The sequence below is a fragment of the Bacteroidota bacterium genome (genome assembly GCA_035506275.1).
Classification (GTDB): domain Bacteria; phylum Bacteroidota; class Ignavibacteria; order UBA10030; family UBA8401; genus JAGVPT01.
Window position 1 is genome coordinate 1 of record DATJPT010000007.1, and the last position, 57,671, is coordinate 57,671.

The 57,671-nt window shown below is 51.6% G+C and carries 51 protein-coding genes, 1 tRNA gene and 1 pseudogene; 6 read left to right on the forward strand and 47 right to left on the reverse strand.

The genetic code is table 11. The features are described from left to right. The first annotated feature begins 215 nt into the window (after window positions 1-215). Window positions 216-770, forward strand: a complete 555-nt coding sequence (locus VMF88_04885; protein HTY10387.1) for a hypothetical protein — start codon at window positions 216-218, stop codon at window positions 768-770. 163 nt (window positions 771-933) lie between these two features. Further along, window positions 934-2,067 carry a putative phage abortive infection protein gene (locus VMF88_04890; GenBank protein ID HTY10388.1) on the forward strand — a complete coding sequence of 378 codons (1,134 nt, stop codon included), beginning with the start codon at window positions 934-936 and terminating at the stop codon, window positions 2,065-2,067. A 16-nt stretch (window positions 2,068-2,083) separates the two neighbouring features. Here VMF88_04890 and VMF88_04895 read toward each other — a convergent pair whose 3' ends face one another. Then, window positions 2,084-6,868 (reverse strand): hypothetical protein, encoded by a 4,785-nt coding sequence (locus tag VMF88_04895; protein HTY10389.1) that lies wholly within the window; start codon window positions 6,866-6,868, stop codon window positions 2,084-2,086. Window positions 6,869-7,298: 430 nt separating this feature from the next. Between VMF88_04895 and VMF88_04900 the strand changes: the two genes are divergently transcribed. Further along, window positions 7,299-7,372, forward strand: a tRNA-Arg gene (locus VMF88_04900). Window positions 7,373-7,458: 86 nt separating this feature from the next. Here VMF88_04900 and VMF88_04905 read toward each other — a convergent pair. Then, a complete protein-coding gene (locus VMF88_04905) occupies window positions 7,459-7,980 on the reverse strand; it encodes a DinB family protein (GenBank protein ID HTY10390.1) in 522 nt (173 codons plus the stop codon). Between the two features lie 130 nt (window positions 7,981-8,110). Here VMF88_04905 and VMF88_04910 point away from each other — a divergent pair, with 130 nt between their 5' ends. Beyond that, window positions 8,111-8,314: a hypothetical protein gene (locus VMF88_04910; GenBank protein HTY10391.1), complete on the forward strand. Its 204-nt coding sequence runs from the start codon at window positions 8,111-8,113 to the stop codon at window positions 8,312-8,314. Window positions 8,315-8,343: 29 nt separating this feature from the next. Here VMF88_04910 and VMF88_04915 read toward each other — a convergent pair whose 3' ends face one another. Continuing rightward, on the reverse strand, window positions 8,344-8,838 hold the full coding sequence (locus tag VMF88_04915) for a hypothetical protein (protein HTY10392.1): 495 nt from the start codon (window positions 8,836-8,838) through the stop codon (window positions 8,344-8,346). Window positions 8,839-9,185: 347 nt separating this feature from the next. Beyond that, window positions 9,186-10,085: a hypothetical protein gene (locus tag VMF88_04920; protein HTY10393.1), complete on the reverse strand. Its 900-nt coding sequence runs from the start codon at window positions 10,083-10,085 to the stop codon at window positions 9,186-9,188. Window positions 10,086-10,669: 584 nt separating this feature from the next. On the opposite strand from VMF88_04920, the gene VMF88_04925 reads away from it, so the two are divergent. Continuing rightward, on the forward strand, window positions 10,670-12,715 hold the full coding sequence (locus tag VMF88_04925) for an APC family permease (protein ID HTY10394.1): 2,046 nt from the start codon (window positions 10,670-10,672) through the stop codon (window positions 12,713-12,715). On the opposite strand, the gene VMF88_04930 is transcribed toward VMF88_04925, so the two are convergent. From VMF88_04930 to VMF88_04995, 14 genes and pseudogenes are all read right to left on the reverse strand, one after another. Beyond that, window positions 12,700-12,879 carry a hypothetical protein gene (locus tag VMF88_04930; protein ID HTY10395.1) on the reverse strand — a complete coding sequence of 60 codons (180 nt, stop codon included), beginning with the start codon at window positions 12,877-12,879 and terminating at the stop codon, window positions 12,700-12,702. The genes VMF88_04925 and VMF88_04930 overlap by 16 nt on opposite strands. A gap of 321 nt (window positions 12,880-13,200) precedes the next feature. Continuing rightward, window positions 13,201-13,764, reverse strand: coding sequence for a hydrolase (locus VMF88_04935; protein HTY10396.1), 564 nt, complete (start codon window positions 13,762-13,764; stop codon window positions 13,201-13,203). A 310-nt stretch (window positions 13,765-14,074) separates the two neighbouring features. Further along, complete coding sequence (locus VMF88_04940) at window positions 14,075-15,073, reverse strand: aldo/keto reductase (protein ID HTY10397.1); 999 nt, start codon at window positions 15,071-15,073, stop codon at window positions 14,075-14,077. 103 nt (window positions 15,074-15,176) lie between these two features. Further along, entirely contained in the window at window positions 15,177-16,151 is a 975-nt protein-coding gene (locus VMF88_04945) for an aminotransferase class IV (GenBank protein ID HTY10398.1), read from the reverse strand. A gap of 26 nt (window positions 16,152-16,177) precedes the next feature. Next, window positions 16,178-17,326 carry a serine hydrolase domain-containing protein gene (locus VMF88_04950; GenBank protein ID HTY10399.1) on the reverse strand — a complete coding sequence of 383 codons (1,149 nt, stop codon included), beginning with the start codon at window positions 17,324-17,326 and terminating at the stop codon, window positions 16,178-16,180. A 110-nt stretch (window positions 17,327-17,436) separates the two neighbouring features. Next, on the reverse strand, window positions 17,437-17,868 hold the full coding sequence (locus tag VMF88_04955; GenBank protein HTY10400.1) for an SRPBCC domain-containing protein: 432 nt from the start codon (window positions 17,866-17,868) through the stop codon (window positions 17,437-17,439). 52 nt (window positions 17,869-17,920) lie between these two features. Next, window positions 17,921-18,775 carry an SRPBCC domain-containing protein gene (locus VMF88_04960; GenBank protein ID HTY10401.1) on the reverse strand — a complete coding sequence of 285 codons (855 nt, stop codon included), beginning with the start codon at window positions 18,773-18,775 and terminating at the stop codon, window positions 17,921-17,923. Beyond that, a complete protein-coding gene (locus VMF88_04965) occupies window positions 18,772-19,083 on the reverse strand; it encodes a metalloregulator ArsR/SmtB family transcription factor (protein HTY10402.1) in 312 nt (103 codons plus the stop codon). Before VMF88_04965 ends, VMF88_04960 begins: the two co-directional genes overlap by 4 nt. A gap of 145 nt (window positions 19,084-19,228) precedes the next feature. Beyond that, window positions 19,229-19,741 (reverse strand): hypothetical protein, encoded by a 513-nt coding sequence (locus VMF88_04970; GenBank protein ID HTY10403.1) that lies wholly within the window; start codon window positions 19,739-19,741, stop codon window positions 19,229-19,231. A 197-nt stretch (window positions 19,742-19,938) separates the two neighbouring features. Continuing rightward, complete coding sequence (locus VMF88_04975) at window positions 19,939-20,385, reverse strand: SRPBCC family protein (GenBank protein ID HTY10404.1); 447 nt, start codon at window positions 20,383-20,385, stop codon at window positions 19,939-19,941. Window positions 20,386-20,472: 87 nt separating this feature from the next. Beyond that, window positions 20,473-20,601 (reverse strand): annotated as a pseudogene (locus VMF88_04980) (serine acetyltransferase). Then, window positions 20,597-21,154: a dihydrofolate reductase family protein gene (locus VMF88_04985; GenBank protein HTY10405.1), complete on the reverse strand. Its 558-nt coding sequence runs from the start codon at window positions 21,152-21,154 to the stop codon at window positions 20,597-20,599. The pseudogene VMF88_04980 and the gene VMF88_04985 overlap by 5 nt, the downstream one beginning before the upstream one ends. 81 nt (window positions 21,155-21,235) lie before the next feature. Next, window positions 21,236-21,697, reverse strand: coding sequence for a DUF1801 domain-containing protein (locus VMF88_04990; GenBank protein ID HTY10406.1), 462 nt, complete (start codon window positions 21,695-21,697; stop codon window positions 21,236-21,238). 157 nt (window positions 21,698-21,854) lie between these two features. Then, the gene (locus VMF88_04995; protein HTY10407.1) at window positions 21,855-22,454 is read right to left on the reverse strand and encodes a dihydrofolate reductase family protein; all 600 of its coding nucleotides are present in this window, start codon (window positions 22,452-22,454) and stop codon (window positions 21,855-21,857) included. A 309-nt stretch (window positions 22,455-22,763) separates the two neighbouring features. Between VMF88_04995 and VMF88_05000 the strand changes: the two genes are divergently transcribed. Beyond that, complete coding sequence (locus tag VMF88_05000) at window positions 22,764-24,749, forward strand: hypothetical protein (GenBank protein HTY10408.1); 1,986 nt, start codon at window positions 22,764-22,766, stop codon at window positions 24,747-24,749. A 68-nt stretch (window positions 24,750-24,817) separates the two neighbouring features. On the opposite strand, the gene purE is transcribed toward VMF88_05000, so the two are convergent. The 29 genes from purE to VMF88_05145 all read right to left on the reverse strand — a co-directional run bounded on the left by purE (window position 24,818) and on the right by VMF88_05145 (window position 57,603). Further along, on the reverse strand, window positions 24,818-25,312 hold the full coding sequence (gene purE / locus VMF88_05005) for a 5-(carboxyamino)imidazole ribonucleotide mutase (protein ID HTY10409.1): 495 nt from the start codon (window positions 25,310-25,312) through the stop codon (window positions 24,818-24,820). Window positions 25,313-25,748: 436 nt separating this feature from the next. Next, window positions 25,749-27,311: a tetratricopeptide repeat protein gene (locus tag VMF88_05010; protein HTY10410.1), complete on the reverse strand. Its 1,563-nt coding sequence runs from the start codon at window positions 27,309-27,311 to the stop codon at window positions 25,749-25,751. 128 nt (window positions 27,312-27,439) lie between these two features. Further along, window positions 27,440-28,609, reverse strand: coding sequence for an ABC transporter permease (locus VMF88_05015; GenBank protein HTY10411.1), 1,170 nt, complete (start codon window positions 28,607-28,609; stop codon window positions 27,440-27,442). A gap of 19 nt (window positions 28,610-28,628) precedes the next feature. Continuing rightward, a complete protein-coding gene (locus VMF88_05020) occupies window positions 28,629-29,792 on the reverse strand; it encodes an FtsX-like permease family protein (protein ID HTY10412.1) in 1,164 nt (387 codons plus the stop codon). Between the two features lie 39 nt (window positions 29,793-29,831). Next, window positions 29,832-30,512 (reverse strand): ABC transporter ATP-binding protein, encoded by a 681-nt coding sequence (locus tag VMF88_05025; protein ID HTY10413.1) that lies wholly within the window; start codon window positions 30,510-30,512, stop codon window positions 29,832-29,834. 46 nt (window positions 30,513-30,558) lie between these two features. Beyond that, entirely contained in the window at window positions 30,559-31,800 is a 1,242-nt protein-coding gene (locus VMF88_05030; protein ID HTY10414.1) for an efflux RND transporter periplasmic adaptor subunit, read from the reverse strand. Between the two features lie 161 nt (window positions 31,801-31,961). Then, window positions 31,962-33,962: an aryl-sulfate sulfotransferase gene (locus VMF88_05035; protein ID HTY10415.1), complete on the reverse strand. Its 2,001-nt coding sequence runs from the start codon at window positions 33,960-33,962 to the stop codon at window positions 31,962-31,964. Next, the gene (locus tag VMF88_05040; GenBank protein HTY10416.1) at window positions 33,959-34,699 is read right to left on the reverse strand and encodes a hypothetical protein; all 741 of its coding nucleotides are present in this window, start codon (window positions 34,697-34,699) and stop codon (window positions 33,959-33,961) included. Before VMF88_05040 ends, VMF88_05035 begins: the two co-directional genes overlap by 4 nt. Window positions 34,700-34,716: 17 nt before the next feature. After that, window positions 34,717-35,337 carry a YhbD family protein gene (locus tag VMF88_05045; protein ID HTY10417.1) on the reverse strand — a complete coding sequence of 207 codons (621 nt, stop codon included), beginning with the start codon at window positions 35,335-35,337 and terminating at the stop codon, window positions 34,717-34,719. Between the two features lie 253 nt (window positions 35,338-35,590). After that, window positions 35,591-36,079 (reverse strand): GNAT family N-acetyltransferase, encoded by a 489-nt coding sequence (locus VMF88_05050; protein HTY10418.1) that lies wholly within the window; start codon window positions 36,077-36,079, stop codon window positions 35,591-35,593. 24 nt (window positions 36,080-36,103) lie between these two features. Then, window positions 36,104-36,604 (reverse strand): DinB family protein, encoded by a 501-nt coding sequence (locus VMF88_05055; GenBank protein HTY10419.1) that lies wholly within the window; start codon window positions 36,602-36,604, stop codon window positions 36,104-36,106. 27 nt (window positions 36,605-36,631) lie between these two features. Beyond that, complete coding sequence (locus VMF88_05060) at window positions 36,632-37,324, reverse strand: SGNH/GDSL hydrolase family protein (GenBank protein HTY10420.1); 693 nt, start codon at window positions 37,322-37,324, stop codon at window positions 36,632-36,634. Between the two features lie 19 nt (window positions 37,325-37,343). Further along, window positions 37,344-38,441 carry an agmatine deiminase family protein gene (locus tag VMF88_05065; protein HTY10421.1) on the reverse strand — a complete coding sequence of 366 codons (1,098 nt, stop codon included), beginning with the start codon at window positions 38,439-38,441 and terminating at the stop codon, window positions 37,344-37,346. 21 nt (window positions 38,442-38,462) lie between these two features. Next, window positions 38,463-38,834 (reverse strand): four helix bundle protein, encoded by a 372-nt coding sequence (locus VMF88_05070; protein ID HTY10422.1) that lies wholly within the window; start codon window positions 38,832-38,834, stop codon window positions 38,463-38,465. 58 nt (window positions 38,835-38,892) lie between these two features. Then, complete coding sequence (locus VMF88_05075; GenBank protein ID HTY10423.1) at window positions 38,893-39,774, reverse strand: carbon-nitrogen hydrolase; 882 nt, start codon at window positions 39,772-39,774, stop codon at window positions 38,893-38,895. A gap of 64 nt (window positions 39,775-39,838) precedes the next feature. Beyond that, window positions 39,839-41,071, reverse strand: a complete 1,233-nt coding sequence (gene fabF, locus VMF88_05080) for a beta-ketoacyl-ACP synthase II (GenBank protein ID HTY10424.1) — start codon at window positions 41,069-41,071, stop codon at window positions 39,839-39,841. Window positions 41,072-41,157: 86 nt separating this feature from the next. After that, window positions 41,158-42,072, reverse strand: a complete 915-nt coding sequence (gene thrB / locus VMF88_05085; protein ID HTY10425.1) for a homoserine kinase — start codon at window positions 42,070-42,072, stop codon at window positions 41,158-41,160. A gap of 113 nt (window positions 42,073-42,185) precedes the next feature. Further along, window positions 42,186-43,340, reverse strand: a complete 1,155-nt coding sequence (gene thrC, locus VMF88_05090) for a threonine synthase (protein HTY10426.1) — start codon at window positions 43,338-43,340, stop codon at window positions 42,186-42,188. A gap of 381 nt (window positions 43,341-43,721) precedes the next feature. Further along, window positions 43,722-45,116 (reverse strand): aspartate kinase, encoded by a 1,395-nt coding sequence (locus tag VMF88_05095; GenBank protein HTY10427.1) that lies wholly within the window; start codon window positions 45,114-45,116, stop codon window positions 43,722-43,724. A gap of 199 nt (window positions 45,117-45,315) precedes the next feature. Beyond that, complete coding sequence (gene leuB, locus VMF88_05100) at window positions 45,316-46,389, reverse strand: 3-isopropylmalate dehydrogenase (GenBank protein ID HTY10428.1); 1,074 nt, start codon at window positions 46,387-46,389, stop codon at window positions 45,316-45,318. Between the two features lie 54 nt (window positions 46,390-46,443). Next, the gene (gene proC / locus VMF88_05105) at window positions 46,444-47,331 is read right to left on the reverse strand and encodes a pyrroline-5-carboxylate reductase (protein ID HTY10429.1); all 888 of its coding nucleotides are present in this window, start codon (window positions 47,329-47,331) and stop codon (window positions 46,444-46,446) included. A gap of 1 nt (window position 47,332) precedes the next feature. Next, the gene (locus VMF88_05110) at window positions 47,333-47,899 is read right to left on the reverse strand and encodes a 3-isopropylmalate dehydratase (protein ID HTY10430.1); all 567 of its coding nucleotides are present in this window, start codon (window positions 47,897-47,899) and stop codon (window positions 47,333-47,335) included. A gap of 313 nt (window positions 47,900-48,212) precedes the next feature. Next, window positions 48,213-48,770 carry a DNA-3-methyladenine glycosylase I gene (locus tag VMF88_05115; protein HTY10431.1) on the reverse strand — a complete coding sequence of 186 codons (558 nt, stop codon included), beginning with the start codon at window positions 48,768-48,770 and terminating at the stop codon, window positions 48,213-48,215. Next, on the reverse strand, window positions 48,767-49,165 hold the full coding sequence (locus VMF88_05120) for a RidA family protein (GenBank protein ID HTY10432.1): 399 nt from the start codon (window positions 49,163-49,165) through the stop codon (window positions 48,767-48,769). Before VMF88_05120 ends, VMF88_05115 begins: the two co-directional genes overlap by 4 nt. A 3-nt stretch (window positions 49,166-49,168) precedes the next feature. Continuing rightward, window positions 49,169-50,839 carry an amidase gene (locus VMF88_05125; GenBank protein ID HTY10433.1) on the reverse strand — a complete coding sequence of 557 codons (1,671 nt, stop codon included), beginning with the start codon at window positions 50,837-50,839 and terminating at the stop codon, window positions 49,169-49,171. A 78-nt stretch (window positions 50,840-50,917) separates the two neighbouring features. Continuing rightward, window positions 50,918-51,475 carry a YbhB/YbcL family Raf kinase inhibitor-like protein gene (locus tag VMF88_05130; protein HTY10434.1) on the reverse strand — a complete coding sequence of 186 codons (558 nt, stop codon included), beginning with the start codon at window positions 51,473-51,475 and terminating at the stop codon, window positions 50,918-50,920. 76 nt (window positions 51,476-51,551) lie between these two features. After that, the gene (gene ppc, locus VMF88_05135; protein ID HTY10435.1) at window positions 51,552-54,347 is read right to left on the reverse strand and encodes a phosphoenolpyruvate carboxylase; all 2,796 of its coding nucleotides are present in this window, start codon (window positions 54,345-54,347) and stop codon (window positions 51,552-51,554) included. Between the two features lie 307 nt (window positions 54,348-54,654). Then, window positions 54,655-55,953, reverse strand: coding sequence for a 3-isopropylmalate dehydratase large subunit (locus tag VMF88_05140; GenBank protein ID HTY10436.1), 1,299 nt, complete (start codon window positions 55,951-55,953; stop codon window positions 54,655-54,657). A gap of 93 nt (window positions 55,954-56,046) precedes the next feature. Further along, complete coding sequence (locus VMF88_05145) at window positions 56,047-57,603, reverse strand: 2-isopropylmalate synthase (protein HTY10437.1); 1,557 nt, start codon at window positions 57,601-57,603, stop codon at window positions 56,047-56,049. Window positions 57,604-57,671 lie beyond the last annotated feature (68 nt).

Genomic DNA, 57,671 nt, shown 5'->3' on the forward strand with positions numbered 1-57,671 from the left:
ACACATACAATAAGCTCAGACCTCACAGCTCATTGAATTACAGACCACCGGCACCGGAGACATTTTATCCCCTTCAGTTAGCCAATGCCTGAAGGACAAAACTAAACTACGCACTGGCACATAAACTGGGGGCAGGTCAGCAGATCATTTTTGTCAATCAAGTTGTTGACTCTTTATTGACAAAGCGAGGTTTAGCAATTGATCATTTAGTATTCATGCGCGTTCGTTTGCGTGAGGCTATACGGAATAAAATCCAATTCTATTTCATTGAAGCTAAGAAGAATGGGTACGAAGGATTATTGTTTCGACAAGCAAACAGTGTAAAAGACAAATTAAATGAATTTAGCATTGGCAAAGAAATAGTATTTGGCAAAGAATATCCTGTTAATACCCCTTATACTGGCCAAAAATCTTACAGGAATCACTTTTACGAATTAATTGGCGACATGAACGGTGAGGAAGAAGAATGCGCTGCGATCATCGATGGACATTCTAACGTAGCATTCTGGATACGTAATTTAGAAAGACAGGAACATTTCTCCTTTTGGCTTCAAACATCCACAGACAAGTTTTACCCAGATTTTCTAGTGAAACTAAAGACCGGAATGGTGGTGGCAGTCGAGTACAAGGGAACGGATCGATATGGCAATCCTGATTCGGTTGAAAAAAGGCAAATTGGAGAATTTTGGGAAACTATAAGCGCAAAGAAGTGCCGGTTTATTATGCTAAATGGAAAAGACTGGGGTGCATTGAGATCCAAATTGGCATAATTGTATTGGGAAGGTATTTTGTTCATCCTTTGGATGAGTGACAGCATCAGACATTTGATAATTCCCTCAAGCAATAATATATTTTCATCCAAGCTTCAGTGGGGGATCAAATAGGCCCTTGTCAGTAATGGCAAGGGTCTAGTACTTAAGGGAAAATCGTAACATGGACCTGTTCAAAACGCTAAGAGGAAAAGTGAGCAAAGACAATAGCAAACAAAACTCCCAAAAATCGAAAAAAAATTGGGCTACTTTTGACAAACAATTTTGGTATGTCTTTGCCATATTTCTATTCTTTTTATTTGTGATATGCTGGTTTCCATTTCTCTTTACACAATTTAGCAATGTGAATTACAACCTAAAGGAATATGGACCCCTTGGCGATGCATTAAACGGAATTATGGGGCCATTTATTGCAATGCTCGCTGCGGCATTGACTTTTATTGCTTTCTGGGTACAGTATAAAGCGAATAACCAACAACGAGATGATATCAATTTAGAAAGATTTGAAAACAAATTTTATGAATTGGTGAGAATGCAGAACAACACCGTCGACGCATTTAAAATTGCCAATGAATACTCCGGAAGGAAGGTATTTCTTGCAATGTATAATGAGTTACGGTTTTGTTTTTTTTCTATCAAACATGAACTAGAACAAGTTTATCACGATCATGATCAAGAAACTCTTGGTTTCAAAAAAGAAGATGATAAGGAAATATTTCAGATTGCATATTTGATCTTTTTTTATGGGATAGGTGACATTTCTGACAAGTTGTTGCAAGAGCGGTTAAAGAATTTGTGTTCTCCTTGGTTCGCAGGAAGCATAATCAGATATTTGAAGAAACAAGGGAAGGGATTGCATGTTTTATCTATGAAAGACGGCGCAAGGCTCAGGTATGAGGCAAAATATAAACCATTTGATGGGCATATTTCTAGACTTGGGCATTATTACCGACTTCTTTTTCAGGCTGTAAAATTTGTCAACGGGAATGACATCTTAACTAAAGATGAAAAATATAACTATGTAAAAACATTGCGAGCTCAATTGTCTGCACACGAACAGGTGATGTTATACTACAATACGATGACTCACCTAGGTGAAGCTTGGCTTGCAGGAGTTAGCCGTTACGACTCTCTCTTAATTAAATACAAGATGATAAAAAACATTCCCTTGCCATTGGCAGATTTCGGATATCCAATTCAAAAGGAATTTGAGGTGGAGGTTAAAAGGTACGAAGAGGAAAACCCCGGGAGGAAGTTTTATGAATGGGATGGTCAAGAAGTCGAGACGCCAAAATAATGACCTTTAATTGGATTCAATAATATACCTGGCAAAAGGTTCCGTGTTCGTATTCATTTTCAGCATGGCTTAAGTTCCGAATACCACCCGCAAAATATCTTTTTTCAGACCATTGAAACCATAATAAAAATTCCTTCTTGTCTTTGAGGTATTTCTCGATAGAATCCTTTCTTACGTAAACGAATGTTGCTCCATTATCATATTCTTTGCCATCCTTAAAAGCTGTGGCAGACAGTTTTTTTTGCTGATCATATAGATCTGAAGATTGCGGTTTAAGAAACAGATTTAGATGGGTACAAATTTCCTTGGAAGGCGTCTTAGTTTCTCCTGAAGGTATAACTTCACTATGATAACTCTCCCATGCGTTCTCAAAAACACTTGTTTCCATTGTGATCACGGTACTATCGCATTCATCTTCAAAATATTCTATTTCTACCTCCTTTGAAACATATCCTATTTCAACAGCTATCCGCTTTCTAAGGTCAAGCTCATTTTGCCTTGTAAGATGAAGAAACTCTAATGGCGTTTTTGCTTCAATTGATTCTTCTTCCTTATCGCTTAGCCTAATTGAAAGCAATTCGTCCAATTCGTTCCGACGTGATTGACTTACTTTATCTTCCAAGTTTGATAATTCTTCTGCCGTTAATTTCTCGCTTCCCTTAAACCATTGTGATTCGGTTTTTGTTTTTTTAACGGTGCGATAGTTGTAATTGATAGTAAATTCACTTGTGCCGTTGAAAGGCATTAGATCAGACCATGGAATCTCACCTTCGAATAGATAATAATTGTCTGCGGGTCTGATATACTCAAATCGATAATCTTGATATTTAGAAACTAGGCTTTTTACTCTGCTAAAATCATCGCTATCCAGAAGGACTGCATTAATTGAAATATGTACATCTCTTTTTTGATTGTCTGCATCCTTTTGACCAATAATAGCTTTCAATAGAATCCAATCCGAAGATTCTTGGTCATCTAATGGCTCATTGATGTTTAGGTACTTAGTTATATCTAAATCTTTAGCCTCATTGCACCATTCAGTTGCAGGTTTTGATATGTCGCCCAGAAAAGCGCTATTGCTTCCATCCTTTATGAAATGTCGTTCTTGAAGCCCGATAGGGAAGCTCGGATCTATATCAACATCTGAGATTCTAAACTCATCCTCATCGTTCCAACCTTTCAATAGTCCTAAATCACTTCTGTATCCAGCCATCTCGTAATAAGCAATCCAGGAATATTTTTTTCCATACCGATCAATTTTTCGTGCATTATTAGTGCGTGAGTAACTCCAACTACTTCTTGCTATCATCTTATCTATCTCACCAAATCTATCCAATGAGTATCCTATGTCATATATCCGCCAATAAATATTTGATAGAACCTCTTTATACTCTGAATGCTGACCGTCGTAATTATCTCTACCCCTTATTAATCTTCCAATAGTATAGTTACTAAAATCCATATGGATGGGTGCATTTCCTTCCCTGTACTTGTGATCGCCTCGATCTTTACTTTGTCTCCATTGTCTGTGCGGGTATGATGATAAGGGATATGTTATTACTTTTTGTTCTTCGGGCGTCAAAAGGCCGGGATGATGAATCAACGCAACATCGATTGTTCTCTTAGCATAATCCCTGGCTAGTATATGAGTCGTTGTGAAAGTAGCATTATCACCAAATACATTAGCAAAAATGGTTCTAGCGTATTCGGGCAAGTAATCATTCTTGAATGAATCATCTTCCAAATCGTTTTGCATCGCCATTGCCAACCCATAAGAACCTGCTAACATCCTCTCTGGGACATAAGGATCATTAATTGACAAAGAATACTCCAGCAACTCTAAGAATATTTTAGGATATCTTCTTGCGTAATAGTATAGGGCTCTTGTGGCCTCATCTCTTAATTGTCTAATGTTTGTAGTTAAAACCCACATAACTTTTTTTGCGGCGATATGTATTCTATCTGACAATTCTTTATTTTCTTTACAGGCGCTTTCAAAGCGTAAGACAAAATCAGTAAAATAGGAACGATCATAACTGTTGTAATTCTTTCTAATATACTCACTCCATGAGAGATCTCTCTCACATATCGGCAGTTCTTTCAATAAATTTGACCAAAAGCTAAAATTTAGCGGATGATTTGTATCAAGTTCTATGTTTCTAGAAAGATCAAAGAGAAAGCCTCTAATTGCTTCATTCAGGAATTCCTTTTTAACAAAGCCTTTTACAATGCTCTCGTTTTCCCTGATATATTTTGAATTAACCTCAAAAATGGACTCAGTTGAATATCTTTTTGCTCTTTTATTCCGTAAAACATGGAATAGGAATATCTTGCGTTCTTTAATCAAAAGAATCGAGATTGACCTCAAAATGTCGTTGAATAATGGATGCTGATTTCTTTTATCCAATAACTTCTTCTTGAATTCTCTCGATCGAGCAAATCTTAATAATGGGTCAAAAATGCTTACCCTGTCCTTGCTTTGGCAAAGCATTTCTCCAACATGTTTTATCCATCTTTCTGGGACAAAGAACTCTAATCGAATTCTAGCAAATTTGATGAATGGGCTATTAGACCTAACTGACAATTGAGGGCTACGAGCTTTGTGTTTACCAATTAAGTACTTGGAAATGATGTAGCCTGCCAGTAAATCATAAGTAAATTGTATTTCTTCTTTATGTTCAGCTTGATTCCAATCCCGATATATAAGTAAATTTTCTCCCTCAAAAATCCGCAGTTGATCATTACTTAATAGACCGAGCTGCCGAGGCATACCCCTTGAATTATTTATCCAAATATACTCAGCTAATTTTAGTAATTTGTTTTCTACAAAAAGGTCATCATATTTAGCGTCCAATTTTTGTAGGTAATTTGTTATGTTGTCACTACTGTTATTTATATACTCTTCAAATACCTCAAATAGATCTTCATTTTGAAAAGATACCGTAAGATCTCGTTCCCGATTTGGGTTTTTGGTTTCACAAAATAGTTTTAAGTAAAGAGGATTCTTAAATTCACCGATGGCATCGGAGTAATTCTGAAGTATTATTTTGTAGTGATCAAAATATCCTTGAATAGCCTCCCATGTTAATCCCTCGAATCCATGGACATAAGACCTTATTTTCCCCGCACCTCTATTATCTTTATAATCAAAGTATCCTTTAGGAAACAATGGAGCTTCATAAGAAGTACGATAGGTGGTGATAACAACAAGATGGGGATATGATTTTTTAATTGTAATAATCAGCCTTTCCAAATTGCGATTCCATATATTTTGCCACTCAGTTGACTCATTAAGTCCATCAATTATTATTGGTATCCTCACTTTGTTTACTTTAGCGCAAACCTCCAGTGCTCCCAAAAATTCATCGAAAGTCCAATCATTAACACCTAAATTGTCTCTTATTTGCTTATCTAACGGTTCGTTGGTTCGTAAGTCCCTAGCAAAAATAAATATTGCTGGTAGTGCTTGGTTTACTATTTGGTCTTCGTAGATGTTAAAAGATACGTGGGTTTTTCCCATTCCAGCGTTACCTGAGATATGGAGTTCATTTTCGCTTATTAATTCAAGGGTCTTGAATGACCACTCGAGGGATGAAATAGCATACTCCTTTAGTGAATAGAAAGGCTTAAAAAGAATATCTCTTGCTTCCTGCCTTTTGGAATTTTCTTTTTTGATTTGATCAATTTCAATTCGTTTAAATGAAGCTTTCTCGATTTGAGCTGGTCTTTTCCTGCGAGCCAAGAGTGCTATCAATAGAGAACTTAGACGATCATACCAGCTTCTTTTTGCCTTTGCTGCGTCTATAGACGGCTCTAGGTCGTCCTCCTCTCTTATATATCTAATTGAGTCACAAATATGAGACTCTGTTAATTTGTCGTAATCGTTGCAAAAGCGAATGAGACCTTGAAGATATTTTTCAAACTCATTAATCTTAAGCTTTAAATTCACCTCGTCTCTATTTTGTAACAACTGTCTTAATTCATTTAGTCTATTAAGCCCAATATCAATTATTTCAAACTTGTCTTTAGTGAACTCTCTAAAGGCTAGTTGGATATCTTTGTATTCATCACTGACATTTTGAGAGTGCAATACAGAAAGAGCATTATTGAATTCTCGTGAATACACCGAGACTTGTTGCTCATCCATTACATTTTCAACAAGTTTGCTTAATCTTGTACCTCCCAGTACTTTTATAATCTGATTATCAATATCAGTTTGTATATGAAGTTGCGATTCATATTTAGCTTTTATCTGAGAAGTGTTCACATCTACATCATATCTTGATCTAAACCATTCTTTAGTCAGCAACTTTTCAGAAAAGAAATATTTATAAATATCAGAGTGCTGTCTTAGAAAATTCAACAAATCGCTTCCCCCCCAATGCAACAATTTTACATCATGATCTACTGGCAATACTCTCTCACCATCTTTAGTAGAAGAAGGGAGAGTGTTTTCAAACCACTCTTTCTCGTCCTTAGTAAAGTCTGTCTTATTGCATAGAATCCATTTTTTTAGTTTCGGATGCTCTGTCCTCGCAGCTAATAGTGATTTCTTAATCTGCTCTTTTCTTCCACCTTCGTCGAGCCTGCCAAAGAATTTTGCTTGCCAACCCCAATCATCGCCATTGGGGAGGGTTAAATAGAATTCCACTCCGTCGCCGCCACCACTATCGTCAATCCTTGTAAAAACACCTTGATCCTTGTATTCTTCAATGGCGATTTGATAACAGAGTTCCTCAAAGCTCTTTTTTTGATCAGTATTATAGAGCTTTAGGTTGTCCCAATTTAAGACATTGTCCATATAGCATTTATTTTATGAATTGTAATTTGAGTACGATCAATTGAATCAAACATATTCCCAGGAAGCCGCTGTCTAAATGTATTTCAAATGGAAAGCATTCTTTGAGCTGTACACAACTCTCTAATTGAGTTTAATTCACTTTGAGATTCCGTTATACTACGCAAAAACCTCCAGCATCAATGTCGAATGAGGAGGTTCAAATCTTTTGCCCCCCAACTCTGGCATATTTCTGGACGAATTTAGCGGTAATGAATACGAGAGTCAAGAATTGCTTTCTTCTAAACCTTGAAGTAACGCAGCACTTTTGTTATCTTAATACCATAACTATGCAATCCCATTGTCGGGAGGTTGTCTGCTAAAGTTGCTAATCCATTTGCTGATTTAATTGATAACTCTAGCAGGCTCAATAGAAAAAATCATTCAAAATTTTGTGCCCGTAGCTCAACTGGATAGAGCACCAGCCTTCTAAGCTGGGGGTTGCCGGTTCGATTCCGGCCGGGCATACAAGATATTGCTCCGCTAAATGCAAATGCCCGTTATCTTCATAACGGGCATTTGTTTTAACAAGCAGTTCAGAATCCTTACTTGCTCTACTTCTTCATCTCCTGCTCCTTCATTCTCTTCTGCTGCTCAGCTGTCCACGGGGGAACGATCCCGTTCATCCGCGCGTACGCGATCTGCTGCCCGAGCAGTTCATGCTGGTGGGTCGCGGCGGCAAAGATGATGTCGAGCGTCGTCAGCTCCATCCCGAACATCTTTATCGTCTTTCCGTAATTCGCAGCCGGAGTTTTTTTGACGGCCTCGTTGATCTCGTCGAACGACTTGCGGAGGGCTTCGAGGATCTTCGCCTTGTCGGTCTGCGACTTTTCAAACGTCGACTCCTCAAACCCCTGCGGCGCCGTTCCCCCTAACGGGACGGCAAAAAGAAAATTCCCGCCGGCGGCGTGCATGAACGACTCCGCGATCGAGCGGACCCCCTCCATCGGCCGCCAGTTGAACTTTTCCTGCGGGATCGCTCCCAGGAGTGCTTCCATCTGCCCCTGCACCCGCTTGGACTGCTTCAGGAATGAGTCCGTAACGCTCCCCGGCGCCGCCATGCCTTTGTCCGCCATTTTCTCCTGACCCAAAAGAGCCAGAGAAAAGACACAAAGAAGTGTAGCCAATATCGTCAACCGTAAATTCTGCATATCGATCCTCCCGGATTGTGATGGTAGTGATGAAGATGGTTGTTTGGAATTCCTAGTGGCAACCATTAAACTCACCCCGGCGACGGATAGTTCCATCTTCCTGGACGACTCGCTGCGCTTGGAGGGACATGCTGTTGCGGAAAACGGCGGAAAGTTTCATCCCGTTCCCAAGGGGAACTCCGGAACAAGCTACCGGCATCTTTGCCGGTTTCGCTTCCGGTCCAATGCACCACTTCGGGTGAATCGGAGCCTGTCGTAATAGCGGGGAATGATGGCACTGCGGCCACGTTAAAAGAAATACCGCGAGCCCAAGGAAAGTTGAAAATCAAGACCGGCAGCAATGATGAGGGGAAGGGATGGGGAGATCTCCAGGAACAGATCGATCGGGGTTCTGCGCGGCAGCCACGAAATTCCGAATACCCCCCGGAGCGCCGCCGTCGGGTCTCCCCCTCCTCCGCTGTTGATCCCCGCCCCGAACCCGTAATAAATCGGAAAACGTTCCGAGGACCTGATCGCATCGAACGAATGCCAGACATAGTCGAGATGGAAATGGGTGCGGCTCTCCCCGTCATAACGGCCGGGGACGTACTCATCCCGCTCTTCTCCTCCCGACCAACCAAGGCCAAAATCGAAGGCGTTGATATCCGACGTCCATAGCTTCGCGCTGATCCCGGTCGGTTCGCCGACAACGAGACCGAGTCCGAACCGGCGACTCTGAGCCGCGGCGTTTTGCGCGAAGGCGATCGGAAATAGCAATGCACATATTATGAACAAACGATTCATGCTCTAGAATTTGATCAGAAGCCATCTCAAAAATATGTCACCTCATCCTTCCCAACGGGTCTGCGACCCGCAGGGTCGTTGACGATGCGCTCTCCCGCTCTTCGAGCGGGATCGCTTACTCCCCGAAGGGGTCCTTTGGGGACAGGATGAACCGCCGATGTGTTCACCCTGAGCAAGTCCCCCAAAGGTCGCCGAACAAAAGCGACTCTTTGAGGGGACGCGTCGAAGGGTCAATCTAATTTCATTTTTGAGATAGCTTCTAGTGAATGATCAACAAATTGCCCGATGCCTTCATCGGCATCGCTCAGGAGGCACCGGGCTCGGTTATTGTTATCTGCCAACCGCGGTCAATCGAGGACGATCACAAGATATTTCTCCTTCCAGAACGTCTTCGGGTTTTTGATCATCACATATCCTTCATGATCTCCCATCTGCGCCAGCTGGAATGAACTTGCACTCCGCTTCGGAAGGATCTCGTCAACCTTGCCGTCTACGTGAATCGCCGGACTCCGGGTCATGTCTATCTGCTTGAAGTCGGATGAATCCGCATCGGCCGAGAGAGTGGTCGTCGAGCCGAGGAGTCCCCAAAGGAATCCCCCCTCATCGGAGATGATTCCCCGTTCTTTCAGTTCATCTTTTTTCCCGACAATATAATAGACGGTATTGATCCGGGTGCGCTGATCTTCAATGGCATTGTCTTTCGCGACGATCATCGCATCCTTCTCGACGAGCTCGCGGCTCTTTGCTGCGACCGATCCTTCGAGATTGCGCACTTGTGCTTCCAGTGTTGCGATCGACTGCTCCCGCTCCGCGACAGACGATTTCAGGTTGTCAACCAGGGCTTCAAGGCTGGCGTATTTGACCGCGGATCCGACGAGCTTCCGCTGAAGGTCGCTGACTTTCCGGCTGTTGTCTCTCAGATTGGTCCTCACAACATACAACTCATCGAGGATCGCCTTCCGCACTTGTTCCTGTGTCAGTTTCGCTCTTCCTTCGGCGTCACGGGTATTCTTCAGCAGCTTTACTTCTTTCGATCTTGCACGCTCCAGATCGACGTAGATCTGATTGACGGACTGCATAATTTGATCGATGTATTTATCCCGCGACTCGATATCTTTATGCAGCAACGCCGTTTCCGTTACCATGTCGTTGTAATCCTTTTGCAGTTCCTGCTTTTTGGCATCGTCGCACCCCGAGGCCGCTATCAGCACAAGAAGCGCCGCCACAACGATTATCCTCTTCAGCATATGATACTCCTCTCTTCAATGTTGTGAATTGATCACTGCAACGTTTTGCAGATACTTCAGCCATCTTTCAGGCGCCGACGACAACAGCACCTCCTTTCCGCGCAACCAATTTCCCGCATTCGTATCCCGACAAATGAAACATGTCTCCGGTTGAACAGCGCGCTCTTCGGCAAAGAATGCTGCAACAGCGAATTCTGAACAAAACGGATGATTGTAACCCGGCAAACTAAGAAGGACAAAAATGGTGCCAAGCGGAAGATCCCCTTTTTCGCTTCAAGAAACGCAGCTGATTGGAATTGAGATACGCATTTTTTGCACGTCGGGTGCATTGAATGCATGGAAACAATGAGATCGTTTGGCGGGACTGACGATGATCGGCGCGGCGGGGTTTTGAATACATTGACGGTTTGAAGCGGGCGAAACGCTTTGTGCCCCTTCGGCTCCGCTGCTTCGGCTCATCCTTTCAATTTCGGTCAGAACAAAAGACTTTACAGTCCTTTAACGGAATTCAGGGCATTTTTTATATTTTTTTGATATATTTATACAGAACTGTCACATCGCATGTTTAACTATCCGGATCACATATGGAATCAAGTAGCCCGTCGAATCCCACCGATGCAGACCCGCCGCTACTTGGAGAAGAGTCGGAACAGTCGTTCACCAAGAAAATAAAACATGCGATCCTCGGCGCCCCCCGCGATATCAAAGATCCAGGCGTTTTCCACCGCATCTCCCTTATTGCATTTCTTGCGTGGGTCGGATTGGGCGCGGACGGACTTTCTTCCTCGTCGTACGGGCCGGATGAATCGTTCCGCGCACTTGAAGGGCATGCCTACCTCGCCATCGGCCTAGCGCTCGCCACGGCATTTACCGTTTTCATCATCTCATACGCCTACTCGCGGATCATCGAACATTTTCCGTACGGCGGCGGCGGATACATCGTCGCGGGGCGCCTCCTCGGCAAACATTTCGGCGTCGTCTCCGGCTCGGCCCTGCTCGTCGATTACGTGCTAACGATCTCGGTCTCCATCGCCAGCGGCGTCGATCAGGTCTTCAGCGTTTTGCCGCCGGACTTTCTTCCCTATAAATTGCCGGTTGTTACCTCGATGATCTTTCTCCTGATGATCCTCAACTTACGGGGAGTCCGGGAGTCTGTCACAATCCTCACCCCGATCTTTCTCGTCTTTCTCGTGACGCACGCCATCCTGATCATTGGCGGGATTGGAAACCATGCAAGCGAAGTTCACATCGTCGCCGGCAACATGCAGCATGATTTCTCGCTCGGACTAAAAACGCTCGGCCTTTTCGGCATGGCCTCCCTTTTCGCGCGCGCGTATTCGATGGGGGCAGGAACGTATACCGGCATCGAAGCGGTCTCGAACGGCATCCAGATCATGCGCGAGCCGAAGATCGAAACGGCACGGCGCACAATGGCCTACATGGCGATCTCGCTCGCCGTCACCGCCGGCGGGATCATGGTCTGCTACCTTCTCTATCATGTCACCCCCGAACCGGGCAAGACGATGAATGCCGTCCTTCTCGACCGCTTCGCCGGAAGCTGGGTTGTCGGAAATTTCCAGGCCGGATGGCTCTTCGTCGTTGTCACGCTCGCATCGGAAGCGGCGCTCCTGTTCGTCGCCGCGCAGACGGGGTTCATCGACGGACCGCGCGTCATGGCGAACATGGCGGCCGATTCATGGCTCCCGCGAAGGTTCACTTCACTCTCCGAACGTCTGACGATGCAGAACGGCGTCGTCCTGATATCGGGGGCCGCCCTCATCACGCTCATCATCACGAAGGGGGAAACGTCGACATTGGTGCTGATGTATTCAATCAACGTCTTCCTGACCTTCTCGCTCTCCGAGATGGGAATGGTCCGCTACTGGATCAAGAACCGGAAGCAGTACGACGACTGGTCCAAACACATCGTCATCCACATCATCGGTCTCGTCCTCTGCCTCTCGATTCTCACCGTCAGCATCATCGAAAAATTCGCCGTCGGCGGATGGGTGACGCTGGTGATCACCGCGATTCTTATTTTCTTCTGCATGCGAGTGAAGCGCCACTACGACAAGGTCGGCAAGCAGCTGAAGCGTCTCGACGATATCCTCGCCGACATCCCCGGCCTTAAGGCTCCGGCAAAGCCGCTGCCGTTCGACCTCAAGGGAAACACCGCAGTGCTGATGGTAAAGGAATTCAGCGGGCTCGGCATTCATACGATCTTCACCATCAAGCGATTGTTCCCGACCCATTTCAGAAATTTTGCGTTCCTCTCTGTCGTCAACGTCGATGCAACAACATTAAAGAGCAAAGATGAATTGACGGAAATGATCGACGCGCAAACGGCAAACCTGGAAAAATATGTCCGTCTCGCAAACCAACTCGGTTATGCCGCACGGTACCAGATCGCGGTCGGGACTGATGTGGTCGGCGAAGTGGTGAAAATGTCGACGGACATCGCCAAAGAATGTCCCCGCTCGATCTTCTTTACCGGCAAGCTTGTCTTCGAGCGGGAAAAATGGTATCAGCGCCTTCTCCATAACGAGACCGCGTACGCCATCCAGCACCGACTCCAGTTCAGCGCGATGAATTGCATGGTGCTCCCCGTCCGCGTCTATGCATCGGGGTAATTCTTCCCGATGCAGGCTGTGACCGGCAGCATATTCTCCATCTCCCCGGTTGAATTTAAAGAGGGGAAGAGGTAAACGCCCGTCGTGTTCGTGATATTCACCTTCGTTGAAGTTTTGCCGTTGACCGGTTTCTTGCACATGAAGCCTTCCCAAGGCTTCATCATTGCCCCTTAATTCCAATACTTTTTGATTTCGGAAGAACCTCTGGGCGATCCTCTTCATGGTTCGACGAGGAATATTTTTGCTCCGGAAAGGCGGTACGAGATGCTGACAGTTTCGCCGGCAAAGAGGAGGCTCGCTGGATAATACGCTGATCATGGAAGCAAACTCGCTCGGAGCAACGGCATGGCCGGCGAGAAGTTCAAGTCGATAAAGAACATGGTGCTGGTAAAGTAGGCGGGATCGCCGAGCGGGGATTCTTTCAGGATGTCTTTATTGATCTCGTTCCCAACTTCTGGTTGGGAACGAGCCAGGCGGACCCGAGCTTACGCCAGGTCGGCCAAGATTTCTTCCGTCTTTCTGATCCTCCCCATCTTTCCGAACGTCAGCTTCATCGGATACTCGTGTTCTTCTTTTGAGCGGGCGGAGCAGGCGTCCTCGACGAAGATCTGTTGATACCCGTATTCGAATGCAAACCGGGCCGTGCTCTCGACGCCGGCATTCGTCGAAATGCCGCAGAGGACGATCGTCTCGATCTTCCTTCTTCGCAATTGCAAGTCGAGCTCCGTCCCGTAGAACGCTCCCCACTGCCGTTTCGTGATCACGATATCCCCCGGCTTCGGTCCCAGTTCGGGGAGTATTTCGGCCCAGTCGGGGGGCCTTTGTCCCATCTGCATGGTATTGTCCGCTATCGGACGAAGAGCATCTTTTCCGTCCGGAGAGGGCGTTACCCGGACGAGAAAGACCGGCATCTGGTGTTTGCGAAATGCGTCCGCGATCTTCACCGCGTTCGCAACGACCGCGCTCGAAGGATACGGTTGCGTGTTTATGCTGACGATCCCTTTTTGAAGGTCGATGACGACCAATGCTGTGTTTAATTTGTCGATCATGGCAACAGGATGTTTGTCATTAAGAGGATTAAAATAAAGGTAGGAGAAACAAGAACGAAAGGCAATAAAGTCTTTCAGTGGGTAGTGTCCTAATTCAAATAAACATCTAAGAGTCCTTCAGCAATGTCTAGGGAGAGTCGTCGCTTTTCGACGGCGAAAGAACGTCGGGACTCAGAATGACGGGAATTCAATTATAGCGAAGATGTCGTCGAAAAAAATTAGGACGCCACCCTTAGGTATGGCATGTTTCCGCCGGACGGATTTTCGAACATCTTCACGCTAGAGATTTATGTACCCAGCTGTTTTTTTCTTAGCTCGACGACCGTTCGGAGTCAAGGATGGCCATTTGTGCCGCGCCATACCTGTCTCCGGCAACGGCATCTGCGGGAACGGCCTTTTCGATCGCCGTGAGTTCATCGGCTGAAAGAAATATTTTCACTGCCTCGACCGCCTCCCGAAGATATTCCGGACGCTTTGTGCCGATCAACGGAATGATATTTTTTCCACGGGACAGAACCCATGCGATCGCAAGCTGAGCGACGTTCACCCCCTTCGCGGCGGCGATCTCCCGGACTCCTGACACCAGCTGGACATTCTTCTCGAAATTGCCGGCGGCGAACCGGGGGGCCATCCTCCTGAAATCTCCCGCCGGGAAATTGCGGTTGTCCGGCAGCCGTCCGCCGATCAATCCGCGCGAGAGAACCCCATAGGCCGTCACTCCGATCCCGAGTTCGCGGCACGTCGGAAGGACCTCCCGCTCGATGCCGCGGGAGAAAAGGGAGTATTCAAGCTGAACGTCGCAGATCGGATGAACCTTGTGCGCCCGCCTGATGGTCTGCGCTCCCGCTTCGGAAAGCCCGATATGGCGAACGTATCCTTTCGCCACCATCTCGGCGATCGCGCCGACAGTCTCCTCGATCGGAACGGCCGGGTCGACGCGGCTCGGCCGGTAGATGTCGATGTAGTCGGTCTTCAGCCGGCGGAGAGAATACGATAAAAAGGTTTTGACAGCGGCGGGCCTTCCATCAAAACCGACGAACATTCCCCCCGGATCACGAAGCGAGCCGAACTTGACACTGACGATCAGATCCCCGCGGCGGTGCTCAGCGACAGCTCTCTGGATCAGCAACTCGTTGTCCCCCATTCCGTAAAAGTCCCCCGTATCGAGGAGGGTTATCCCCGCATCCAACGCTGCATGAATAGTAGCGATGCTCTCCTTTTCATCGGCTGGGCCGTATGATCCTGACATTCCCATACAGCCAAGACCGATGTCGAACGTGGCCGGGCCGGTGTTTCCAAGTTTTCTCATAAGTAGATCCCTATTGATGCCGAATGACAAATGACAAATGACAAATGACAAATGACAAATGACAAATGACGATATGATGATTCAGAGGAACTTTCGGAATACGTCAATCGGAATTGTGGGAGAGTCCCTCAGCATCGGCAAGCGTGCAGGCCTCCCATTTCCGTACCGAATTAATCCTGAAGATCCCTTTCGCCCTGACAACATCTTCTTTAGTTAACACACCCTCAGCGATCTTCCCCGATTCCAGGAGATGCTTTCGCATGACGCCCGGAAGAAGTCCCGAAAAAACCGGCGGCGTCAGCAGCCTGTTGTCAATATCCAGAACGATATTGGCAATCGTCGTTTCGGTGATCTCCCCCCGTTCATTCCGCAGAAGGAGGTCATCATTCCCCTTCGCCGGCTGAAGAGCGCTGTCGTACGCATCGCGAAGGGACGTTTTATGGTATAACATGCGGTCCTGAGAATTCACCGGTGTGCGCGAGAATGCTAGCCGAACCGCCGTTGACCTCCGTTCCGGGAACGGCGCCGCCTGGAAAAAACAAGAATGCGGAGGAGGATCGTCGCCGGCGATGGCGCAGAAAAAAGAGAACGGGTCGATGTCGAGATCGGAGTTCAGGCGGTACGTATAATTTACCTTATACCTTTCTCCGTCCCCAATGAGTTCCCTTATCCGGCTCACGCACCGTTCATGTTCCTCTCTCGAGATGGCGGGCATCCATTGAAGGCCGACGCTCTCCCCGTTCATCCGTTCGTCCATGCAAACAGGCTGCGGGGACGCAAACAGGCTGAACGAAAGGAGGGGTAATCCGCCGCGGCGAGTCTTCGTGCAAAATGCGGAATCGAATGCCGAAGCCGCTTCATAACTTATGAAACCAGCCGCATAAAGTCTCTTTTCGCGCAGACTCTCCTCTATCCGATGAATCGCCGGCACTACTTCGGCCACGTCGTCTACTTCGATGCACTCCAGCGGATCTCTGAACTGAAGCCAGTTGCCGCGTGCGCGATCATACACCAGAGCATAGTAATCGCCCGGAGACGGCTTCAAAAGAGCTTCGGTCTCTAATTCTTTAAGGTTCATACTATCCCGCGTGAATGACGAATTCGTCATTTGCCATTTGTCAACGGGTCATACAGTGCGCGGCATAGTCCTTCAACTTCCCCCTTTTTTTCTCCAAGATAAGGGGAAACATTGCTAAGGACAACAACACCGACGTGCATTTTTCGTTCAAAGATCACTCCGCACGTATAACCCGGAGTCGCACCGAACGCTCCCTGATGAACCTTCCCCCGTTCACTGTAGGGGGCCCAGCCGAGCGCCCCGGAAAAATGTTCGTCGAATTGTTTTGTCGGCTTCTGAGCGAGATAGAAATACGTCGTGTCGGTCATGTTCATCTTCAGATATTTCACGAGGTCCCTCGCCGTCGATTTTATCCCGCCGCAACCGGTGAGGACACCGCAATCGCCGCTGCTAAACGGAAGCGGATCGCCGGTCGGATATCTCCCCCGGATCATGCGACGCATCCGGCCGGAAGCAGGCTCAACGAATGTATCCCGCATGTCCAAGGGGGCGCAAACTGTCTCGAATAAAAGTTGTTCGTACGATTTTCCCGAGACCAACGTCAGGATGTGGCCTAACAATCCCGCTCCCAGGTTGGAATATAATCGCTGCTCGCCGGGAGTGGACTGCAAGACCAATTGATGCTCTAAATAATCATAGAGCCGGTCTTTGGTATAGGATCTGTACGGAGCGTATTGGTCGAACGGATATTTCTCGTCGTTCCTCACGTTCGTCGGTTCGAACGGGAGTCCCGAGGTATGATCTGCAAGCTCGACCAGGGTCGGTTCCTTTCCGTTCAGCAAACTCTGGTGCAGCGCGATTGGAAGAAACTTCGCTATCGGATCATTCAGGCTGAGTGTCCCGTCAAGGACGAGCTTTGCGAGCATCGTGCCAGTGAAGGTCTTCGTGATCGACCCGATCTCGAAGATGCTATCGCGGTTCTCGACATAGACCAGCGAGTCGTTGCGCCGCTCAATGCCGACGTAGTTTTCCGAATCCCCGGTGATCATGCACAGAGAAAGCTGGGTCCCGTTCGGATAATACTGAGCCCGCTCGAACACCGCCATCGCCTGAACCGTGTCGAGGGAGTTCGGACCGTTAGTAAGAGGGAGCTTCTCGAGCTGTCTGCCGTTGAACAACGAACAGGATGACAGCGACAAGAGGAGGAGAAGAGATGAGGCTTTTGTGATTGTCATGTGTGGAGTCCGCAGTGTTAAGTGTAACGAATACTTCTCCGAATTGCCACTTCCTCACTCAGCGTTTACATTCATCACTCGGCATTTGTAGCTTGTCATTCTACCGCAAATTATTTCTTTTTGTCAGCCTTCTTCCCAAACTGCTTGTAGAATTTATCCAAAAAGTAATTCCATCCCCCTTCGTGCCCTTTTCCCCCCTCATTGTCGGGAAGACCGGAATGCACCAGGGTCAGCAATGTCTCTTCCCCTTTTTTCTCGAACGTCAGTGTTACCGTCGATTCATGTCCGAGGGTGTTGGGGGACATCCAGGTATGTTGGATTCGGGCAGGACGCTTGACCTCTTTGAATCGACCGAAATGGGGGGTCCCGCTCATCAACCAGTAAAATAGCCCATCGACTTTGGGGTTGAAGATCAATTTATCCCCCTCGTGCCAGGGAGTCCCCGGGACCTTAGGGTTCAGCCATCCGTCGAATACCTCGCCTGGAGGGGCTTGTATTGTTCGTTCAACTTTAACCTCAATGGTCTTTGCCGGTTCCTTCATGCCTTCCACTCCTCTCTGATTGTTTTGAAGTATTGTTTAGAATGACAGCGTTCTATATCGCTTTGCCATCCGTGATAAAGTTACATAGCCACTCCTTGATCACCGTATTCCAGCTCTGCTCACACCTCGCATAGCACTCTTTTTCTGGAATTAGCCCTTCATGGGTAAAATGAATCACGCTTCGATCCCCTTTCGCGGCGATTTCGAAAACCAATTTTGTGCCCGTCCATTCAGATTTATTTTTTTCGATCCAATTCAGCGCGCTGTCGTCAACAAGCCAGACAATTTTCCTGCCGGGAACGACCTCAACCAGTTTCTGTTTTGAATAATGCCGGTCGCCGTGGCGAATGACAAATTCATCGTTGAGTTTTGTGCTCCCCCCTTCAATATCCTTCGTCCACCATTTCGAGACTTCGAGGATGAGTCTGAATACATCTTCGGGAGATCTTGCAACTTCAATTGTTGCCGTGTAATTTTTCTTCCCCGAGACATCCGCAAATTGACCGGGGAAAATATTCAGGAAGTAGTTCCACCCCTTCTCAAACCCTCGCCCTTCGTCGGTGTCCGGAATGTCCGAATGGACGAGGGTCATCAGCGTCTCTTCTCCCTGTTTCTCGAAGGTCACGGTCACCGTCGATTCTACTCCCATGGTGTCCGGCGAGACCCAGGTATGCTGAATTCGGTCTGGCCGCTCCGTTTTCGTGAACCTTCCGTATCCGTAGTGGTACATCCCCGGCTTGCGCCAGTAGAAGAGCCCGTCTGCTTTTTGGTCCAAGATCAGCTTGTCGACAGAACTCCAGGGATTGCCGGGAATTTTTGGGTTCAGCCACGCGTCGTAAACTTTATCCGGAGAAGCGGGGATCGTTCGTTCAAACCTAAATTCAAGGGCCTTCTTCAATCCATTCATGGCTTCCTCTCCTTCTTCTTCTTTTCCTTGAAATATTGTTCAAACAGGTCGAGGCGTTCGTTCCAGAACTTTTCATACTCATGAACCCATCCGGCGACCTCGCGGAGCGGTTCGCCCCGAAAAGAAATGTAAACCTCTCGCCCCTGTTTTCTCCGCGTGATAAGTCCGGCCCGTTCGAGCAGCTTCAGATGCTTCGTCACCGCGTTGAGAGCGGTATCGAACGGCTTTGCGACGTCGAGGAAGCGCGCAGGACCGTGGGCGAGCTGCCGGATAATTGCTCGCCGGGTCGGGTGAGAAAGGGCTGTCAAAACATTCGTCAATTGGTCCATATTTATATTATACCAAAAGGTGTAATATTATGCAAGTACTTTTTGAGAATTTTTTTTCCAGTGACGGGGCTCAGAAACGAAACTTTAACCGCCTGTCGTTACAGACGAACGCTCCGTAGCCTCCTCATTTCCGTTCCAACGTCACCCGGGCAAATGGAACCAGCTTGTCTTTCTCCTCCCCATCCATCAGCCATTGCCACGTGTCTGCTTTTTGGTCTCTCATAAAGGTCGTATGAAAGATGCTTCCATCCCTGCTCTTAAAGAGGAATGCCATGCGGTCCGGTTCACGCTTTGCATAGGCGATAATTCCGGTTAATCCTTGGCCCGATGTATTGTCCAGCCAAAGACAGGCGTATTGTTTCGACAATTCATCCCAGCCGATGGTGACGAGAGCTTCATATGCGGGGGCGCCGGTGCTGTCTCTCTCGCGGGAGACCTCGTGAAATTGCATGTATTCATGTCCAAGGATCCATTGCGCAGCGACGTCGTGAGTGGTCTGTTTTCCGGCGATGGTGCCGCGAAGAATCCAGGTGCCGGCAAACTGGTCGAGCAGCCGGTCCTGGAAAGATGCGTGTTGTGCAGACACCATGACCGCGCCAAGAAGACTACATGAAATCACAAGGAATACTCTTTTCATTGAATCACTCCTCTTGAATGAATAAACTGACCGAACACCGTAGTCATAAGTCGAATTGTTCTCTGAACTTCGCATTCCACTCGCGGTCCGTTGCTTAAATAAGCACGAGGCCTTCGATCGGTTGTGGCGTTTTTAGGCCATGCACAATAACGCCTCCGGTCCCCATCAACATGAACGAGCGGTTCGGCCGCCACCGATCATTTCCGTTCAACCGCGGACTTGATATCGTTCAGGTCTTGCAGGAGCGCTTTTTTCACCATCCCCCTGAAGAAAACCATCGGGAGCGACTTTAGTTTTGCAGCAATGCCTTGAGGTATGGAATCATGAGAACTCGTCAGCCTGATGCCGCTGATGTTCCCCGAAATGGTCATGGTGGATAAGAAGACGAATCCATCACTCTCCGCTCTCGTTTTATAGTACTCGTTCTCAGCGGCGTCGGTGATCCTCTTTTCCACAGCAGCCGGCTTCCCGAAATACATTCGGGTCTCGCGCCACTTGAGTCCTACAAGACCGCTCGTTGGTTTCTCAAGGAGTTCGATCTTCTCGATCCCGCTGATGATCTGCGCAGCGTTCTGGATGTCGGTCATGACGTTCCAGATCGTCTCCTTGGATCCGTTGATTGTGACCGTTGCTTCAACGATCATGTTGTTCCTCCTGGGGTTCGTGTAATGGTCCGGGGCTCATCGGCCGCATGGGACGGTCCGTATGGCAAAGCGTTTTGATGATACGTCATTGGTTCCGATAATGACGTTTTGATAGATAAGGACGTTCTTGCAAATTTTCGATGCGACGATCGTGCTCCCGCGTGCGTCATAAGCAAACAACACACTTCGAACTATTTGGGTAGAATTAATTTCACACTTGCTTTTTGTAGTGAAGGGCTACGATGCCGTCTTGAAGGGTTTTCGACCCGATAAGGTCAAACCGAAGGTTCGCCTGCAGCTTCACGGTTTCGAACAACCGCGCCCCTTTTCCGGCAATGACCGGGTGAACCACGAAATGATACTCGTCGATCACCCCGCGCTCAGAAAGCTGAGACGCAATGGTCAGCCCGCCGACGCAAATGTCCCCTCCGGACTGCCGTTTCAACGCAAGGACCTCTTCCACAAGATTTGCGCGCACGATCCGCCTCTTGCTTCCATCAACCTGTTTCAACGTCGTTGAGAAGACGACCATTTCGAGCGAGTCAAACACACTGGCAAACTCATTCTCCGATTCTGTTTCGGTAGGGTTTCCCGCGATGTCGGGCCAATAGGGGACCATGAGTTCATACGTTTTCCGGCCGTAAAGGAGAAGGCTCGAATTGCGCAGGATCCCGGTAAAGTACGCATGCACTTCTTCGTTGGGGATCATATCCGTGTGGCTGAAATAGCCGTCCGCGGTGACGTTGATCGCAAAAACAACCTTCCTCATAGGCCTCCCTTCATTACGTTGAATAAACATGCGGATGAAAAGCATTTTTATGCCGCATGGTTTGCGCGGTTGAAATCATTTTCATTCTTTCTTCTCTTTCATAAGCCTGATGCTCTCCTTCACCAACATCTTAACTATTTTGGCCGGTATCGGTTTATTTGCCGGAAAATTGACCACAGATCTCGTTCCGGTATAGTCTGCCAGTTCCGCTTTGTGCTTTGTTATTGCGAGGGGACGAACATGCAATCGCACATTAGGTTTCTTAAAACTGAACCAGGCAAACATACCATTATACTCATAGCCCTTATAGAAAAATCCGGGCATTTCAAAATAACTGACTGTCTCGAGAGCTCCCGGCGCCGCTTCTTGAATTGCAGCCTTCATTTCATTTAAGCTGGCCTGTATATCCTTTGGATGTTTGGCTATGTATTCCTTAACACCGCCGAGTTTAATTGCGTCAGTCGGTTTCACAATTTTTTCTCGAGAATCTATTTTGGGGGAGGGAGAACGATTAAGTTCCGTGCCACGGCGATTTGCCGGCAAGATACAGATCTTCTCATCGTCACAAGCGCGAACGTCTCAGCGGCAACCTGCGTTCGGGCCCAGGAGAAAAATCAAGCATCTGCTCCGCAGCTGTCACTCGTATTTGCCTGAATTTCCCGCCAGTCTTCTCCTCATGGTCGCAACCCGGCAAAAATTTTTACAGCTGACTCCCGGTCGTGACGGCTCCCGCGCGCTCATAGTTGACTGCAATGACGCCGCTCGAACCGATCTTGCTCTCCGTCACTTTGAACGCCGCCGGGATCGTCCCATCGGAGAATAACCGCTTTCCAGATCCCAACGTCAACGGATAGATCATCAGCCAGAACATATCGACCAGATCATGCTTCATCAGCGTCTGAAGGAGATGACTGCTTCCCCAAACGTGCAGATCAGGCCCCTGGTGCTGCTTGAGGCCGGTAATTTTATTCGCGATGTCGCCGCTCAAAAATACGGAGGGCTGCCATTTGCTGGAAGTCATTGTGTTTGAGGCGACGTACTTCGTGGCTGTGTTGACTCCGGGCCACACATCCCCGTGTTGCGGCCAAAACGCCCCCCAGATGTCGAAGGTTTTGCGTCCGAGCAGCAGGTCGAACGGTTCGTTCATCAATTTTCTGAGGAGCGTTTCAATAACCGGGTCCGAATATGGCGCACTCCACCCCCCATACGCAAAGCCCCCCTCCCTGTCTTCGTCCGGCCCGCCTCCCGCCTGTATGACGCCATCAAGCGTGATATGTTCGAACACAATAATTTTTCTCATACTGATCTCCGTGTAGTTTATGGTAGAGATTTTTGGAAAGAAGAGCAAGGTGGTCAAAAGGTGGTACCCCTTCTTCGAATTTCCACTTGACCTATCGTCTTTCAACAGGTAACTTAGCTACGAAAACGCCAATTTGCCCTTCGCCTCATTATCACCAAAACGAGTGGAGAGGGCATGAAGAAAATGTGACGTTAGAGATGAGCCCCGGTCACATAGATGTCCGCGTCACGGGAGAGTTCATGCTCGAAGGGACCATCAAGACCTTCCACGCCCCGATGGCGATCATTCGTTCTCATAAAGGAGTCTCCCTTGCAAAAATCCAATTTGTCCATTCTGATACTGATGATCTTTGCTCTTGAATCGCTTCATGCTCAAGCCGAACTGACTGCGTGGGGAAATTTGAGCGGGATCCGGATCGACGGGCAGCTGATGAAATTCACCTCCAGCCTTTGCCTGATCGGTCCTTCGATGGCGGATGTCACCTCCACGGGAAAAGAGAGACAGCATCCTCTCTACACACGAAAGGGGGACAAGCAAACCGTCACGACCGAGCTGTCGCAATTTTCATTCACGGAAGAGGTGCAGGATACCGACCACGGCGCCGCGACTTTGAACGTAAAAACAACAACCGCGGCAGACACTACGCTCACCGGCGTCTTTGTCTGCTTTGAGCTTCCGGCGGATGATTATGCCGGCGGGCGCATTCAGCTGTTCGATTCGACCGCGTCGGGAATCAGCGACGTTCCTCTGTTCCCGCTCAGACCCGGAAGAATGCCGCAGACCTTCCGCACAAGAAACTTCCTCAGCCAGGCTTTGGTCGGAGGGTTCCGCGTCACTTCTGCAACGCGCACACTTGAGGTAAGAACGGAGCGGCCGACGGAGATCATCGTTCAAAAAGGGAACCCGCGTTTCGGCAATGCCAACGACAGAATTTACCTCGCCGTCATGACCGGCCACACGAAGGACAGCATGACCGCCGAGAAAATGTTTTCGATCAGGGTCTCCGGCGACATCGACAGGAGTCCGGTGCGGATTTCCATCGATGCTGAGAAGCCGGGGAAGGCGTTCGACGGCATCGGCGGCAATTTCAGAATTCAGAACGAAAAACTCGACCCGAAAGTGATCGATTATTGTCTGGACAATCTTAACGTGCGATGGGCGCGCGTTGAGATGCCGTGGCGCAGCTGGCATCCGGTCGAGAGCGTGAACCCCCTCGAAGCGGCGCGTGGGGGGAAACTGGAGGAGAGCGTCCGCGGGGCGATGGAGATGGCACAGATGCTGACGCGGAGACACATTCCGGTCATTGTCAGCGCATGGTTTCCGCCGCAGTGGGCCATTGTCGGGGAAGCCAACTTTAGGAATGAAAACGGGATTTACGGCAATCCGCTCAACCAGAAGAAGATCCGGAGCATCATCAAGTCGATCGGCGACTATTTTGTCTATCTCAAAGAGGCCTACGGCGTCGAGCCTGCCCTCTTCTCGTTCAACGAATCGGACCTCGGCATCAACGTGCGCATGACCGGACAGGAACATGCAGATTTCATCAGGAAACTGGGGGCCTTCTTCGCATCGCAGGAACTTTCCACCAAACTGCTCCTCGGGGATAATTCGGACGCAACGACGGTCGACTTCATCCAGCCGGCGCTCGACGACCCGGCGACGCATCAATACATCGGAGCGATCTCCTTCCACGCCTGGCGCGGATGCGACAACTGGACACTGTCGAACTGGGGGGATGCAGCCCGCGAACTGAATGCGCCGCTTCTCATCGCCGAAGGGGGAACCGACGCTCAGGCGCACACGTATCCCGATATTTTCCAGGAACCGGCTTTTGCGATGGACGAGATCGATATTTACGTCCGTTCGCTCAACATCGCCCATGTGAGGGCGATACTCCAATGGCAGTTGACGTCCGATTATTCTTTGCTGAGCGGGGAAGGACTATTCGGAAACCAGGGGGAGTTGAAACCGACGCAGCGCTTTTGGAATCTGAAGCAGCTCGGAATGCTGCCGGCCGGATCGTTCATCCTGCCGACAACCTGTTCCAACGACGACATCAGTTGCGCTGCTTTTGCGGACATCGCCGGGGGGACGTATACGATCGACCTTGTGAATCACGGTGCTTCGCGCCCCGTTCGTCTGACCGGTTTTCCCGTGGGCGTGAAAGAGCTGCGGATCTATGTTACCGACGGCAAGCGGGGGATGGAAGAAGGAAAACGGGTACGGGTTGAAAACGGTGAGGCGAAATTTACGATCGACGAATTCTCCTTTACGACCCTGGTAGGGGTACGGTAGGAAACCGCGGAGGCGCTAAGGCACGAATTGGATTGATCACGCGTATCTTGGTCCCTTCGCGGTAAGATCTACGACCTTGGATCGGGGTGTTCCAGTATTGCCTTCACGGCCTTTTCCCGGTACTCTTTGATCGCCGTACGGAACTCCGGATGTTTCCCCGACATGATCGCCGCTGCATACAACGCCGCGTTGATCGCTCCCGGTTTTCCGATCGCGAGTGTTGCAACGGGGATCCCGGCGGGCATTTGAACCATCGAAAGAAGCGAATCCATCCCCTGCAGTGATTTCGATTCCATCGGAACGCCGAGTACCGGCAGCAGCGTCTTCGACGCGGCTACTCCCGCCAGATGCGCCGCTCCTCCCGCCGCCGCGATGATCACCTCGAGCCCGCGCGATTCGGCGGTGGTAATATAGTCGAACAACAGATCCGGCGTGCGATGGGCCGAGAGGACGCGCGCCTCGTACGGAATTTTCAGCTGATCCAGCATTGCACCGCAGTGCTGCAGCGTCTCCCAGTCCGATTTGGAACCCATGATCACCCCGACCAATATTTTTTCAGGCATATTCTCTCCGATGAAGTTCGACGTGTTCTAATCTATAAAAAATCAAAAAAATTGCAAGCGATGATTAAATAAGTAATTATGAAGCGTCCCATGGTCAAGGTCGTCGCTTTCCGACGACCAAAAGGCCGCGGTTGAAGACTTGCCTGGAAGCTATCTCAAAAATACGTCACCTCATCCTTCCCAACGGGTCTGCGACCCGCAGGGTCGTTGACGATGCGCTCTCCCGCTCTTCGAGCGGGATCGCTTACTCCCCGAAGGGGTCCTTTGGGGACAGGATGATCCACCCATTTGTTCACCCTGAGCAAGTCCCCAAAAGGTCGCCGAACAAAAGCGACTCTTTGAGGGAACGCGTCGAAGGGTCAATCTAATTTCATTTTTGAGATAGCTTTTAGGCGATGATGAGGAAGACACAGACGCTGGCTGTATCGTCCCTCTCTTATTCTTCCTTGATTTTATACTGCGCCGAATCAGGCCGGAGCTCGTCGTACATTTTCTTCAGCGCATAATACGCGATCTGGCTTCCACGGTAAGCGCTCTCACGGTACAACTTCACCGCTTCGGGTTTGCTCGGGGCAACGCCAGTTCCTGTTTCATAACAATAGCCGAGCGCCACCTGTGCAAGGAGCGATCCCTTGTGCGCCGCCGAGTCAAGCTCGGGGATCGATGCCGCGTACTCCTGCAAGTGCAGGTCCGAGATCAGGTTCGTCGCGGTCAATCGTATCTGCGCCTCGCGGCTCCCCAACGCGGCGGCCTCTTTCCAGTATTCGACCCCTTTTTCCCGGTCCTTCTCCACACCTCGCCCGGAGAAATAACAGAGGCCGATCTCGATCATCCCCTGGATATGATGCTGTGCCGCCGCTTTCACCAGCAGCTTGAACGATTCTTCCGGCGGCAGCTCGGTGTCGAAACCGACGGAGATCAAACCGGCACAGACGAATTCCGCATCGGCATTCCCTTCGAGGACGAGCGAATGCACTTGCTGGATGAATTTTTTATTCTGGTACACATTCCACAACAACGCCGGCGCGCGCGGGAATTCCAGGCGGATCGCCCTGAGGTACTCGGTCGCCGCCATCATCAGATTTTTTTTGACGATGATCCCCTTTTCGTAGAACCTGCCGAGCACTGCCAGCGCTTCCGGGCTGCCGACGTCGGCCGCATTCTCGATCAACACCAGCAACGTCGAATCGGCAACAAGTTTGTCAAGGTCGAGGGAAGAAATGCCGAGCGCGTACTTCAGCTCGGGGCTCCCTTTCTGCAGCATGTTTTTGAGAAAGGCGAGCTCGTCCTTCTCCGTCGCCGTTTCATTGCTGAAGTCGAGGAGGACGGGCTTCCATGAGTGCGTCGGCAGGACCAAGGCAGAATCTTTATTGGCGACGGTACGGACCGATGCGACGGAAGAGGTGTCCGACGAATCGGGATGGACTTCGCCCCGTTTTTCGAACTCGACGAGTGCCTCTTTCGCCGGCTGGAATCCCGCATCCGCCGCCTTCTTCATCCAGCGGTACGCTTCGGTCCAGTTCTGCGGAGCCACCAGGTTGTCGGTCAGGATCGAGGCGTAGACGTATTCCGCCTCCGGCATCCCTTCTTTCGCTGCGTACTGAAAATGTTCGAACGCTTTGAACGGATTCCACGGCACCCCCCACCCGTTGTTCAAAAAGATCCCGAGATTGTAGTTTGCCATCACCATCCCCTGGTCGGCCGCTTTTTGGATCCAGTACGCGCTCTTCACCGTGTCGACGCCGAACCCCCGGCCGAGAAAATAGCGGATCCCGAGCTCGTGCTGCGCGGACGCATCGCCGTTGTTCGCTTTTTCCATCAGCTTGAATTCTTCCCACAGCTCGTACGATTCATCCGACCGTCTGATCAGGTTCAGCGACGGAGCCCGATGCTCCTTGAAAACCGCAGCTTTGGTGGAATCTTGAGCATGAAGGGGGGAGGAAAAAATTCCGAGAAAAACGATGGCGCATCCCAAAAAGAACATCCGCGTGACCATCATGGTGTGACCGCTCGACTCCCGGAGAATGTAAAAAGAGGGGTTCGTGGAAGTGTATAATTAGACGGATGAAACGAGATTTTGTTTACTGCTGAAATCGAAATTCGGTCCGGCGAACGGGCGGATTTCCGTTATGATGCCCGCAGCGCGTTAATAATATCCAGCCGCGAAGCTCGGACCGCCGGCAGGAAGCCTCCCACCAATCCCATAAAAAGAGAAAAGACCAGCGTGGAGAGCGCGATACCTGCGGTGAAATGGAAGCCGAACGCGAGCTCGGTAAACGAGGTAAAGTTCGTCGTGGAAAAGGAAACGAATTCAAGAAACGACGCAAAGAGCAATCCCAGTCCCCCGCCGACAAGGGAGAGGAGCATCGCTTCGGCCAGGAAAGCGGCGAGGACGCTTCTGCGGCGGAAGCCGAGGGCGCGCATCGTACCGATCTCGACCGTCCGGTTCGCGACCGCCGCATACATCGTGATCATCGCGCCGATCATCGCACCGGCGCTGAAAATGATGGTGATGATCAGGCCAAGGATGCGGATGAATTGCGCCATTCCCTGCGATTGTTCTTCGTAGAATGCTTTTTCTCTTTTCGGTTCAAGATCGGCCAGCCGCTGATCGCTTTCCATCCGCGTCTTGAACGCGCCGAAGTCGTCGACATTCTTTAATTTCACCGTGAGCGAGGAATAGACCGGGCGGTTGAACGCAAGCATCAACTGATCCGCATCGGCCCAGATCTCGGAAGCGAAGCCGCTTTTCCCGGCGTCGAACACGCCGACAATCGTCCAGAACCCGGACCCTATCTGCACCGTCTGTCCCACGGCGACTCCCTGAAACTGCGACGCCACAGCGTTGCCGATGACGATCTCGGACGAGCCCTGGCGGAACATGCGTCCTTCTTTTATTTTCACCTGCGGCCGCATCGTCGCTGAGCCGGCAGAGACGCCGCGCACCGGTACGTTCGCCATATCCTTCGTTCCGTTCTTGCTCAAATTAATGATCGTCACCACGTCTGCCGTCGCCATCGGTTTGCCGTCCGTTCCGGTCGCTACTTCCGGGAACGTTGAGATATTCGCGACCGACTCCCGCCCGATCGCGCTGACCAGCTCGCTCTGCGCCGACTTTCTGACGATGATGACGTTGTCGTCGGACCCGGTCGAAACCAGCGTTTGCTTGACGCCTTCGGAGAGCATCAGCACCGCGGCGAAAACAAAAACGACGAGCGTGATGCCGCCGAGCGTAAGGGACATCGTCAGCCGGCGCGTCCAGAGATTGCGAATGATGTACGAAAAAGGAATTTTCATGGCGGCGCTATGGTAGTGGTTATCCGATCTGTCGTAAACCGTCGACTATTTTGATGCGCGACGAACGTATCGCCGGAAATACGGAGGCGAGGAGTCCGACAAGGAACGAGAGCGAAAATGAAAGGATGATCGTCGACGGCTCGACGTTGAAAATCGGGAACATCGTCGGGAACCCTGCCGCCACACCGGCCGCCATGGGGAAGGTCAGCGCGATCCCGATGCAGCCGCCGAGCATGGCGATGACCAGCGATTCGCCGGTCACCAATCCGATGATGTGCCCGGCGTTGAACCCGAGCGTTTTCAGCACGGCATATTCTCTGATCCGCTCGCGTGCGGACATGATGATGGTGTTCGCAAGGACGAGGAGAATGATGCCGATGATCACGTACGAAACGACCTCGAGGGAAGTGAGGATCGCGCTCGAAAGGGAGACGAAGCTCTGCTGAAACGCTTTTTCAGTTTCCGTTTTTGTCTTTGCGGGTGAATTGGCAAACAGCGCGTCGATATTTTCCGACACCGTTGCCGCATCGTTTGCGTTCGCGATCTGAACGGCGTACCATCCGACCTGGCCGGAGCGGTACAGCGCGGTCTGCTTCAGCGACTCGTCGAGGTACGACCACTGGAGGAACATCTGCGTCTCATCGACCGTCTTGTCCTTTCCCGTGTACACTCCGCGGATCACGAACTGCCAATGGCCGGGGTAAATGTCCCCTTCGATGGGGATGACATCCCCGATCTTCCAGCCGTACTTCTCCATGATCTTTCTTCCTACGATGCAGGCGTTCCGTTCCTTCTTGAACGTCTCCAGCTGGTCTGGAGGAATGACAAACTCGGGATACATGCTGAGGAACTGCTCGGCGTCGACCGCATAGCGCGGGAAAAAGTTGTCGAATGATTGATCCTTGTACACTCCCTGAAACCAGTAGGCGTACGATACTTTCGTTACACCGGGGACTTTTTCGATCTGCTCCTTATAGGAAAGAGGGAGCGGATAGACGAACGACACCGCGTGGCGCGTGATAAGGCGGACGGAGGAGGAGGACGCAACACCCGAATTCCATGCCGAGACGATCGTGCGGAGAAACCCGAAGGCGAAGACAGCGCACGAGAGGCCGAGGACCGTCAGGAATGTCCGCAGTTTATGCCGCAGCAGGTTCTTTAAGACAAGCTTCAACACTTTCATGATTTTTTCCTCACTGGTTCACGTCGATGCGGGGAGCGGTCAATTTTCCAGCAGATCCCCTTTTTCAAGATGGCGCACTTTGTGCGCCTTTCCCGCGGCGTGCGGATCGTGCGTGACCATGACAATGGTCTTTTTGAACTCCGTGTTCAACCTTTCCATCAGGATCAGAATTTCGTCGGCCGATTTCTTGTCGAGGTCCCCCGTCGGTTCGTCCGCAACGATGATTGTCGGGTCGGTGACGATCGCGCGTGCGATCGCGACGCGCTGTTCCTGTCCGCCGGAAAGCTGTTTCGGATAATGCTTCATACGGTCGCCGAGACCGACCACGTTCAACGCGGCCTCCACGTGTTCGCGCTTTTCCTTTTTCGACAGGTTTGTCAGGAGCAATGGCAGCTCTACGTTCTCGTACGCCGTGAGCACGGGCAAAAGGTTGTAGAACTGGAAGACAAAGCCGACGTTGTGCGAGCGCCATTTCGCGAGCGCAGATTCGCCGAGCGTCGAGATGTCCGTTCCGGCGATCTTGAGCGATCCGCTGTTCGGCCTGTCGATGCCGGCGATAAGATTCAGCAGCGTCGTCTTGCCGGACCCCGACGGTCCCATAAGCGCGAGAAATTCGCTTTCGGGGATGTCAAGCGTAATGTTCTGCAGCACGGGGATCTCCATGCTGTCCCGTTTATAGATCTTCGTCAGGTTGCGGATTTGAACGATTGGCTCTGCCATAAGTGCTCTTTGGATTGATGAAGATAGTTCTCGACCTGAAAGCCGATTATTTTGCCTGGGCTATTTTTGTTCCCGAAGAGAGTTTTGCCGAGGGATGATTGACGACCTTGTCTCCGACCGCAAGGCCCTCTTTGATCTCCATGCTGCTCCCCATCAACTCCCCGACGACCACGGGGGTCGCCACGACGCTTTCATCGCGGACAAGGAAGGCAACTTTTTTCCCGTCCCGCGTGGCCACTGCCGAGACCGGCACGGAAATTTTCGGCGTGGAATTTTCCGTCGGTTTATCGGTTTCCTTGCTCAGGAAGATCGCCTTTGCGCTCATCTCGGGAAGAACTAGATCATCCCGGTCGAGGAACTGGATCTTCGTCAGGACGGTCGCTTTCGCCCGGTCGGCGGTCGGGACAATTTTGTGGACGGTGCCGTGGTACCGCTTATCGGGAATCGCGTCGAGAGTGATCTCGCACGGCTGGCCTGTGTAGACTTTTGAGATGTTGGATTCCGACACATCGGCTTCGACTTCGAGCGAGTTCATATCAGCGAGGGTCACGATATCGCCGCGCGAACCGGAGGCCGCCCCGAACGGCGTGATCACGTCCCCCACGTCGGCGTCTTTTGTGAGCACCGTTCCGTCGAACGGGGCGCGGATGTTGGTGTATTCGACCTGCACCTCCGCGGCGCGGACGGTAGCTTCAGCAGCGTTCAGCGAAGCTTCGGCCGACGTAACTCCGGCGATCGCCTTTTTGTAGCGGGCGTTTGCCGGGTCATAGTCCGCCTCCGACGCAAGATTCTTCTCGAAGAGCGATTTTTCCCGCTGATAGTTCGCTGTCGCGTCGTCGAGCTCCGCTTTGGCCTGATCCACCCCCGCCTTCGCAACCCCAAGATTCGCTCTCGCCTGGCCGAGCGCCGCATCGACGTCGCTGCTCTCAAGCCGCCCGATGATGCTCCCTTTCGTGACGCGGTCTCCTTCGATCACTCCGAGATATTCAAGCCGCCCGGTTCCTTTGGACGCCACCGCCGCTTTGCGCTGGGCGACGACATAACCGCTTGCCGTCAGCACCGTGTTCGCCTGCGACGGGTACGTCAACGAGACGGTCACAATTTCAACTTGTTCAGTTGATGCAACGCCTCCGCCGAAAATAATGAACGCGGCAACGACGAGCACAACGGCGCCGATGGATGAAAAGAGAATGACCTTCTTCTTCGAACCGCCGGATTCGCTCGGAGCGGAGGCACTTCTATTGATGCGGAGCGATGACAGGTCCGCTTTTTGCGCTTCAGATGACATGATCTAAATATTTGCTGAGTATTGGCTGAAGAACTGACCCGCGGGGTGCAGATCCATGTAGACAGAGTTGTATAATATGCGAAAATACGGGACGAAAATCAATACCGTGAAGGCCGATGTTTTGCGCAGAAAATATTCCAAAAAACCGCCGAGAGATCATTTTACTTTACCAGGGTCATCATTTTTGTAAATGAGCCGTCCGGAGTGAACAATCTGTACATCAATACGCCGCCGGCGCAGCGTGACCCGTCGAAGCGCACGGTATACGAACCCGCCGGCTTCGTGTCGTTCACGAGCGTGGCAAGTTTTTTGCCGAGCACATTATAGACGACAAGTCTGACGCGCGACGCCCTCGCTACACTGTAGCGAATGGTCGTGCTCGGATTAAATGGATTCGGATAATTTTGTTCAAGGGAAAACGACGACGGCGCGGCATCAGCTTTTCTCACACTCGTTGCGCCGGTCGACTGCGTCCAGTCAAATCCAAAGGCGCGATAGCTGACAATGCTGTCGGGAAATTGAGCCTCAAGAGCCGTGGAACCATCGGGATGAACCTCGGTGAATGCCAGCGGCGCGGTCCCCCATCCGATGAGCGTATTGCCGTCTGCCAGACGTTCGATCGACCCCATCGCCATGGAAAAAATATCCGGCGAATGTCTGAATTGCCAGACAAGCGTGGCAGTTTTTGCCTGTTCGTCGAGAGCGTATTCGACGCCTCTCGAGAATTCTACGGACCGGAAATTCCCGTTATCGAAGAGGATCATCGTCCCTGTTGCAGTCCTGCGGATCGAATGCTGATGAGAAAAGAGAAGGGAGTCATTGATGAACTGAAATTGGTTGTTCTTCCCTCCCCATCTCCAGATGATCTCACCAGTGGTCCGATTGATCTTTGTGATTTCATCAAGATGCCTGCTCGACAAAAGAATGTTTCCGTCCGCGTCCAGGTCGATCGCATTGGCATGGACGTAGTCGATGCTGGCGGCCGTCAAATCCTCGTGCGTCGCATCGGTGATAAGAAAGTGGTCGAAGCTTCTCCATTGAAAAATCACATTTTTATTCTTGTCGAGCTCCTGAATGACCATTCCCCACACCGTTGCATTGGAATTGCCGCCGGCGACGATCTTGCTCATGTCGACGATCTCCGGATCGTCTCCGAGCAGGAGCGCATGCCCATCGGCAAGCAAGCGCAGCTCGTGGAGGTCCGTTTGATAGCCGTTTCCGCATTTATAGCTATCGATGACGTTGTACGAGCTGTCCATCTCAAGATAACTGCCGGACGAAGCATCGAAGTAGGTCAAGAGGCCGTTCGGCTGCAGTGTGAAGCCCATATTCTCCGAGTTTGTCTTTTTCCAGAAGACCGGTATTCCCTGGTTGTTCACGATCATCAAATATTGTTCATCGGACGGAATAAGGGTCACAAATTGCTGATGGTCGCCGGCCCTCCCGGATTTGAACGTGCCCAGAAATATCTTGTCTGCTGAAGCATCGGCAGCGTGACTCACAACAGGCAATGGAAAATCTGAGGGAAGGCTGTCGGATGAAACAAGCGGCGATGCACTGCGAAAATTGCCGGCGTGGCGCGTAAAAAAAGAACGAGAAGGATTTGGCGCAGCGAAGGGGGGTTGAGCCCGAAATTCCTGCACGGCCGCAACGGTTGCGCCAATGTCGAAGCGATAGCTCGGCGGCGCAATCGTGGTTCCCTCCAGCGTCTGCAAGGGATGAATGGCTTGAACGGAGACTCGTTCCCCCGGGGTGAACGGGGCATCGGGAATAATCATGACTGTAGTTCCATCATCCGATAACGACGAATGCCAGGGATGTTCTCCGCTCTCAGAGCCGGTCAATTGAATGAAAGATCTATCCGAAAGAACAGCGGGATCAAATTTCCCCTTTGTCCGGACAATGACGGTGGTTGACGGAGAAAGGTACTTGGAATCAGGAAGCGGAAAAAAATAGACGATCTCTCCGCGTGAAAGCGCGGTCGCCGGAAGCGTCAGCGCCAGAAAATATGCGGAAGTCAAAAGCATCGAGAGCTTGTTGCCGCGGGGACGCACGGCCGGATAGAAAAGATTCCGGAAGAGCGTGGTTGTGCTTCGGGCCGGAATCCCAAGGATCGCGGAAGCCCCGCTGCCGCAGGACGCTATGGCCTGCAAATTGTTCATCGCGCCTTTTTGCTCTCTTTTACTTTAGCGTTGTCGGACTGTACAAATTTTCCTCTGTATTCAACGAGTGCGATGTCGCATCCGTTTCCGATGCTGACGTTGTTTCCACGAACAGCTTTTGCCTTTGTATCCTCAAGATGAATATCGTCCCCCTCGATCGTATCGGTCGACAATCCCCCCTGAAGGTCGAGCGAAAAAAGAAGCGAGTTGATCAATCGCCCCAGGCGAAACGTATTCCCTCTGCGGACATTGATCGTTTCTCCGCCTATCTCTTTTGCGCGGCACGGTCCGTAAAGCACGACGTCGACATTTCCGGCGTTGAGAAGACCGCCGACGCTGAACGCTCCCTTCGAAACAAACGTCTCCGCGGTGCAATCATCCTTTGCCTTGAAGCCCCCTTTGATCTCAAGATGATCGGCCGATAGTTTCCCGCCGATAACGGCCGTGCCGTCGACTTTCAACTCCTTTGCATCGACGGCTCCTTTCACTTCCAGCATTCCGCTTACCTTAAAATCATCCGTTTCGAGGCTCCCGGCGATGGCCGTCCGTCCGGTCACTTTGCCCGTCTTTGTTTTAACAGAACCTTCGATATCGGACGTTCCCGAAACTTTCAGGTCGATGCAGTCAAAATCGCCGTTGATGTCCCCCTGGCCGTTGACGACAACGTTGTTATAGTAGCCCCCCGAAGCGGAGGCGCTCCCGGAGATCTTCAAGTCGTGCCTTGTTTTTTTATCCATAAACATTCTCCATTTATTTATAGAAGCATATTTAATTCTTCAACGCATTGTGCGAGGTTAATGCGGGCCGCTACTTTTAACCCTTGCTCGAAGTGCACGGGTGAGGTGGCTGGAAGCAGCGCCGCGAACGAAACTCCGGTCTTGCGGATGACAACCAATTCGCATGCCTTTCCTTCAAACGAGCCGTAGCCTTCTTCCATCGTTTTTACTGCACTTTTGGCTTCGTCAATTCCGACATCCCCCGAGTGCAAAAGGCGATCCATCACGAACAAACTGAGGAGGGTTTGAAGCGAGACACTGGTATCGGGATTCTTATCGTTAAAATAATTCTGGATCGTGGTGTCCAAAACGATTTTTCGGCCTCTGACCTCTTCTATGGTGAGGGATGTCTGACCAAGTGCAGGAGAAAAAACACCGGCAATGTCGTCAAGGGAACGGTCTTCTTTCATCCCCTTAATTTTGTCGATTCGCGCCAGAATACTCTCTCTGGGAAAGAAAGTCTCCTGCCCTGTGAAGGCCGATTTTTTGACAAACCATTCTTCCGGGATCAGGTTTTTTCGTTTCCATCGATAGAGTTGTCCGTACGAAATGCCGGTGAGTTCCAGCAGTTCTTTCTTAGAGATCAAGTCGCTGTCCATAGAGCTTTCTTCGAGAAGATAGACATCATAAAAAGGTCTCTCCAATATAACATAACATTGTTACGTTGTCAAGAGGCATCGCTATATCGGTTCTCTTGAATTAACTCTACTCCTCTGCTGCAAAATACTGTGAATTCAGGCTGCTTTGAGCAGAACTGGCGGGATATTTTTTACGCCACAATATATCTTACGTAGAGAAGCGAACATTGTTTCACTGCGTCTGAAAATAATTCGCCTTTTCGGAGCGGGTGGGTTATGAACTTTTTGCGAGGAATTCGAGAGCTTCCCCAGTTAAGCGGAAAATTTTCCAGTCATCAAGAGGAACGGCTCCCAATTTTTTGTAGAAGGCGATCGACGGTTCGTTCCAGTCGAGCACGGCCCATTCAAACCGGCCGCAGTTCCGTTCTTTGGCAATCCCGGCGAGATGGATAAGGAGGGCTTTCCCGATCCCTTTTTTGCGGAAGTGCGGAAAGACGAACAGGTCTTCCAGGTAAATTCCCGGACGGGAAAGAAATGTTGAAAAGTTATGGAAGAAGATCGCGAACCCTGCAGGTTCGTTCTCATAATACGCGATGACAACCTCTGCAAATTTCTTCTCGCCAAAAAGCGCGCCGCGAAGGAGCGCTTCTGTTGCGACGCACTGGCTCGACAGGCGTTCGTACTCCGCAAGCTCTTTGATGAACCTGAGGATAAGCGGGATATCCTTTTCCACTGCGGGCTGAATATGAATTGAGGGTGGCATAGGTGAAGTACAGTTATTCCGATATTATGGCTTGGCGGGAATTCCCATCCGCGCCCATTCTTCGCGCGCGGGACCGTAAACTCCGGGAACGCGCAGGCCGGCTTGCCGCATCAGCACCGTCATCTGGCCCCGGTGATGAGTCTGATGCCTGAGCAATGAAGCGAGCGCAAAACCGCGCGTCCATTTCTGACCGAACATATGAACCTCTTCCTCCAGCGAAGAACCGGTCCAGTGTTCCTCGATCTGATTTCCTATCGACGCTGCCGTGGCTTCATAGGCATCCACAATAGCCCGTGCATTGTCGGGCACTGGCGAATCTTCCGGCGGCAGGGAAATTGTCAGGCCGGCTTTTTTGCCCGTCTCTCCGACAGCGAGCACGATATGCCAGGCAAGTAAACCGAGCGACCTTCCGTCGGGCGTAACTCTTTGCCCGAGCGATGAGTCGGTCAGCGCGCGGAAAATTTTCAGGGTCGATGATGTTTCGCGGCGCCAATCTTCCAAAAGACCATCAAGTGTTCTATCCATTCCAATTCCTGCTTCAATTCACGAACGTCACTGCTCTAGCGTTTTGAGGATCTGTTCGGCGACAAAGAGATTGCCGGCATCGTTGAGATGCACTCTGTCCACGGTCAGAATTCCTTTTTCTTTGTTGTTTGGATTATTCGATTTCAGATAAGCAGCAAACGACTTGTGGAGGTCGCACAACGTACTGCCGGTTTCTTTTGCAACGCGCCGGCTGATGTCCGAATACTCTTCAAGCATGGCATCCTGCGGATTCGACCCGTCGGTCTTTTCGCCTATCACGCTCGGCGTACAAAGAACAACGCGCGCACCGACGCCGTGAATAGACCCGATGATCTCTTTCAATCCGGCTTCATAATTTTCTTTTGTTGTTCCTGTAAGCCCAGGCGTCGCCCAATGCCACACGTCGTTGATGCCGATATAAATCACGACGATGGTCGGGTGTTTTTCCAGCACGTCTTTGGTCAACCGCTTTTGCAGGTCGGGAACTTTATTGCCGCTGATGCCTGCTCCGATCACTTCGATATTCATCTCTCCGTGATTCTTATGGAGACTGTCCTGGACAATTGTGACGTAGCCGTTGGGCTTTACGCCGAGCTGGGTAATCGAATCTCCTAAAAACACGATCCGTTCTCCGTTATGCAGAAAGTGCTCCCCCGCCGCACATCCCATGAGAACAGTCACGATCAAAAGAAATCCTTGTTTTAAGGATGAGCTTTGCATACTTCCTACTCCTTACTGCTTAGTCCTTACTGTTTACTCCTTCAGCAATCACTCCTTGCATTATTTGTCTGTTCTCCACAAGCGGCTCCTGCTGGCTGATACAATGGAGCGTTCCAAGTCCCCACGCCAGATCGACGCAATCGATCCCGAGCACTGTCCGGTCTTGGAATTCACGCTGAAGAATCTCAATCGCGATGGGGTCGTTCGCATCCTGAAAGGTCGGCACCAGCACGACATTGTTTGCGATGAGAAAATTCGCGTAGCTCGCCGGTATCCTCTGGTCATTGAAATAAAGGGGGGATGGCATCGGAAGCTCGACGATCCGGAAGTGATTTCCTTTGAGGTCCGTCAATCCCTGAAGCGTAATGAGATTTCTTTGAAGAATTGCGTGGTTCTCGTCGGCGGGATTATTTTCGACGACGGCGACGATCGTATGCGGGTTGACAAAGCGAGCCGAGTCGTCGATATGACCGTCGGTATCGTCCCCTGCGATCCCTTCATCCACCCACAAGATCTTTTCAACATTATAGTACTCGCGGAGGTATTCTTCGATCTCCTCTTGCGTGAGAGCGGAATTCCGGTTCTTATTCAGCAAACATGACCTGCTCGTCAACAGACATCCCTCGCCGTTGACGTCGATCGCTCCTCCTTCCATGATGATGCCGGGATGAAAGACCGGGAGTTGGCGTACTTCGGCGATTCGCGACGGCACAATGTCATCCTGATCAAACGGAGGGTATTTCCCTCCCCAGGCATTATACCCCCAGTCGATAATTGCGAGCGGCTCGGTCGCGGCGGGATTGACGACAAATGCTGGACCGTGATCGCGGCACCACGAATCGTTCGTCGGGATCTTATAGAGTGTAAATTGGGAAGCAGGGACGCCGGCACCACGGAGGCGCTCCCTCACATCCTCCATCATCCCATCGTCAACCACATTAATATTCACGTGCTGGTACTGGGCGAGTGTCTTGACAATGCCGGTGAACACGCCGGGGATCGGCTCAAACTTGCCGGGCCAGGTCTCTTTATTGTGCGGCCATGAGAACCACGTTGCCGCCTGCGGCTCCCACTCAGCGGGGAAACGGTATCCGAGTTGTCGAGGAGTTTTGGTCAATGAACAGTTAGCAGTAAGCAGTTAACAATCTTTTCTGTTTTGGATCCGTGTGGTTTTTAGAATGGCAAAGAGGATTTTTGATAATTCGTCAGCATCCGTAAACAAGGAATCGTACAATTTCCCATCAATGAATCTTGTTTCCTTCATTAAAGAAAGCCAGTATTTGGTTTCAAGACTCTCTTTATACGAAATCGAAACTTTGTTGGAAAAATCAGATTTAGAAATCGCACCGTTTGCCTCGGCTATATTTGCGCCGATAGATGTCCCCGACCTAAGCAATTGTTTTGATAAGATAAATTCCCTTTTAGTGTTGGAAATCCACTTGCACACTTTAACAACACGAACTGCAAACTTAAAAGCCTTCAAATAAAGGTTGTTCCCTTCCTTCAGCATTCTCCCCCCGAATCTGATTCTTGTTCATTGTTCGCTGTTAATTGTTCATTGTTTACTGTCAGCCGTCTCCGTCCAGCATTCTGCTCGTCAGTCCGCCGTACGCATCGATTCTCCTATCGCGCAGGAAGGGCCAGTGGGTTCGGGTGATGTTGGAGCGGTTCAGGTCGACGTCGGCAATGAGCACTTCTTCTTTATCGTGCGACGCTTGAACAAGCATTTCGCCGAACGTGTCAGCGACAAACGAAGCTCCCCAAAACGCGAGATTTTCTTCCGTGCCGACGCGGTTGACCGAGACGACCGGAATCCCATTAGCCACCGCATGCGAACGCTGGATCATCTGCCAACCCTGGAATTGTTCCTCCTTCGTCTTTGCCTCTTCTTCTTTCGCCCAGCCGATCGCGGTGGGATAAAATAAAATCTCGGCCCCCGAAAGCGCCGTCAGCCTCGCCGCCTCCGGATACCATTGATCCCAGCAGATCAAGACGCCGATCGTGCCGAACTTCGTCTTCCAGGATTTGAACCCGGTATCGCCGGGAGTGAAGTAGAATTTTTCATAAAAGGAGGGGTCGTCCGGAATGTGCATCTTCCTGTATTTGCCGAGGTAGCTTCCATCGGCGTCGATGACGGCTGCGGAGTTGTGATAAATTCCCTCGGCCCTCTTTTCAAACAACGGGAGAATGATGACAACGCCGAGCTCTTTCGCAAGCGATTGAAATCGCTTTGTCGTATCGCCTGGAATCGGTTCCGCAAGAGCGAACACTTTGTATTCTTCTTTGACGCAAAAATAGAGCGAGCGGAAGAGTTCCTGCAAACAAACGATGTTCGCCCCTTTTGCCGCTGCCTCGCGAACGCCGGCGATCGCTTTCTTCACATTCTCAGCCGGGTCCGCAACACACCGCATCTGCACCAACCCGATTTTGACTTTTCGTGATCCTGACATTGCTCTAAATTCAAAATGAGAAATTCGCAACCGTTAGAATTTTTGATCCTTCCTATTTCATTTTTCATATTCTTTCAAAGCAAACCGTCGCATTCGTTCCGCCGAACCCGAATCCGTTTGAAATGGCGTACTGGATCTCCTGCTTCCGGGCCTTATTCGGAACGTAATCGAGGTCGCATTCGGGGTCGGGATTGTCGAGGTTGATCGTCGGCGGAAGAATGCCGTCCCGCAGAGCAAGAATTGTGAAGGCCGCTTCGGCGGCCCCGGCCGCGCCGAGCAAATGGCCGATCATCGATTTCGTCGAACTCATCGCTAATTTCTTCGCATGCGTGCCGAAGGCTTTTTTCACGGCCTTCGTTTCCGCGATATCTCCAAGCCCCGTGGATGTGCCATGAGCGTTGATGTAATCGATCTGCTCTGGTTTGAGTCCCGCGTATTCGACGGCGAGTTTCATCGCTCGCCGGGCCCCATCGCCGTCATCGGGGGGAGCGGTGATGTGGAATGCGTCCGCCGTCATCCCGCAACTTAACATGCGCGCATAAAGTTTGGCGCCGCGCCGCCGCGCGTGCTCTTCTTCCTCAAGAATAATAACGCTTGCTCCTTCGCTCAGTACAAACCCGTCCCTGTCCTTATCGAACGGACGCGAGGCGCGCGCAGGCTCGTCGTTCCGTCTCGACATGGCTCTCGCCGAGCAGAAACCGGCAAACGCAACTTCCGTCACCGACGCCTCGGAGCCGCCGACGATCATGACGTCCGCCTCGCCGCGGCCGATCGTATGGAATCCGTCAGCGATCGCATGATTTCCCGTGGCACATGCGGAAACAACGGCGTAGTTCGGCCCCTTCGCCCCTGTACGAATGGCAATATATCCCGACGGCATGTTGATGATCGCCCCCGGTATAAAGAACGGCGTCACATACCGCGGGCCGTTCTTTGAGACGTTGATCGCCGTCTCGCTGATGCTCACCACGCCGCCGATGCCTGATCCGATGACGATGCCGACCCTTTCGGCGTTCGCCGGAGTGATTTCAATGCCCGAATCTTTGAGCGCGTCCAATGCCGCGGCGACGGCGTAATGGTTGAACAGGTCGAACCTTCGCGCCTCTTTCGGCTCGAAATATTTCGTGACATCGAATCCTTTGATCTCCCCGGCAATGCGAGTCGGATACTGCTCGACAGGAAAGCGTGTCACCGGGCCGATTCCCGATTTTCCGGCAATGCATTGCCTCCATGACTCCTCGGTCGACAAACCGATGGGAGTGATCAACCCGATGCCCGTGACGACAACTTTTCTCATGTTTGGCTGTTTATGAACCTCAAAGCGGGGATGTTGTGGTGAGCAAGATAGGGGATTTTTTAGAGTGAAACAAGGCGGCGGCTTTGTTACCCGACGACCCGCGCTCCTTCATTTTCAACGATCATCATTTCATACGACGAAGAAATTCCCTGCGAAGAAAATGCTTTGACCATTGCGGCGCCGATCTCTTTTTGATTCTTTGTGGCGAACGAAAAGACCGTCGGTCCCGAGCCGCTGATGTTGAACGAGAGCGCTCCGGCTGAGAGGGCCGCTTTCTTGACCTCGTCAAAGCCGGGAATCAATGTCGCGCGGTATTGTTCGTGCAGCTTGTCCCCTGTAACGAACCTCAGCGCCTCAAAATCCTCCTGGATGAACGACGCGATGAGCGACGCGACATTCTCGATGTTCACCACCGCATCTTTCAACGGCACTTCTTTTGGAAGGATCTGACGGGCTTGCTTTGTGAGGACTTGAAAATTCGGGCTGCACGCAACGACAGAAAGTTTCGCCGGAATTTTAACGCTGCGGCAGCGGACTTTTCCATTGTCGAAACAATTGATCGTCAATCCCCCCATCAGCGCCGCGGAAACATTGTCCGGGTGCCCTTCCACCGACACTGCGATGTTCAGCATTTCGCCGCGTGACATTTTCGTCTGAAGAAACTCGTCGGCGAGAACGATGCCGCCGGCTATTGCCGCGCCGCTTCCGCCGAGCCCGCCGCTTGCCGGGATCTCATTCTTAATGTGAAGACGGATGCCGCGCAATGATTTCTCATGGGAACTCCCCGCACACTTCGCCAGCGCAATCATTCCCTGGTAGACAAGGTTTGACTCATCTGTTGCAATATGTTCCTTGCCGTTTCCTTCAACAGAAATGCTGAGCGGCGCCCCTTCCCCATTCCCTTTCTCAACCGATAAATACAAGTACCGGTTCAGGGCAAGCCCAAGCGTGTCGAACCCTGGGCCGATGTTCGATGTTGATGCGGGAATCTTGATGTTCATAGGGGGCGTAGAAGTTCTTAGTCTTGTGTTCTTAGCTTTTAATTCTGAATCCTGTATTCTGTATTCTTAGTTCTTTATTGCTTACTTCTTACTCGATGCTCTCAACGTCGTGGCTACAAGAACTTTGCAACCTCGTTTATCGAGGGAGCAATCTCAACGGGCGGGTTCGAGCGGTTACCTTTTTTCCCGATATGATAGTCAACGATGATTTGCGGATCCTTCAAAATATTTCCTGTGAGAATTCCGACAACGGTTTCTTTCGGTTTGATCGTTCCGGCGCTGAGCAATTTCTTCAGCCCGGCCACGGTCGCGCACGAAGCCGGTTCGGCGCCAATGCCCGCTGCGTCGACGACTGATTTCGCGTCGAGGATCTCCTCGTCGGTGACGCTTTCCACGATGCCGTTCGTCCACCGCAGCGATCTGATCGCCTTTGTATAGTTCGCCGGGTTGCCGATCTTGATGGCTGTCGCGATGGTTTCAGCCTTCTGTGCTTTCAATTCCTTAAATCCATTCTTAAACGCCTGATAGAATGGGCTTGCCCCCTCCGCTTGAATCACCGCAAACCTCGGCATTTTTTCGATGAAGCCGAGCTGGTGCGCTTCGTGCAGCGCCTTGCCGAAAGCGCTCGTGTTGCCGAGATTCCCCCCGGGGAAGACGAACCAATCGGGGACTTTCCAATCAAGCTGCTGCAGCGTTTCCCAGATGATCGTCTTTTGCCCTTCAAGCCTGAACGGATTGATCGAGTTCAACGGATACGCCTGCAGTTTTTCCTGGGCCTCAAAGATGAGCCGCATACAGTCGTCGAAATCTCCGTTGACAACGAGCGTCTTCGTACCGTAAGCGAGCGCCTGTGAGATTTTCCCAACGGCGACATTCCCCTTCGGTATCAGGACCAAGCCGGTAATATCCGCCTCGGACGCATACGCCGCGAGCGAAGCGGATGTGTTCCCCGTCGAGGCACACACCACCGCTTTTTGACGAAGCCTCTTTGCCTGCGTTGTCGCTACAGTCATCCCCCGGTCTTTGAACGAACCGGTCGGATTCTCCCCCTCATGCTTCAGATAAAATCGTTTGAGACCCAGCCACGAGGAGATCTTTCTGTTTTGATAGAGTCGAGTGTTTCCTTCCTGCTTGGAAACGATCTCATTTTCTTTGGCAGAAGGAAGGACAATTTCATGGAAATGCCACACGCCGCCGGACGGCTGTCCGTGAAGTGTGGTATTCTTGCTGTCAAAATACTTTTTTGACAGTCGGAATTTCTTCTTCAATGCGGACAGATCATGCTCCACATCCAACAGATTACCGCAGGTGCATGTAAAGCGAACCTCAGTCAGCGGAAATTCTTTTCCGCAAGAGATACACTTGAGAAGAGAGGAGATCATTGAAGGAATAAAATTAAATTGGAAAATGTAAAGAGCAAAAATATATTGACAAAATTAAAAATCGCATGACGATACTTTTCCTTGTCTTGAATTCTACTTTGGAGCCTGGTTTTTTTTCAAAAATTAAAGGCCTGAAGAAGATAACGTTAAGGTGTAAAATGTAAAGAACAAAAGTATAACGAAAAAATTAAACATGGTGTAATGACATGTGCTCTCTCACTTTGAATTTTGATTTGTCTCTTTGCTCTTTGCAATTTGATTCTTCCTCTAGCGAGGTTCGAATGCGTCGTGAATTGCCTGAACGGCTTTGCGCACCTCCGCCTGTTCGACAACGAGCGAGATGTTCAATTCGGACGAACCCTGCGCAATAGCGACAATATTGACGTTCGCGTTGGCGACGGCGCTGAACGTTTTCCCCGCGATCCCGCGCATTCCCTTCATCCCCTCCCCGACCACCGCAACGATGGAGACATTTTCCTGCAATTTAATATCGTCGACGATCTTCTTGGCGATATCGACCTCAAATTCGCTCCGGAGCTCCGCCACGGCTTTTCCGCAGTCCTTTTGAGGAATGACAACACAGACATTGTGTTCCGAGGAGGCCTGCGAGATCATCATCACGTTGACGCGCACGCGGGCTAGGGCCGAGAAAATCCTCGCCGAAATTCCAGGCACTCCGACCATGCCGTTTCCTTCGATCGACACAAGACTGAGATTATCGATGGAGGTGATGTTCTTCACAAAACGCTCGATCGCCGAGGTCGTATGCGAGATCAATGTACCTGGATGCGACGGGTTGAAAGTGTTTTTGATCCTTATGGGAATATTTTTTTCGATGGCCGGCATCATCGTCTTTGGGTGAATCACCTTTGCGCCGAAGTACGACATCTCGGCGGCCTCCCGGTAGGAGATCTCGGACAAGACCTTTGCCCCTTTGACGTACCGCGGGTCGGCGGTCATCACTCCGTCCACGTCGGTCCAGATCCAGATCTCTTCGCTGTCGAGCGCCGCGCCGACGATCGAGCCGGTGTAGTCCGAGCCGCTGCGGCCGAGCGTCGTCGTCAGCCCGTCCTCGGTGCTGCCAATGAACCCTGTCACCACGGGAACAACATTCTTTCCCACCATCGGCTGCAGTGTCTTCCTGATATTCGCGTTGGTCACGGCAAAATCGACGGCCGCTTCGCCGAAGTGGCCGTCGGTGCGGACAAGCGTTCGGGCGTCGACGAACTCGGCGGTCATCTCATGGTCGCTCAGGATGGCCGCAAGCTGCAGGCACGAGAGGATCTCGCCGAACGAAGCGATCGCATCGAGCGACCGAACACTGAGTTCTTTCAATAGACTGACGCCGCGGTAGAGGTTCGCCAGTTCTTCGATGAGCTGCGATTGTCTATGGATCAGTTCTTTATGGCGGCCGGCATGCTTTAGCAGCGTATTTGCGACGTCGAGGTGTTTTTCCTTCAGCGCCTCAATGTTTTTCTTCACCCGATCGGTGTCGCGTTGCACGGCAAGCTGCGCGGTATCGAGGAGCATGTTCGTGACGCCGGCCATCGCCGAGGCGACAACAACAGGATGCTGCGGGAGATATGAATGAACGATCGTTGCAACCTCCTGGAGCCGCTGAAGGTCGCCGACCGATGTTCCGCCAAATTTCATTGTGATCATAATTAATCCATTCTAAAATAGGCCGCGAAGACGCACATTCACCAAAATGTTTTGTGTCTTAACGCCCTCGTGGCCCAAAATAAAAAAGCCTCGAGTGTTCTTCGAGGCTTCGTGGAGTTTTGAGAGAACAATTACACACACGAAAGCGCTCGGACGCGCGGCGTCGTCAGCGTGGTCGTAGTTATGGTCGTCGTTTGGGTCATGATGTCACGATCGCGGAACAAAGCCGCTCCGCCATTTCCTGAGTGCCGATTTTCTTTGAATTCTCTGTTACAATATCGGGAGTTCGATATCCATTATCAAGGACTTTTTCGATCGCCGATTCCACATCCTCCGCCTCTTTCTGGAGGTCGAACGAAAACCTGAGCATCAATGCCACCGATGCCACCGTAGCAAGCGGATTCGCCTTGTCCTGTCCGGCAATGTCCGGAGCGCTGCCGTGCACCGGTTCGTACAGCGCCACTTTACCCCCCAGGCTGGCCGACGCCAGCATGCCTATGGAGCCTGTCAGCATTGCCGCTTCATCGCTTAAAATATCGCCGAACATGTTTTCCGTAACGATAACGTCGAACTGACGGGGGTTTCGCACGAGCTGCATGGCGCAATTGTCAACATACATGTGCGAAAGTTCAACGTCCGGGTACTGCTGTGCAACTGAGACGACCGTTTTCCGCCAGAGCTGCGACGTTTCGAGGATGTTGGCCTTGTCAACCGAGCAGACTTTTTTTCTTCTCTTCCGGGCGATGTCAAACGCGCTTTTTGCGATGCGCTGAATTTCGGACTCCGCATAGACAAGCGTGTTGGTGGCCACGGGCTCCCCATTTTTTGTTTCGATCCCCCTCGGTGTCCCGAAATAGATTCCCCCCGTCAGCTCGCGAACAACCACAATATCGATCCCTTCGACAACTTCCCGCTTCAGCGCCGATGCGTTGAGCAGCGCAGAAAAGATCTTCGCCGGCCGGATGTTGGCATAGAGGCCGAGATTTTTCCGGAGCCCAAGCAGCGCCTGTTCAGGTTTGAGGTTCGGAGGATTATCGTCCCACTTCGGTCCGCCAACCGCGCCGAGCAGCACCGCATCGCTTGAGCGACAGCTTTTGAGCGTCTCATCGGGGAGCGGAATTCCGACGGCATCCAGCGCCGCTCCGCCGGCAAGCGCATGCTTGAACGTGAATTGATGCTTGTATTTTTTGGAAACGGCTTCTAAAACTTTTAGAGCTCCTCCGACCACTTCCTTTCCAATGCCATCGCCCGGTATGACCGTAATAGTATACAATGAGATCCTCTTTCCGTTTTCTTCTTTCTCTAAACTATCATTCTTAATTCATTACTACTTATTGATCATCTCGCTCAATTCTTTCGACCGCTTCGCCGCCGTGGCGACGGCGTTGATCAGCATCGAGCGAAGCCCGTGCGATTCAAGCTCGTGCACCGCGTTGATCGCGGTCCCCCCCGGCGTCGTGACCTGGTCGCGAAGGATGGCCGGGTGAAGATTCGATTCCTTGACGAGCTTTGCGGAACCGAGCACTGTTTGAATCGCAAGCTTTGTGGAGACGTCGCGCGGCAGCCCCATCTTCACGCCGCCGTCGATCAGCGCTTCGATCACCATATAGATGTAGGCAGGACCGCTGCCGCTCAGGCCGGTCACGGCGTCGAGCTGAGATTCATCGACAACGACGACCTCGCCGACCGCTTCAAAGATCGAAATGGCGATCCGCTGCTGCTCTTCAGTCACGAAACGTCCGAAAGAAACCGCCGTCGCTCCTTCATCGACGGTGGAGGCAATGTTCGGCATCGCCCGGACGATCGGATTGTTTTTCCCCGTCCGTGACAGGATCGAATCGATCGTCACCCCCGCCGCGATGGAGATCAGCATCTGGTCCTCGCGCAAGGCCGAATGGATCTCGTCGAGAACTTTGCCGATCGTGTACGGCTTCACACACAGCATGACAATGTCGGCAAACCGTGCCGCCTGGACGTTATCGAGGGTGTGATTGATCTTCCACTTCGTGCCGAGCTTTTCCAGTTTTGCGGAGTGAGTGCCGCTAGCGATGATCTTGTCGTGAGGGGCAAGTTTCGCGTTCAAGATTCCCCTCAGAAGGGATGTTCCCATGTTTCCAGCGCCGATGATCGCGATAGCCCGGTTGAGGCTTATCTTCTCCCCCCGGGTCGACGCTTCCTCGTTGGTCACAAAAGCCTGCTCCTTTTTTTGCTCCACGTTAGTGCTCCTTCAACATTCCTGATTGCCGCGCATAGGAAAAAATTCCGCCGGCACGGAGAATTCCTTCAATATCACCGAGCGGATTTAATTGATAGACAACCTGACGTGTCGTGTTTGTCAGGATCCCCTTCGCCGTGTCCAGCGAGAGCTCATCCCCGGTCTTAATCTCCTGATAGAGGTGTTTGCTTGTCTCAAACGGCGCGACGAAGCCGCCGTCGATCGAGTTTCGGTAGAATATCCGCGCGTACGATTCGGCCACCACCGCCTCGATGCCGGCGATGTTGAGCGCGACGGGCGCATGTTCCCGCGAAGAGCCGCAGCCAAAATTCTTTCCGCCGATGATGATCTTGTACTCGGACTGCCATTTTCCCTCTTTGATGAACGGAATATGTCCCGCCGGCAGCCCGGATGCTTCTATCGGGACGCCCGACAAGGCGAATTTTCCGTAGTTCTTCTTCTCCTCCGGATCATCCAGCTTATACACTAAATGAGCGGCCGGGATGATCTGGTCGGTGTCGATGTCGTTCCCCAGGACAAACGCTTTCCCTTTAATAATGTTTTTCATGGTACGGTGTTATTAGATGTGATTTGAAACCACCAAAACGCGATGGCAAGAATTTAAATTATGAAACGCTTGATTCCGTTTTTGATGCATGGGGCATAAATTTTTGGAAGCCTGGCCTGAGGCTGAGCATGAAAGCCACTCTTTTCATGCTCGTGAAAAAAAAACAAAATATTTTTTCCAGCAGCCCCGGTCCTATATTCCTGTGAACATCAAAACCCGCATGAACAATGCCGGCCGCAATCCTCTTTTCTTTCTCAGTTAAAGGGTGATAGATCATCTTCCCCGTTTCTTTAGTGTCCGCGCGCTTTCGTAATCACCTTTTTTTTCGAAAGCAGGACATTGTATGATCGTCAACCATGCCGGTGGCCTGCATGAACGCATAACAGATCGTCGATCCGACGAACCGGAATCCCCTTTTTTTTAGGTCGGCGCTCATGGCGTCGGATTCCCTTGTTTCCGGTTTGATGTCTTTTAGCCTCTTTGGTCTATTGTAAATTGTCTTCCCGCCGACAAACTGCCAGAGATACGCATCGAAGCTCCCAAATTCTTTCTGAACATCCAGAAACGCTTTGGCATTGCCGATCGTTGCGGCGACCTTAAGCCTGTTGCGAACGATCCCTTCGTCCTTGAGCAGCGATCTTATTTTTCTTTGATCGTACCTGGCGATCTTTTTCGCATCGAAATTATCGAATGCCTTCCTGTAATTTTCCCGCTTTCGCAGAATCGTTATCCAGCTCAAACCCGCCTGCGCCCCTTCGAGAATAAGCATCTCGAATAATTTCCGGTCGTCGTGGACAGGGACGCCCCATTCGTTGTCATGATATTCAATATAGAGCGGATCCGTACCGCTCCATGCACACCGTTCCTTCACTTTTTCTTCTTCCCGATAATCGCATCGGCTTCGATCTCGACCAGCATCTCCGGCGCGATGAGCCTGCGAACCTCGACCATGCTTGTCGCCGGCCGGATATTCTTGAAATATTCTCCGTGTGCTTTACCGATCTTCTCCCAGTCGGCGATATTGACGACAAACATCCGCGTGCGCACAACGTCCTGTAAACTTGCTCCGGCTTTCTTGAGCGCCGACTCGATATTCTTTATCGTCTGGACGGTCTGAGCGTACGGATCGCCGGCACCGATGATCTTCCCTTCCGCGTCCGTCGCCGTCGTGCCGGAGACATAGACCTTATTTCCGCTTCTGACGGCCCGTGAATAGCCGACGATCGGCTCCCACGGCGTTCCGCTGGCAATATTCTTCCGCTTCATGATTTACTCTTCAAGCTTCGGATGTTTGAGGTGAAAATCGGTCGCATCCTGGTACTGTTTCGCGACGGCAAGCAGCGTCGCTTCGTCGAACAGTTTTCCGAGAAAGGTGATGCTCGTCGGCGTCCCTTTCTTCGAGAAACCGTTCGGGACGACAACGCACGGATGCCCCGTCAGGTTCGTCAACAGCGAGTTATCGCCGTCGAACGGGGGCGCAACGATCACATCTACCTGGCCCATGAGCTTCGCCATATCCTGGATGGCGAGGTACCGCACGCGGTTCGCCTGGATGTATTCCACCGCGGGAATAAAGCGGGCGCTCCGGAAGATATTCGGCCACGAATCCTTGGCCTGCCGCGCGAGCATGCTGTCCCTTCCGCTCCTCGTCAGCTCGTCGAACGATGCCCCTGCTTCAGCGGTGAGAATGATCGACATGTCGTTAATCGGCAGCGACGGCAGCGTCACCGGTATCAGTTTTGCGCCCAATCTTTTCAGCACCGCAAACGACGAATCGTTGTTCTCCCGGTTCGTCTTCACGCTGTCGAAATCATTCTTCAGGTAACCGATCTTCAATGTGCTCAAGGAAATCTTTGGGCTGTAGTTGAACGGGACGTCGTACAGCGTCTGGTCTTTTCCGTCGGGACCATAAATGGCGTTGAACACCAGCGCGCAATCCTCGACCGTCCTGCAGATCGGCCCGATCTTATCCATCGACCAGGCAAGCGCCATCGCTCCGGTCCTGCTCACGCGCCCGTACGTCGGACGCAAACCGGTCGTCCCGCAAACGGTCGACGGGGAGACGATCGACCCCCATGTCTCCGTGCCGATGGCAAACGCGACCAATCCAGCGGATGTCGCGCATGCAGAACCGGCGGACGATCCGCTCGACCCTTCTTTATAGTTCCACGGATTGCGCGTCATTCCGCCGAACCAAACATCGTCCATCGCAAGCTCCCCCATCGAGAGTTTTGCGACAAGAACAGCCCCCGCATCTTCCAATCTCCTGACAACCGTTGCATCTTCATCGATCAATTGATTTCTGTATGGAGCTGCTCCCCATGTCGTCTTGTATGTCTTCGTCGCCAGCAGATCTTTGATGCCGAACGGAATTCCGTGAAGCGGTCCGCGGTATTTTCCTGCGGCGATCTCGGCATCCGCCTGTTTTGCCTGTCTCATCGCGAGGTCTTCGGTAAGCGTCACAATGCAAAGAAGCTTCGGGCCGTATCGCTTCAGCCGGTTCAGATACATCGTCGTCAACTGCAGCGACGTTACCTTCCTGGTGCGGATCAATTCCGCCAGCTGTCCGACAGAAGAGAAGGCGAGATTATCAAGATTCGCCGGGACGGCGACGGTGCCCGCCGGGCTCGCCATGAAGGGCCTTCGCAAAGATTCAAATTTCATTCCGACGGGGATCGGATTCAGCGCCAGCGCGGGGGGAACATTATTCGCGAGCGTGATCTTTCTGATGTTCTGGTAGTTCGTCAGCTGGTCCTTAAGGCCGTCGATCATCGAATCCCGCTTCGCATTCGTGAAGTTCAAACCGAATAATTTCTCCGCACTTGCAATGGCATCGCGCGTAATGGGGGACGAGGTCTTTTCCTCAACCAGGGCGCCTAAGAGAAAAAACGCGCAGCATGCAAACCCGGTGATCAAAATATATTTCGTTTGCCGATGCATATTCTCATTCCTTAAAGGTGTGACATGGAGAATAATGAATTAGATCTTCCTGACGGCAAAATCTCTCCTTCACCAATACTATCTTTTATAGGTTCCCATCAATTGCCCCTCTCCGAGAATGTGATGCTCCATGGCCTTCTGCAGCTGGGCTTTGGTCGCGCCGGTCTCCAGCGGGACATTCGCGTCGAGCGCATAGACCTTGAAAAAGTAACGATGCGTGCCCCCCGGCGGGCATGGACCGTCGTATCCAAGCTGACGCGAATCGTTCATTCCCTGCCGGGCGCCATTCTTGAGCGTCGAGTGCCGCGGCACGTTTTCCGAAAGCCCTTTTGTATCTGCCGGAAGGTTGAACAACACCCAATGGACCCACGTCCCGCGGGGGGCGTCGGGGTCGTCGGCGATGAGCGCAATACTCTTCGTGCCGCCCGGAATTCCCGACCATTCAAGCGGAGGGGAAATATTGTCGCCATCGCACGTGAATTTCTTCGGTATCGTTTCCCCCTCGTTGAACGCTGTGCTGCTGACTTTCATATTCATTGCCGAGTCTCCTTTCGCCGTGATCGCATCGCGGCTGAGATCTTGATTTGAGAAAAGCAAGACAAGGGCGAAACCGAAATACCTTGTTTTCACTCCCATTGCGTCCTCCGCAATTTCTCACGGCTTAATATCTTTCTGTTCAGGCAAAAAATCAATAACCGTCCACCGCGAACATCTATCCGGTGTTCCTGAGCCCCGCCGCGATCCCGTTAATACTCAGGAAAATCGCTTGTTCAAGCTCCTCCTGCGTTGGACGCGAAAGTTCTTTTCCGTGGAGCCTCCGCAAAAGTTCTATTTGGATGTAGCTCAACGGGTCTACATACGGGTTCCGGAGCTGGATCGACCGGAGCAGCATTTCGTTGTTCTCAAGAATTTCCTTTTGGTCTGTGACAAGCAGGATCATTTTTTCCGTTGTGTCGTGCTGCTCCCTGAGGAGACCGTAGATTCGTTCTCCCAAGTCTTTCGGCACGACAAGCGACGCATACTCTCTCGAAATCGTAAAATCCCCTTTCGCGAGGATCATCTGCATGTTGTCGATCAGCGAACGGAACGTCTGCCATCGGCGGTACATCTGCCGGAGCAACTTCAGTTTCTTCGGATCGGGCGCTGCGCTCTCGCCGAACAGGAATTTCTTCAATCCTTCCCCCGCTCCGAGCCATCCGGGCAGAACGTGGCGGCTCTGCATCCAGCCGAACGTCCACGGGATCGCCCGCAGGTCCTCGATCCGTTCGCTCGCCACGCGCTTGGCGGGACGCGAACCGATCTGCAGTTTCATGATCTCCTCGATCGGAGTCGCCTGGGCAAAATATTTCACGAAATCCTTTTCTTCGTAGACTGTGCGCCGGTATGCGGTGTAGCTGTGCTGCGCGATCTCGTCCATCGCCTCGAACCAGCGGGTCCGGTTCCTGTCGAACTCCGGGTCGAGATGCGCCTTCGGGATGTTACCCATCAGCATTGCCGACGTCGTCAGCTCGAGCGACCGCTGCGCGATCGCGGGATGAGCGTATTTCAGGGAAATAACTTCCCCCTGTTCCGTGATTTTTATTTTCGCATTGAGCGAATGCGCCGGCTGTGAAAGGATCGCTTCGTACTCAGGCCCGCCGCCGCGTCCCACGGTTCCCCCTCTGCCATGAAAGAAGATCCAATCGATGTCCGCAAGCTGTGAGATCTTCGTGAGATGCCGCTGCGCTTTGTAAAGAGACCAGTGCGAGCCGACAATTCCCCCCTCCTTCGTGCTGTCGGAGTAGCCGATCATGATCTCCTGACGCCGTCCGCGGCTTTCGAGATGACGGCGGTACGCCTGGTTGCGGTACAGGCGCTCCATTGTTTCCGGCGCCGCATCGAGGTCCTTCGTCGTTTCGAAAAGAGGGACAACATCGAGCGAACTCATACGGCGAGCCGCGTCGGCCGAGAAAAGGCCGGTACATTTCATCAAATACAAAACCTCCAGCACATCCGCAGCCGATTCGGTCATGCTGATGATATACGACCGGACGGCAAGTCCATCGATCTCCGTTTGCGCCCGCTTGACCTTCCGCAGAACAGCCAAGGTTTCCGCGCTGGCTGGCGCAAGCGTTGATTCGTTGAACGAGGGAACGCCGGGTCTCGATAATTCCTCGGTCAACCATTCTTCGCGCGCCTCGGCCGTCATCGCCGAATACTGGACGGAACGCTGCGACAACAATTCTGCGATGGTTTCGGTGTGGACGCTCCGATGCTGCCGGATATCGAGCGTCGCCAGATGGAAACCGAACGTCTCAACGTTGCGGATGAGATCTTTCAACAATCCATTCGCCTGAAGTTCCCCTTTGTGTGCGCGCAAACTCCTGTCGAGGATGTGAAGGTCGTCAAGAAGCTCGGATGAGGAATGATACATCAACTCCGCGTGGGAGGCGTCTCCGTCGGTGTAGTCGATCCTGAACTGCAGGCGGCGGTAAATGTACGCAAGCTTCACCCGGTAGACTTCATCGTCGTTGCGCACCTGGGCAGGTTTCTCCAGCATCGCTTTGTCGCTGCGTATGGACTGGAGCAACTCCTCGCTCCCGCCGACGACCTTCGACGACTCGCTCGACTCGACGAAAAGTTCGTCGACGGCATGCAGGTGCAATTCAAGAATCGTTTTCGCCTGCCGCTGCAGGGTCTTCCATGTTGCGTCCGCGGAAACGAACGGGTTGCCGTCCCGGTCCCCTCCGATCCACGAGCCGAACCTGATGAACGACGGAATGGGGGAGTTCCATTGCGGATAGACCGCCGCTGCAGCGCGCTCGAGATCCCGGTAAAATTTGGGGATCGTTCTATACAGCACGTTGCGGAAATAATAAAGCCCGTTGTACACCTCATCGAGAACGGAAATATTGTACGAGCGCGTTTCTTCCGTCTGCCAGAGGCTCGTGATGTGCCGTTTGATCTCGTGTTCCAGCGCTGATCGTTCGGCGGCGGTCGCGTTGTTGTGGTCAAATTCTTCGAGCAGCTTCCATATCCGCGAGTGCTTTTCGAGGATTGTCCTCCGTGCCGCTTCGGTGGGGTGAGCAGTAAAGACCGGCATGATCGAGAGGCGTGAAAAAAGCGCCGCGATGTCATCTTCCTTTACGCCGAGCTTTTTCAATTTCTCGAATGTGTCCTGCGAGGAGCCGGGATACCCGCTCCCGGGATGCTGCAGCAAATAACTCCGCTGCCGCTGAATGCGGTAATGCTGTTCTGCAGTGTTGGTGAGCTGGAAATATGCGGCGAACGCCCTCACAACCTTTGCCATGTCGGACGGATCCATTGCGCCGATCAGCCGCCGCATCGTCTGCTGGTGCGACGGATCGTACCGCTGGCGGAGCTGCTTTGACGTCTGCCTGATCTGCTCTTCCAGCTCGAACAGACGGCGGCCCTCCTGCTCTTCAATCACCTGGCCGAGCAGGTTGCCGAGCAGCCGGATATTCTTCCGGAGAGGTTCGTCCTGTTGTTTAGTGATGCGGCGAGGCATGATCGTTTAGACAGATGTACGGGATGAACGATGAGATAATTAAGAATTAAAAGGGAAAAAGGAAAAATTAAGGTGAAAGATCAAAACGGATGAATTTGGAATCCAGTACTTTAATGTTACCCTTTGCATTTTTAATTTTGACCTTGCTCTGGTCGGGGCGACATAGGGACAAAGCGCCGTGAAAATTAAAAATGAACGGGAGAAAATGAAAAACAAAACTCAGGCGTACGTCAGCCTGAGTATGAATAATTCCGCTGTCCAGCCTATGTAAGGTTCCGCCTACAGCACAACGGTCATCCACGATCCATCAGTTGAAGAATTGCTTCGGGTGCGTGATGACGCCCGTAAGCGCAGAGGCCGCAACGGTATACGGCGAGGCCAGATAGACCTGCGATTTCTTCGAGCCCATCCTTCCCGGAAAATTTCTGTTCGTCGAGGAGATGCAGACCTCGACGCCGTTCAACCGGCCGAAGGTATCGGACGGTCCGCCGAGACATGCGGCGCACGATGCGTCGCCGATCCTGCATCCCGCGTCTTCAAGCACCTGCCAGACGGTCTTGTCCTTCACTTTGGTCGCCTTCATCAAACGGGCAACCTCGGTCGTCGCCGGGACGATGAACGTATCGATCTTGACCTTCTCGCCGTACATCGTTTCAGCCGCCGCGATGAAATCGGTGATCCTCCCTCCGGTGCACGACCCGATGTAGGCGCGGTCGAGCTTTGTTCCCGCCACCTCGCTCACCTTCGCCTTATTGTCGGGCGAATGCGGTTTGGCGACAAGCGGTTCGATCTCTTTAACGTTGAATTTGTGGATGCTGTGGAACTTCGCATCGCCGTCGTTGAAGACGGTCTCGAATTTCACTTTCGAGCGGGCGCTGACGAAATCCGTCGTCGTCTTGTCGGGAGCGCACACGCCGTTTTTCCCGCCGGCCTCGATCACCATGTTGCACAGGGTCATCCGCGCTTCCATATCCATCCGGTCGATCGTGTCGCCGGCGAAATCCATTGCGCGGTACGTTGCACCGTCGACGCCGATCTTTCCGATCACGGCAAGGATCAGGTCCTTCGCCATCAGGTACGGCGGAAGCTCTCCTTCGAAAATGAACTTCATCGTTTCCGGAACTTTCACCCATAATTTTCCGGTGCCGAGAATGAACGCCGCATCGGTGTTGCCGATGCCGGTCGCAAATTCCCCGAACGCTCCGGCAGTGCAGGTGTGAGAATCGGTCCCGAACAGGACTTCTCCCGGGCGCGTGAATCCTTCCTCGGGCATCGCGATGTGACAGACCCCTTTATAGCGGGGAGTATGAACGTCGAAGAAATGCGGAAGGTTCTGCTCCTTCACAAAATCGCGGAGGATGTCGACGTTCCGGTGCGCATGGGTGTCGGCGGTGAAAATATAATGGTCGGGGATCACAACAACTTTCTCCCGGTCCCAGACCTTCGCACCGGCGCCGAATTCCCGTTTGAAGATCCCGAAGGTACCCGGTCCGCAGACGTCGTGCGTCATCAGCACGTCGACATCGACCCACACGTTGTCTCCGGGGTGCGCTTCCCTTTTCCCCGAGTGTTTTGCAAGAATCTTCTCTGTAATCGTCATGCCCATGGTATCAATGAACAGCTAACAATCAACAATTATCATGACTGTCGCCGTGCCCTTCCTATATTTTGTTCATTGTTCATTGTTGATTGTTGGCTGTCAAACCGCTGCCGATTCCGCTTTCATCTCTGCATTCTGCTGCCGCCGGAAGCGTGCCGTCGCCGCATGGTTGATGGCATTGAGATACGCCTTTACGCTTCCTGTGATCACGTCGGTGCTCGCTGAGCGTCCGTTGAAGACAAAACCGTCGATCGCGATCTTCACAAAGACCTCGCCGATCGCGTCGTGTCCCCACGAGACCGATTTGATCGAGTAATCGAGCAATTGACCGCTGATGCCGGTGATCCGCTCGATCGCGCGGTACGCTGCGTCGACCGGACCGTCGCCGGTCGCGGAGTCCTGCAGCGTTTCATCGTTACGCTTCAGTCCTACCATCGCCGTCGGAACGACGTTAAGTCCGCTCGTAACCTGGAGGTTCTCCAGTGTATAGAGGGATTTCATCGAAGAAATTTCGTCCTGCAGTATCGCGATGAGATCGTCGTCAAAGATCTCCTTCTTCTCGTCGGCGATTTTCGTGAAGAGCTTATAGACATCGTCAAGCTCCTCCTGCGTCAAGTCGTAGCCGAGTTCGATGTAACGCTGCTTCAACGCATGGCGCCCCGAGTGCTTGCCGAGCACCAGCGTGCTGTGCTTGATGCCGACGCTCTGAGGCGTCATGATCTCGTAGGTGATGGAATTTTTCAGCATTCCGTCTTGATGAATTCCCGCTTCGTGCGCGAAGGCATTTTCGCCGACCACTGCTTTATTGCGCTGGATATGCATGCCGGTGAGGGTCGTAAGGAGCCGGCTGGCCTTGAAAATCTCTTCCGTATTGATATTCGTTTGGACGCCCATCTTCTCATGGCGCGTACGGATCGCCATCGCGATCTCTTCCAGCGAGGCGTTGCCCGCTCTCTCGCCGATCCCGTTGATCGTACATTCCACCTGGCGCGCACCGTTGAGCACTCCCGAAAGCGAGTTGGCGACGGCAAGACCGAGGTCGTCGTGGCAATGGACGCTGACGGTCGCCTTGCCGATGTTCGGCACACGCTCGATGATCGTCCGGATCATTTTTCCGTATTCATCGGGAATCGCGTACCCAACCGTGTCGGGGATGTTAACGACCGTTGCCCCCTCGGCGATCACCGCTTCAAGAACCTGGCAGATATAATTGATGTCCGTGCGCGAACCGTCCTCGCAGGAAAATTCAACGTCCTCGCAGTACGATTTCGCGCGGCGGACCGCATTTACTGCATCTTCGAGAACCTGCTCGCGGGTTTTTTTAAGCTTGTAGGTAAGGTGGATGTCCGAGGTTGCGATGAAAGTGTGGATGCGGGGTCTTGCGGCGTGCTGAATCGCCTGCCAGGCGCGGTCGATATCGGCGGTGGTCGCTCTGCTCAAAGCTGCTACCGAACAGCCGCGTACCTGCTTGGCAATTTCCCGTACCGATTCGAAGTCACCTTCGGAGGCGACAGGAAATCCCGCTTCGATGACATCAACTTGTAATCGCTCAAGTTGGCGTGCCATGCGGATCTTTTCTTCAAAATTCATGCTGCAGCCGGGAGACTGCTCGCCGTCGCGTAATGTCGTGTCGAATATGTAGACTCTGTTGTTCATAGTATCCTCTGTGTGTACTGTCGAGAGTGTGGAAAATGATAAGTAGAATACAGGAGACAGGAGACAAA

Bases quoted from the DNA above. Each gene is read 5' to 3' on its own strand.
- VMF88_05130 (HTY10434.1), bottom strand. From the start codon at position 51,475: ATGGGAGTGAAAACAAGGTATTTCGGTTTCGCCCTTGTCTTGCTTTTC.
- VMF88_05030 (HTY10414.1), bottom strand. From the start codon at position 31,800: ATGTCATCTGAAGCGCAAAAAGCGGACCTGTCATCGCTCCGCATCAAT.
- VMF88_05040 (HTY10416.1), bottom strand. From the start codon at position 34,699: ATGGATAAAAAAACAAGGCACGACTTGAAGATCTCCGGGAGCGCCTCC.
- VMF88_04935 (HTY10396.1), bottom strand. From the start codon at position 13,764: ATGATCGACAAATTAAACACAGCATTGGTCGTCATCGACCTTCAAAAA.
- ppc (HTY10435.1), bottom strand. From the start codon at position 54,347: ATGCCTCGCCGCATCACTAAACAACAGGACGAACCTCTCCGGAAGAAT.
- VMF88_05110 (HTY10430.1), bottom strand. From the start codon at position 47,899: ATGAAAAACATTATTAAAGGGAAAGCGTTTGTCCTGGGGAACGACATC.
- VMF88_05010 (HTY10410.1), bottom strand. From the start codon at position 27,311: ATGATGGTCACGCGGATGTTCTTTTTGGGATGCGCCATCGTTTTTCTC.
- VMF88_05025 (HTY10413.1), bottom strand. From the start codon at position 30,512: ATGGCAGAGCCAATCGTTCAAATCCGCAACCTGACGAAGATCTATAAA.
- VMF88_05075 (HTY10423.1), bottom strand. From the start codon at position 39,774: ATGTCAGGATCACGAAAAGTCAAAATCGGGTTGGTGCAGATGCGGTGT.
- VMF88_04945 (HTY10398.1), bottom strand. From the start codon at position 16,151: ATGAACCTTAAAGAATTAGAGACCGAAGCTCTTTTGAAGCCGTCTCCG.
- VMF88_04905 (HTY10390.1), bottom strand. From the start codon at position 7,980: ATGGCGGACAAAGGCATGGCGGCGCCGGGGAGCGTTACGGACTCATTC.
- VMF88_04925 (HTY10394.1), top strand. From the start codon at position 10,670: ATGGAATCAAGTAGCCCGTCGAATCCCACCGATGCAGACCCGCCGCTA.
- VMF88_04920 (HTY10393.1), bottom strand. From the start codon at position 10,085: ATGCTGAAGAGGATAATCGTTGTGGCGGCGCTTCTTGTGCTGATAGCG.
- VMF88_05055 (HTY10419.1), bottom strand. From the start codon at position 36,604: ATGGATAGAACACTTGATGGTCTTTTGGAAGATTGGCGCCGCGAAACA.
- VMF88_04975 (HTY10404.1), bottom strand. From the start codon at position 20,385: ATGATCGTTGAAGCAACGGTCACAATCAACGGATCCAAGGAGACGATC.
- VMF88_05145 (HTY10437.1), bottom strand. From the start codon at position 57,603: ATGAACAACAGAGTCTACATATTCGACACGACATTACGCGACGGCGAG.
- VMF88_05060 (HTY10420.1), bottom strand. From the start codon at position 37,324: ATGCAAAGCTCATCCTTAAAACAAGGATTTCTTTTGATCGTGACTGTT.
- VMF88_04930 (HTY10395.1), bottom strand. From the start codon at position 12,879: ATGATGAAGCCTTGGGAAGGCTTCATGTGCAAGAAACCGGTCAACGGC.
- VMF88_05035 (HTY10415.1), bottom strand. From the start codon at position 33,962: ATGAACAATTTGCAGGCCATAGCGTCCTGCGGCAGCGGGGCTTCCGCG.
- VMF88_04895 (HTY10389.1), bottom strand. From the start codon at position 6,868: ATGGACAATGTCTTAAATTGGGACAACCTAAAGCTCTATAATACTGAT.
- VMF88_05045 (HTY10417.1), bottom strand. From the start codon at position 35,337: ATGGACAGCGACTTGATCTCTAAGAAAGAACTGCTGGAACTCACCGGC.
- thrB (HTY10425.1), bottom strand. From the start codon at position 42,072: ATGAACATCAAGATTCCCGCATCAACATCGAACATCGGCCCAGGGTTC.
- VMF88_05120 (HTY10432.1), bottom strand. From the start codon at position 49,165: ATGAAGCGGAAGAATATTGCCAGCGGAACGCCGTGGGAGCCGATCGTC.
- VMF88_05125 (HTY10433.1), bottom strand. From the start codon at position 50,839: ATGCATCGGCAAACGAAATATATTTTGATCACCGGGTTTGCATGCTGC.
- VMF88_04940 (HTY10397.1), bottom strand. From the start codon at position 15,073: ATGAGAAAACTTGGAAACACCGGCCCGGCCACGTTCGACATCGGTCTT.
- VMF88_05020 (HTY10412.1), bottom strand. From the start codon at position 29,792: ATGAAAGTGTTGAAGCTTGTCTTAAAGAACCTGCTGCGGCATAAACTG.
- VMF88_05095 (HTY10427.1), bottom strand. From the start codon at position 45,116: ATGATCACAATGAAATTTGGCGGAACATCGGTCGGCGACCTTCAGCGG.
- VMF88_04985 (HTY10405.1), bottom strand. From the start codon at position 21,154: ATGAGGAAGGTTGTTTTTGCGATCAACGTCACCGCGGACGGCTATTTC.
- VMF88_04970 (HTY10403.1), bottom strand. From the start codon at position 19,741: ATGAAAAGAGTATTCCTTGTGATTTCATGTAGTCTTCTTGGCGCGGTC.
- VMF88_04915 (HTY10392.1), bottom strand. From the start codon at position 8,838: ATGAATCGTTTGTTCATAATATGTGCATTGCTATTTCCGATCGCCTTC.
- VMF88_04950 (HTY10399.1), bottom strand. From the start codon at position 17,326: ATGACAATCACAAAAGCCTCATCTCTTCTCCTCCTCTTGTCGCTGTCA.
- purE (HTY10409.1), bottom strand. From the start codon at position 25,312: ATGCCTGAAAAAATATTGGTCGGGGTGATCATGGGTTCCAAATCGGAC.
- VMF88_05015 (HTY10411.1), bottom strand. From the start codon at position 28,609: ATGAAAATTCCTTTTTCGTACATCATTCGCAATCTCTGGACGCGCCGG.
- VMF88_04955 (HTY10400.1), bottom strand. From the start codon at position 17,868: ATGAAGGAACCGGCAAAGACCATTGAGGTTAAAGTTGAACGAACAATA.
- VMF88_05050 (HTY10418.1), bottom strand. From the start codon at position 36,079: ATGCCACCCTCAATTCATATTCAGCCCGCAGTGGAAAAGGATATCCCG.
- VMF88_04885 (HTY10387.1), top strand. From the start codon at position 216: ATGCGCGTTCGTTTGCGTGAGGCTATACGGAATAAAATCCAATTCTAT.
- VMF88_05140 (HTY10436.1), bottom strand. From the start codon at position 55,953: ATGGGCATGACGATTACAGAGAAGATTCTTGCAAAACACTCGGGGAAA.
- VMF88_04890 (HTY10388.1), top strand. From the start codon at position 934: ATGGACCTGTTCAAAACGCTAAGAGGAAAAGTGAGCAAAGACAATAGC.
- VMF88_05070 (HTY10422.1), bottom strand. From the start codon at position 38,834: ATGCTGAAGGAAGGGAACAACCTTTATTTGAAGGCTTTTAAGTTTGCA.
- VMF88_04995 (HTY10407.1), bottom strand. From the start codon at position 22,454: ATGAGAAAAATTATTGTGTTCGAACATATCACGCTTGATGGCGTCATA.
- fabF (HTY10424.1), bottom strand. From the start codon at position 41,071: ATGAGAAAAGTTGTCGTCACGGGCATCGGGTTGATCACTCCCATCGGT.
- VMF88_04960 (HTY10401.1), bottom strand. From the start codon at position 18,775: ATGAATGGATTGAAGAAGGCCCTTGAATTTAGGTTTGAACGAACGATC.